Annotated in this window: 60 protein-coding genes and 2 tRNA genes (1 of these 62 cut by a window edge); 34 read left to right on the top strand and 28 right to left on the bottom strand. The window is 52.3% G+C overall.

The features are described 5' to 3' along the window. Positions 1–10: 10 nt before the first annotated feature. Positions 11–2047, bottom strand: a complete 2037-nt coding sequence (locus ACTNE6_RS04460) for a C4-dicarboxylate ABC transporter (RefSeq protein ID WP_442498744.1) — start codon at positions 2045–2047, stop codon at positions 11–13. A 31-nt stretch (positions 2048–2078) separates the two neighbouring features. Further along, positions 2079–2969: a cysteine synthase CysM gene (gene cysM, locus ACTNE6_RS04455; RefSeq protein WP_194969095.1), complete on the bottom strand. Its 891-nt coding sequence runs from the start codon at positions 2967–2969 to the stop codon at positions 2079–2081. 139 nt (positions 2970–3108) lie between these two features. On the opposite strand from cysM, the gene hemF reads away from it, so the two are divergent. After that, positions 3109–4026, top strand: a complete 918-nt coding sequence (hemF, locus tag ACTNE6_RS04450) for an oxygen-dependent coproporphyrinogen oxidase (RefSeq protein WP_442498743.1) — start codon at positions 3109–3111, stop codon at positions 4024–4026. Positions 4027–4109: 83 nt separating this feature from the next. Here hemF and ACTNE6_RS04445 read toward each other — a convergent pair whose 3' ends face one another. The 4 genes from ACTNE6_RS04445 to ACTNE6_RS04430 form a co-directional block, all read right to left on the bottom strand. Continuing rightward, positions 4110–4616 carry a cytochrome P460 family protein gene (locus tag ACTNE6_RS04445; protein WP_442498742.1) on the bottom strand — a complete coding sequence of 169 codons (507 nt, stop codon included), beginning with the start codon at positions 4614–4616 and terminating at the stop codon, positions 4110–4112. 411 nt (positions 4617–5027) lie between these two features. Beyond that, a complete protein-coding gene (locus tag ACTNE6_RS04440) occupies positions 5028–5468 on the bottom strand; it encodes an Hsp20/alpha crystallin family protein (RefSeq protein ID WP_442498741.1) in 441 nt (146 codons plus the stop codon). A 195-nt stretch (positions 5469–5663) separates the two neighbouring features. Further along, on the bottom strand, positions 5664–6635 hold the full coding sequence (locus tag ACTNE6_RS04435; RefSeq protein WP_442498740.1) for an integron integrase: 972 nt from the start codon (positions 6633–6635) through the stop codon (positions 5664–5666). Between the two features lie 118 nt (positions 6636–6753). Continuing rightward, positions 6754–6921 (bottom strand): hypothetical protein, encoded by a 168-nt coding sequence (locus ACTNE6_RS04430; protein WP_442498739.1) that lies wholly within the window; start codon positions 6919–6921, stop codon positions 6754–6756. A 101-nt stretch (positions 6922–7022) separates the two neighbouring features. Between ACTNE6_RS04430 and ACTNE6_RS04425 the strand changes: the two genes are divergently transcribed. Then, entirely contained in the window at positions 7023–7841 is an 819-nt protein-coding gene (locus tag ACTNE6_RS04425; RefSeq protein ID WP_442498738.1) for a hypothetical protein, read from the top strand. Positions 7842–7884: 43 nt separating this feature from the next. Here the strand turns inward: ACTNE6_RS04425 and ACTNE6_RS04420 are convergent, their stop codons facing one another. Next, positions 7885–8121, bottom strand: a complete 237-nt coding sequence (locus ACTNE6_RS04420; RefSeq protein ID WP_442498737.1) for a hypothetical protein — start codon at positions 8119–8121, stop codon at positions 7885–7887. Between the two features lie 92 nt (positions 8122–8213). Here ACTNE6_RS04420 and ACTNE6_RS04415 point away from each other — a divergent pair, with 92 nt between their 5' ends. The 5 genes from ACTNE6_RS04415 to ACTNE6_RS04395 all read left to right on the top strand — a co-directional run bounded on the left by ACTNE6_RS04415 (position 8214) and on the right by ACTNE6_RS04395 (position 11215). After that, on the top strand, positions 8214–8552 hold the full coding sequence (locus tag ACTNE6_RS04415; RefSeq protein ID WP_442498736.1) for a hypothetical protein: 339 nt from the start codon (positions 8214–8216) through the stop codon (positions 8550–8552). 95 nt (positions 8553–8647) lie between these two features. Continuing rightward, on the top strand, positions 8648–9070 hold the full coding sequence (locus ACTNE6_RS04410; protein ID WP_442498735.1) for a zinc-ribbon domain containing protein: 423 nt from the start codon (positions 8648–8650) through the stop codon (positions 9068–9070). A gap of 102 nt (positions 9071–9172) precedes the next feature. Further along, positions 9173–10057 (top strand): toll/interleukin-1 receptor domain-containing protein, encoded by an 885-nt coding sequence (locus ACTNE6_RS04405; RefSeq protein ID WP_442498734.1) that lies wholly within the window; start codon positions 9173–9175, stop codon positions 10055–10057. A gap of 129 nt (positions 10058–10186) precedes the next feature. Beyond that, on the top strand, positions 10187–10615 hold the full coding sequence (locus ACTNE6_RS04400; RefSeq protein ID WP_442498733.1) for a hypothetical protein: 429 nt from the start codon (positions 10187–10189) through the stop codon (positions 10613–10615). Positions 10616–10807: 192 nt separating this feature from the next. After that, entirely contained in the window at positions 10808–11215 is a 408-nt protein-coding gene (locus tag ACTNE6_RS04395; RefSeq protein WP_442498732.1) for a GFA family protein, read from the top strand. 84 nt (positions 11216–11299) lie between these two features. Here the strand turns inward: ACTNE6_RS04395 and ltrA are convergent, their stop codons facing one another. Then, positions 11300–12622: a group II intron reverse transcriptase/maturase gene (gene ltrA / locus ACTNE6_RS04390; RefSeq protein ID WP_442498731.1), complete on the bottom strand. Its 1323-nt coding sequence runs from the start codon at positions 12620–12622 to the stop codon at positions 11300–11302. Between the two features lie 651 nt (positions 12623–13273). Here ltrA and ACTNE6_RS04385 point away from each other — a divergent pair. The 4 genes from ACTNE6_RS04385 (at position 13274) to ACTNE6_RS04370 (ending at position 16104) form a co-directional block, all read left to right on the top strand. Next, a complete protein-coding gene (locus ACTNE6_RS04385; RefSeq protein WP_442498730.1) occupies positions 13274–14038 on the top strand; it encodes a hypothetical protein in 765 nt (254 codons plus the stop codon). A gap of 428 nt (positions 14039–14466) precedes the next feature. Continuing rightward, entirely contained in the window at positions 14467–15129 is a 663-nt protein-coding gene (locus ACTNE6_RS04380; RefSeq protein WP_442498729.1) for a DJ-1/PfpI family protein, read from the top strand. A 33-nt stretch (positions 15130–15162) separates the two neighbouring features. Next, entirely contained in the window at positions 15163–15642 is a 480-nt protein-coding gene (locus tag ACTNE6_RS04375; protein WP_331816063.1) for a YiiD C-terminal domain-containing protein, read from the top strand. 90 nt (positions 15643–15732) lie between these two features. After that, the gene (locus ACTNE6_RS04370) at positions 15733–16104 is read left to right on the top strand and encodes a calcium-binding protein (protein ID WP_442498728.1); all 372 of its coding nucleotides are present in this window, start codon (positions 15733–15735) and stop codon (positions 16102–16104) included. Positions 16105–16219: 115 nt separating this feature from the next. Here the strand turns inward: ACTNE6_RS04370 and purL are convergent, their stop codons facing one another. The 4 genes from purL to ACTNE6_RS04350 all read right to left on the bottom strand — a co-directional run bounded on the left by purL (position 16220) and on the right by ACTNE6_RS04350 (position 22320). After that, positions 16220–20104 carry a phosphoribosylformylglycinamidine synthase gene (purL, locus tag ACTNE6_RS04365; RefSeq protein WP_442498727.1) on the bottom strand — a complete coding sequence of 1295 codons (3885 nt, stop codon included), beginning with the start codon at positions 20102–20104 and terminating at the stop codon, positions 16220–16222. A 134-nt stretch (positions 20105–20238) separates the two neighbouring features. Beyond that, positions 20239–20898, bottom strand: a complete 660-nt coding sequence (gene bamC, locus ACTNE6_RS04360) for an outer membrane protein assembly factor BamC (protein ID WP_442498726.1) — start codon at positions 20896–20898, stop codon at positions 20239–20241. Positions 20899–20902: 4 nt separating this feature from the next. After that, complete coding sequence (gene dapA / locus ACTNE6_RS04355; protein ID WP_442498725.1) at positions 20903–21778, bottom strand: 4-hydroxy-tetrahydrodipicolinate synthase; 876 nt, start codon at positions 21776–21778, stop codon at positions 20903–20905. Between the two features lie 98 nt (positions 21779–21876). After that, positions 21877–22320 (bottom strand): YaiI/YqxD family protein, encoded by a 444-nt coding sequence (locus ACTNE6_RS04350; protein WP_442498724.1) that lies wholly within the window; start codon positions 22318–22320, stop codon positions 21877–21879. Between the two features lie 117 nt (positions 22321–22437). On the opposite strand from ACTNE6_RS04350, the gene ACTNE6_RS04345 reads away from it, so the two are divergent. Then, a complete protein-coding gene (locus tag ACTNE6_RS04345; protein WP_442498723.1) occupies positions 22438–24207 on the top strand; it encodes a DEAD/DEAH box helicase in 1770 nt (589 codons plus the stop codon). A 49-nt stretch (positions 24208–24256) separates the two neighbouring features. Here the strand turns inward: ACTNE6_RS04345 and dnaQ are convergent, their stop codons facing one another. From dnaQ to ACTNE6_RS04330, 3 genes are read right to left on the bottom strand one after another with little or no spacing between them, the layout of a single operon-like run. After that, the gene (gene dnaQ / locus ACTNE6_RS04340) at positions 24257–24979 is read right to left on the bottom strand and encodes a DNA polymerase III subunit epsilon (protein WP_442498722.1); all 723 of its coding nucleotides are present in this window, start codon (positions 24977–24979) and stop codon (positions 24257–24259) included. A gap of 16 nt (positions 24980–24995) precedes the next feature. Beyond that, positions 24996–25457 carry a universal stress protein gene (locus ACTNE6_RS04335; protein WP_442498721.1) on the bottom strand — a complete coding sequence of 154 codons (462 nt, stop codon included), beginning with the start codon at positions 25455–25457 and terminating at the stop codon, positions 24996–24998. Between the two features lie 55 nt (positions 25458–25512). Further along, the gene (locus tag ACTNE6_RS04330; RefSeq protein WP_442498720.1) at positions 25513–27159 is read right to left on the bottom strand and encodes a multicopper oxidase family protein; all 1647 of its coding nucleotides are present in this window, start codon (positions 27157–27159) and stop codon (positions 25513–25515) included. Between the two features lie 363 nt (positions 27160–27522). Between ACTNE6_RS04330 and ACTNE6_RS04325 the strand changes: the two genes are divergently transcribed. Next, positions 27523–27666 (top strand): hypothetical protein, encoded by a 144-nt coding sequence (locus ACTNE6_RS04325; protein WP_194970300.1) that lies wholly within the window; start codon positions 27523–27525, stop codon positions 27664–27666. Positions 27667–27798: 132 nt separating this feature from the next. On the opposite strand, the gene ACTNE6_RS04320 is transcribed toward ACTNE6_RS04325, so the two are convergent. From ACTNE6_RS04320 to ACTNE6_RS04305, 4 genes are all read right to left on the bottom strand, one after another. Continuing rightward, a complete protein-coding gene (locus tag ACTNE6_RS04320) occupies positions 27799–28182 on the bottom strand; it encodes a hypothetical protein (protein ID WP_194970299.1) in 384 nt (127 codons plus the stop codon). A gap of 256 nt (positions 28183–28438) precedes the next feature. Beyond that, positions 28439–28514 (bottom strand) — tRNA-Phe (locus ACTNE6_RS04315). A gap of 41 nt (positions 28515–28555) precedes the next feature. Then, positions 28556–28631, bottom strand: a tRNA-Phe gene (locus ACTNE6_RS04310). A gap of 62 nt (positions 28632–28693) precedes the next feature. Next, positions 28694–29332, bottom strand: a complete 639-nt coding sequence (locus ACTNE6_RS04305; protein ID WP_194970298.1) for a DUF4126 domain-containing protein — start codon at positions 29330–29332, stop codon at positions 28694–28696. 274 nt (positions 29333–29606) lie between these two features. Between ACTNE6_RS04305 and hslV the strand changes: the two genes are divergently transcribed. The 12 genes from hslV (at position 29607) to ACTNE6_RS04245 (ending at position 42081) form a co-directional block, all read left to right on the top strand. Continuing rightward, entirely contained in the window at positions 29607–30155 is a 549-nt protein-coding gene (gene hslV, locus ACTNE6_RS04300) for an ATP-dependent protease subunit HslV (protein WP_194970297.1), read from the top strand. A 4-nt stretch (positions 30156–30159) separates the two neighbouring features. Further along, the gene (hslU, locus tag ACTNE6_RS04295) at positions 30160–31485 is read left to right on the top strand and encodes an ATP-dependent protease ATPase subunit HslU (RefSeq protein ID WP_442498719.1); all 1326 of its coding nucleotides are present in this window, start codon (positions 30160–30162) and stop codon (positions 31483–31485) included. Positions 31486–31488: 3 nt separating this feature from the next. Continuing rightward, positions 31489–31878: a gamma-butyrobetaine hydroxylase-like domain-containing protein gene (locus ACTNE6_RS04290; RefSeq protein ID WP_442498718.1), complete on the top strand. Its 390-nt coding sequence runs from the start codon at positions 31489–31491 to the stop codon at positions 31876–31878. 18 nt (positions 31879–31896) lie between these two features. Continuing rightward, positions 31897–32646: a bifunctional demethylmenaquinone methyltransferase/2-methoxy-6-polyprenyl-1,4-benzoquinol methylase UbiE gene (gene ubiE / locus ACTNE6_RS04285; protein WP_442499669.1), complete on the top strand. Its 750-nt coding sequence runs from the start codon at positions 31897–31899 to the stop codon at positions 32644–32646. Between the two features lies 1 nt (position 32647). Further along, positions 32648–33274 carry a ubiquinone biosynthesis accessory factor UbiJ gene (locus tag ACTNE6_RS04280; RefSeq protein WP_442498717.1) on the top strand — a complete coding sequence of 209 codons (627 nt, stop codon included), beginning with the start codon at positions 32648–32650 and terminating at the stop codon, positions 33272–33274. Positions 33275–33350: 76 nt separating this feature from the next. Further along, positions 33351–34901 carry a ubiquinone biosynthesis regulatory protein kinase UbiB gene (ubiB, locus tag ACTNE6_RS04275; protein WP_442498716.1) on the top strand — a complete coding sequence of 517 codons (1551 nt, stop codon included), beginning with the start codon at positions 33351–33353 and terminating at the stop codon, positions 34899–34901. An 88-nt stretch (positions 34902–34989) separates the two neighbouring features. Further along, entirely contained in the window at positions 34990–36162 is a 1173-nt protein-coding gene (locus ACTNE6_RS04270) for a phosphoglycerate kinase (protein ID WP_194970292.1), read from the top strand. A 130-nt stretch (positions 36163–36292) separates the two neighbouring features. Continuing rightward, complete coding sequence (rpoZ, locus tag ACTNE6_RS04265; RefSeq protein ID WP_442498715.1) at positions 36293–36535, top strand: DNA-directed RNA polymerase subunit omega; 243 nt, start codon at positions 36293–36295, stop codon at positions 36533–36535. A gap of 11 nt (positions 36536–36546) precedes the next feature. Next, on the top strand, positions 36547–38718 hold the full coding sequence (locus ACTNE6_RS04260) for a RelA/SpoT family protein (RefSeq protein ID WP_442498714.1): 2172 nt from the start codon (positions 36547–36549) through the stop codon (positions 38716–38718). A gap of 278 nt (positions 38719–38996) precedes the next feature. Next, a complete protein-coding gene (locus tag ACTNE6_RS04255; protein ID WP_194970289.1) occupies positions 38997–39383 on the top strand; it encodes a RidA family protein in 387 nt (128 codons plus the stop codon). A 38-nt stretch (positions 39384–39421) separates the two neighbouring features. Further along, positions 39422–41512, top strand: coding sequence for an ATP-dependent DNA helicase RecG (gene recG / locus ACTNE6_RS04250; RefSeq protein ID WP_442498713.1), 2091 nt, complete (start codon positions 39422–39424; stop codon positions 41510–41512). A 5-nt stretch (positions 41513–41517) separates the two neighbouring features. Further along, positions 41518–42081, top strand: a complete 564-nt coding sequence (locus ACTNE6_RS04245; protein WP_194970287.1) for a chorismate--pyruvate lyase family protein — start codon at positions 41518–41520, stop codon at positions 42079–42081. Here the strand turns inward: ACTNE6_RS04245 and ACTNE6_RS04240 are convergent. Further along, entirely contained in the window at positions 42067–42891 is an 825-nt protein-coding gene (locus ACTNE6_RS04240; protein ID WP_442498712.1) for a thermonuclease family protein, read from the bottom strand. The two genes, ACTNE6_RS04245 and ACTNE6_RS04240, sit on opposite strands and share 15 nt — an antisense overlap. A gap of 68 nt (positions 42892–42959) precedes the next feature. Between ACTNE6_RS04240 and dtd the strand changes: the two genes are divergently transcribed. Then, complete coding sequence (dtd, locus tag ACTNE6_RS04235; RefSeq protein ID WP_442498711.1) at positions 42960–43412, top strand: D-aminoacyl-tRNA deacylase; 453 nt, start codon at positions 42960–42962, stop codon at positions 43410–43412. Between the two features lie 178 nt (positions 43413–43590). Here dtd and ACTNE6_RS04230 read toward each other — a convergent pair whose 3' ends face one another. Beyond that, positions 43591–43731 (bottom strand): hypothetical protein, encoded by a 141-nt coding sequence (locus ACTNE6_RS04230; RefSeq protein ID WP_434483702.1) that lies wholly within the window; start codon positions 43729–43731, stop codon positions 43591–43593. A 162-nt stretch (positions 43732–43893) separates the two neighbouring features. Here ACTNE6_RS04230 and trhP point away from each other — a divergent pair, with 162 nt between their 5' ends. The 5 genes from trhP (at position 43894) to ACTNE6_RS04205 (ending at position 47668) form a co-directional block, all read left to right on the top strand. Beyond that, the gene (gene trhP / locus ACTNE6_RS04225) at positions 43894–45237 is read left to right on the top strand and encodes a prephenate-dependent tRNA uridine(34) hydroxylase TrhP (RefSeq protein ID WP_194970283.1); all 1344 of its coding nucleotides are present in this window, start codon (positions 43894–43896) and stop codon (positions 45235–45237) included. A gap of 57 nt (positions 45238–45294) precedes the next feature. Continuing rightward, positions 45295–45780: a ribonuclease E activity regulator RraA gene (rraA, locus tag ACTNE6_RS04220; protein WP_442498710.1), complete on the top strand. Its 486-nt coding sequence runs from the start codon at positions 45295–45297 to the stop codon at positions 45778–45780. Positions 45781–45815: 35 nt separating this feature from the next. Beyond that, the gene (gene ispH, locus ACTNE6_RS04215; protein WP_194970281.1) at positions 45816–46763 is read left to right on the top strand and encodes a 4-hydroxy-3-methylbut-2-enyl diphosphate reductase; all 948 of its coding nucleotides are present in this window, start codon (positions 45816–45818) and stop codon (positions 46761–46763) included. A 153-nt stretch (positions 46764–46916) separates the two neighbouring features. Next, entirely contained in the window at positions 46917–47279 is a 363-nt protein-coding gene (locus ACTNE6_RS04210) for a rhodanese-like domain-containing protein (RefSeq protein ID WP_442498709.1), read from the top strand. Beyond that, the gene (locus ACTNE6_RS04205) at positions 47276–47668 is read left to right on the top strand and encodes an RNA-binding S4 domain-containing protein (RefSeq protein WP_194970279.1); all 393 of its coding nucleotides are present in this window, start codon (positions 47276–47278) and stop codon (positions 47666–47668) included. The genes ACTNE6_RS04210 and ACTNE6_RS04205 overlap by 4 nt, the downstream gene beginning before the upstream one ends. Here ACTNE6_RS04205 and ACTNE6_RS04200 read toward each other — a convergent pair whose 3' ends face one another. From ACTNE6_RS04200 to ACTNE6_RS04190, 3 genes are read right to left on the bottom strand one after another with little or no spacing between them, the layout of a single operon-like run. Beyond that, positions 47669–48001, bottom strand: coding sequence for a TusE/DsrC/DsvC family sulfur relay protein (locus tag ACTNE6_RS04200; RefSeq protein ID WP_194970278.1), 333 nt, complete (start codon positions 47999–48001; stop codon positions 47669–47671). Then, the gene (tusB, locus tag ACTNE6_RS04195; RefSeq protein WP_194970277.1) at positions 47992–48282 is read right to left on the bottom strand and encodes a sulfurtransferase complex subunit TusB; all 291 of its coding nucleotides are present in this window, start codon (positions 48280–48282) and stop codon (positions 47992–47994) included. The genes ACTNE6_RS04200 and tusB overlap by 10 nt, the downstream gene beginning before the upstream one ends. Position 48283: 1 nt before the next feature. Next, positions 48284–48604 carry a DMT family transporter gene (locus ACTNE6_RS04190; RefSeq protein ID WP_194970276.1) on the bottom strand — a complete coding sequence of 107 codons (321 nt, stop codon included), beginning with the start codon at positions 48602–48604 and terminating at the stop codon, positions 48284–48286. A gap of 160 nt (positions 48605–48764) precedes the next feature. Between ACTNE6_RS04190 and xseA the strand changes: the two genes are divergently transcribed. The 3 genes from xseA (at position 48765) to ACTNE6_RS04175 (ending at position 53224) form a co-directional block, all read left to right on the top strand. Next, positions 48765–50138, top strand: a complete 1374-nt coding sequence (gene xseA / locus ACTNE6_RS04185; protein ID WP_442498708.1) for an exodeoxyribonuclease VII large subunit — start codon at positions 48765–48767, stop codon at positions 50136–50138. A gap of 122 nt (positions 50139–50260) precedes the next feature. Then, positions 50261–51628, top strand: a complete 1368-nt coding sequence (gene trkA / locus ACTNE6_RS04180) for a Trk system potassium transporter TrkA (RefSeq protein ID WP_194970274.1) — start codon at positions 50261–50263, stop codon at positions 51626–51628. 138 nt (positions 51629–51766) lie between these two features. After that, positions 51767–53224, top strand: a complete 1458-nt coding sequence (locus tag ACTNE6_RS04175; RefSeq protein ID WP_442498707.1) for a TrkH family potassium uptake protein — start codon at positions 51767–51769, stop codon at positions 53222–53224. 14 nt (positions 53225–53238) lie between these two features. On the opposite strand, the gene thpR is transcribed toward ACTNE6_RS04175, so the two are convergent. From thpR to ACTNE6_RS04155, 4 genes are all read right to left on the bottom strand, one after another. Then, positions 53239–53763: an RNA 2',3'-cyclic phosphodiesterase gene (thpR, locus tag ACTNE6_RS04170; RefSeq protein ID WP_442498706.1), complete on the bottom strand. Its 525-nt coding sequence runs from the start codon at positions 53761–53763 to the stop codon at positions 53239–53241. A gap of 154 nt (positions 53764–53917) precedes the next feature. Next, entirely contained in the window at positions 53918–54805 is an 888-nt protein-coding gene (sucD, locus tag ACTNE6_RS04165; protein ID WP_442498705.1) for a succinate--CoA ligase subunit alpha, read from the bottom strand. Between the two features lie 13 nt (positions 54806–54818). After that, on the bottom strand, positions 54819–56000 hold the full coding sequence (locus ACTNE6_RS04160; RefSeq protein ID WP_194970270.1) for a malate--CoA ligase subunit beta: 1182 nt from the start codon (positions 55998–56000) through the stop codon (positions 54819–54821). A 75-nt stretch (positions 56001–56075) separates the two neighbouring features. After that, positions 56076–56425, bottom strand: partial view of an HpcH/HpaI aldolase/citrate lyase family protein gene (locus tag ACTNE6_RS04155; RefSeq protein WP_194970269.1) — the 3' end only. Its footprint extends 610 nt past the window's final position; 350 of the gene's 960 nt are visible here — the last part of the coding sequence; its start codon lies beyond the right edge, outside the window; the stop codon is at positions 56076–56078.

Here is a 56425-nt window from a genome sequence, read left to right as displayed (position 1 = left end):
TTGCTCCAAATTATTCGATACGTACTTCATCGGTAGTTGAAATACGCGCCAACCGATCCATCAATACGTTCCAGTTAACCCGCGGATTATAGCCGATTACGTCGATTCGCGGCAGACCGCCGCCTTTAATAAGGTAATAACCCTGCTGCGCCGCCTCCACGCCCATCATCTGGCAGACGCCTTCGTGCAGGTAACAGCCCACGCCGATCTTGTCGTACATAAAGGTTTCAAAAAAACGCAGGAAGCTTCTGGACAGTATATCGGCCGCGCCTCCGCCGCCGATGCTGGCGATATTCCTGACCGCTTTCTGGCTGATCCGGTGCTTGGAATCATCGTCATCGGGCGTCCCTAGCCAAGCGTAAAAACTGACCGGCTTCCAGTTTTCCATGTACAACTGCTGAACATAGCCCGATAATCGCCCGGTAATGCCGCCGAACTCAAACCGCCGCGTCAATTGATCCAGATCCAGGTTATTGATTTCCAGTTCGGCATGAAACCTTGGAAAATCGGTAAACAATCCCGACGATGCCAGATTCGTGACCTTGATTTCCCCGTCAAAAGCCTTGATGTTCAGCTCGCCTCCGAGGCTCAGCGTTTTGTCGCGGTAATCGACGCCCGGAATATGACCGCTGATCGTTCCGGACAACGGCGTCCAGTCCAGCGCGTTTGATAATTGCTCCAGCGACACCTTATCGACATTGCCTTCGAAGTAAACTTCCGGCTCCTCCTGCGGTCTGGCCTGCCATTTGAACGCATTGACGGCGATAATGCCGTCCAAAAAAGGCAAGTTAGTCTTCTCGAGCAGTTCAATAGTTCCCGCCTTGGCCAGAAATGAAAGCCGGGCTGGACCGACAGGCAAAGCCCGTATCTGCAATCGTTGCCAGACCCATTCGGATTTTTTGTGAAAGGCTTCGTCGCTGGACCAGTTGAAGATGCCATCGCCGCCCTGCATCGCCAGGCGTCCCGATTCGTCATCCACATCCAGATCGCTGAAACCAGCCGCCAAACGGGTCAACGCATTCTGTGCGACGGAAAAGTCGGCCTTCATCCGTCCTGCCAGCGATACGCCTTCCAATGCCGTCCCTTCAAACAGGGACTTTAGATAGGCTGCCGACAGTCCCGCCAGATCCTCGCTGGCCAGTGTCATATCGGCTTTTTCGATTCTTACTTTATCGTCATGCCGAACAACCGCGCTCCCCTTTAATGCCGCCGCGCCCGGATGATGATAACTGACCGATTTGATCTCAGCTTGCTGGGTTTTATTGTTCCAGTCGCCCTGCGCATCCAGTGTAATTATTTGCGCCCCTATCGTCAGATAGAGCGGTTCGGCATAAAGGGCACCGCCGCTAGCTTCAGCATGCTGTTGCCATTGCCATCCGTTATCGTCGCGAAACGCCTCCAGTCTGGCCGTCAGATTCAGTTTTTCGGCGGCGAAGCGTGCATCCGCACTCTGCCCCGAAAAATCTTTCAGATTGACCGCCGCATCAATAGTATGGACGACGTCATGCGAACCTGACGCGTCAATTGAAAAACTGATGCGGCCGTCTTTGAATTCAGCCGACGGCAGTTTGATCAATGCCTGCATCAGTTCGGCATCGACCCTGCGGGCGCGGATTTTCAGCCGCCATTGATGGCCTATCTCTTCGCCTTCCACAGCAAATCGCCCTCCGGCCCAGTACAGATTGGCGAGCGAAAAGGCGCTGCGATTTTCCGCAACCCGAAAGGAAAAATCGGCTGCCGGCGACTGCCAGCGTTGCGAGCGGATTTCGGCCTGCCCCTTAGTGCAGACCATGGCCTTGTTGCCCCAGGTAAAAGCGGCGCAGTGGATATTGGCCAGATTCAAATCGTTAAAAGGCTCGGGCAGGACCAGCCTGTCGATGGTCAAGACTAATCGCTGCGGACTTTTAGCCAGTTCCGTCAAGGCGATATGCACCCCCTGCAACTGCCAGCCATTCGCTTCAATGGTTTTGATATTGGCCGAGGCGGCATCTAAAGCATTGGCTGGCGATGCGATTAAAACACAGGCAATCGCCAGAAAGAGCCTCATCTTTAGCAAAGCAAAAAAGGGCGCTCCTCAATCAGCCCGGGAAAACGCCGGTCGACAAGTAGCGATCGCCCCGATCGCAGATAATGACCACAATCACGGCATTTTCGACTTCGGCCGATAACCGCAATGCCGCCGAGACGGCGCCGCCCGATGAAATGCCGGCAAAAATGCCCTCCTCGGCCGCCAGCGCGCGCGTGGTATTTTCAGCCGAAGTCTGATCGACATCGATAATGCGGTCAACGCGCTCAGCCTGGTAAATTTTTGGCAGGTATTCCTTGGGCCAGCGCCGGATGCCGGGAATTTTGGACTCGCCTTCCGGCTGCACGCCGATAATCTGGATAGCTGGATTCTGCTCTTTCAGGTACTTGGCCGTGCCCATGATCGTACCGGTCGTGCCCATGGAACTGACGAAATGCGTGATTTTGCCCTGCGTGTCGCGCCAGATTTCAGGGCCGGTGCCTTCATAATGCGCGCGCGGATTGTCGGGATTGGAAAACTGGTCGAGAATCTTGCCCTTGCCGGCCGCCTCCATTTCCCGCGCCAGATCGATCGCGGCCTCCATGCTGCCGGCCGCCGGCGTCAGAATGATCTCGGCGCCATAGGCTTTCATCGATGCCCGGCGTTCCTCGCTCATATTGTCGGGCATGATCAAGGTCATTTTGTAGCCCTTGATGGCGGCGGCCATAGCCAGGGCGATGCCGGTGTTGCCGCTGGTCGCCTCGATCAACCGGTCGCCGGGCTTGATTTCGCCCCTGGCTTCGGCATGCTTGATCATGCTGAGCGCCGGCCGGTCTTTCACTGATCCGGCAGGATTGTTGCCTTCCAGCTTGACTAGAATGGTATTGCCGGTGGCGCCGGGCAATCGCTGGAGTCTGACTAACGGCGTATTGCCGACAAAGGATTCAATGGTTGGAAAAGTCATGGTTGATATTGTTGGGGTAACAAAGGATGAGCCAATTATCCCATAAAAAAGGGCGACACAGATTCCGTTTTTATTTGCCGATCCCCTACAAAAACTGATAGATTTCCCGCCTGTTTCAACCATTCATCACTTAAAACCTATGAATACCGATGATATCGCCCGCGTAAAATCCTACCTGCTTGGCTTGCAGGACCATATCTGCACGGCCCTGGAAGGCCAGGAGCCCGAAGCCCGGTTTATTGAAGACAATTGGGAACGGCCGGAGGGAGGCGGCGGCAGAACACGCGTGCTCGCGGACGGGCAGGTATTCGAACAGGGCGGCGTCAACTTTTCTCATGTATCGGGCATCAACCTGCCGCCGTCGGCCACGGCAAAGCGCCCTGAATTGGCCGACCGCGAGTTTCAGGCCATGGGCGTGTCGCTGGTCATCCACCCCAAAAATCCGTATGTACCCACCTCGCATGCCAATGTGCGCTTCTTTATTGCCGAAAAACCGGGTGAGCCGACGATCTGGTGGTTCGGCGGCGGCTTTGACTTGACGCCGTTTTATCCGTTCCACGAAGATGTCATGCACTGGCATCAGACGGCACGCGCCGCCTGCCAGCCTTTCGGCGACCAGGTCTATCCTGCTTACAAAAAATGGTGCGACGAGTATTTTTTCCTCAAGCACCGCAACGAAACGCGCGGCGTCGGCGGCCTGTTTTTCGACGACTTGAACGAGTGGGGTTTTGAACGCTGCTTTGCTTTCATGCAAAGCGTCGGCAACCATTATACCGAGGCCTATCTGCCCATCGTGCAGAAACGCAAGGATACGCCTTTCGGCGAGCGGGAACGCGATTTCCAGCTTTACCGCCGGGGTCGCTATGTCGAATTCAACCTGGTCTATGACAGGGGCACACTGTTCGGCCTGCAATCGGGCGGACGGACTGAATCGATTCTGATGTCCATGCCGCCTGTCGCCCACTGGCGCTACAACTGGCAGCCGGAACCCGGCAGTGACGAGGCGCGGCTTTATGAGCAGTACCTGAAGCCGCAGGATTGGCTGGCCGGCAACTGAACTTAAAGAATTGAACGCGGGAAGAACAGAGCCTTCCCGCGCGCTGATCAGCAGGTTTTCAAAACCTGCTTTTCTCGCTGAGCTTATTGCAGCGCGGAAAATGTATAAGTGTAATCATTGTCCTTCATGGGCATGTGGCAGGCAAAGCACTCCTTGGCCTTAGCTTCCTCATGCATGACCAGCTTGTTGCCGTCCCAGTGCGCAAATCCCCAACCGCCGGTAGCAGCATATTTCTTGCTGTCCTTGATCATGGCTTCGGCTGCGGCAAATTCGCCGGGCACGATGGCTTGCGGCCAGTTAGGATGCGTGCGTTCTTTCCATACTACTTTGGCTAAAACCGTACCGTCAGGCCAAGGTTTGGTCTGCCCTTTGCCCGCGGCTTCTATCGCTTTATCATTGCCTAAAATAGCGCGCAGGGTTTGTTTATCGGTCCGATGGGAAACCGACAGCAAGCGCCAGTCTTTATATTCGCCGTGTGCTGGCTTGGTGGCCGCCGGCGCTGTTTTGGTTTCCGCCGTTGTGGTCGCCGATAGCGCCAACAGCACCACAGCAAGAGAGAATCTCAATTTAAGATTCTGCATTTTTTTCATATCAACTCTCCATTTCGGGATTTTTTACAAATTGCGGCTTTGCTGTTGCTCTTCTTGAATTCGGATCAAAAGGACGTCTCCAGCATAAACTCAACCGCAAATTTATATCAGAAAACTCCCGGCTTACCTACCGTTTCATCAACTGCTTTTAAAATAGCCAGACATTCATAGCGCCAATTTTATCGATAGGTATCAGATGAACTGGGACGGGTTTAAAAATACCGCCAGCATGACGGTTATTTGAATTCAGCTGTAGGGGCAAACTCATTCGACCCGGGACAAATGCCCATGCAGTGCGAATGAATTCGCACCTGCGTGCATAACTGTTCAGGCGACAAGCAGGATAAAAACAGTCCTTGCTAAACATCAGTCAATAACATAAAAAACGGAGCCCGAAGGCTCCGTTTTTTACTAATCTTCCGCTGCGACGGTAATTTTTTTCGGCTGGATCGCTTCACGCTTTGGAATTACGATTTCAAGCACCCCATGCCTTGATCTGGCGCTAATGCCTTCGGCGTTAGCCGTATCAGGCAAACTGAACCGTCGATAAAAAGAGCCATAGGTCCGTTCCACTCGCTTATAATTTTCACGTTGGGCCTTGGCTTCGGTTTTCTTCTCGCCTTTAATGGTCAATACGCCCTCTTCCATGCTCAGATCGATATCTTCCGGTTTTACGCCAGGCAGGTCGGCCAGCAGCACATATCTATCGCTTTCCTCTTTGATATCGACCGCAGGCGCCCACTCAGCCGTGGCGATTGAACCCTCGCCGCCGGCAGTTCCTTCATACGCCCGTTCCAGCTCTTTTTGCAATTGATTCAGTAAACTCCAAGGTTCATAACGAGTAATAGCCATAATCATCTCCAAATAGATTCAAATTACCAATAACACGTCGAAAAACCGTTTCAATTCGGCATTCGCTGATAATATGAGGCGGCTTGGCAATTTTTCAAGCCGTATGGACGCTGAATTTTTTAGGCCTGCTACAATACCGCAAAACAACGCGCAAGACTCCTGATAAGCATTAGTCCACGAACTTTGGATGCTCCGTTACATATCCAACGGACTTCTTACTCCACGCCCGCCCTTGTTCAGGACATGGGTATAAATCATCGTCGTCTGCACATCCTTATGCCCAAGCAGTTCTTGCACCGTGCGAATGTCATAGCCGGAATCGAGCAAATGCGTCGCGAACGAGTGACGTAGCGTATGCGGTGTGGCCAGCTTTGCTATTCCACTGGCCTGCACCGCCTTTTTCATCGCCCGCTGCAGCAATTTTTCATCAATATGATGCCGACGCTCGACGCCGCTACGCGGATCAAGAGAGAAACTGCCAGAAGGAAAAACATACTGCCAGGCCCACTCATTCGACGCATTGGGGTATTTGCGTTCCAGTGCATCCGGCAAATAAACCGATGCCCTGCCCAGCCGGGTATCGTCATCGAACAAGGCGCGACGCTGTTGTAAATGCGCTTGCAGAAAAGCCTTCAGCGACTCCGGCAACATCGTTACCCGATCCTTGGCGCCCTTGCCGTCGCGGATCAATATCTCGCCGCGTTCAAAATCCACATCCTTCACCCGGAGACGCACGCATTCCATCAAGCGCATGCCCGTACCGTACAGAAGATTTGCCATCAAACCATGGATTCCGCGCATCCGCACCAATGCGGCTCTCACCTCGGTACGCGTCAATACATTCGGCAAACGTTGCGGCTGCTTGGCGCGCACGACGTTATTCAGCCACGGCAAATCGATTAACAACACTTCTTTATACAAAAATAGTAAAGCGGATAACGCCTGATTTTGCGTTGAAGCCGATACTTTTCCTTCTACCGCCAAATGCGTTAAAAAAGCTTCCACCTCCGCCACGCCCATCTCTTGTGGATGACGCTTCCCGTGAAACAGAATAAAACGCTTAATCCACTGCACATATTGCTTTTCGGTACGAATGCTATAGTGCTTGACACGGATACGCTCGCGGACTTGATCAAGGAGTTTTGGCGGTGCTTTTTCAGTTTGCATAAAAAGGTTGATATCAATATAGTGATGACTATAAAATCATGCCTAACGGATTGCAAGAGTGGCATTATACACCTGTGATTTCAATTTTATATACACCTGAGAAGGTGTCTACTTATAGTTAGGCACTACGCAGCGCGTTGATCGTTTCGCGCGTGTCGTTGTCGTACAGCAGCACATGGGCCCCCTCGTCAGGGTCCATCAAAGTGCAGTTGTACTCACGCAGGATTGCTTGTATTTCTTCGCGGCATTTCTCAATGTCACGTTTTTCGTTTTCCGGTTTTTTCATTTCGTTCTCCTATTAAGTGCCGTGCCTAACCCGTCATTCCAGCCGACGCCTACCGGCGCGGCTGAATTCATGCGTTATGCATCTTGAGGGAAATACTTTAAATGTCCGCAGAAAAACCAAAGAGCGCAAAATTTCCTGATCTTCCTTCAACAAAGGACTTTTGCCTTAGCGTGCCGCTTTACGAGCAGTTTGAATACGAAAACGAAAGGGATAATCCTTTTTTTGCGCTAGAGCAGTTTGAAGGAACTTTGGATTTCCATTGTCCTGAGTGCGGCCAACACAGCGTTTTTACAGTGCGAAAAAACAACTACTCCACAAACTCGCACTACACCAATTACATCTTCACTCTGGCGTTTAACTGCTCACGAAAAAAATCGCATCAAGCTCTTTTTGTATTTAGGGCACATGAAGGCATTCTTCAGAAAATTGGACAGATGCCATCCCTTGCCGAACTCGCCTTACCCGATCTTCGCAAGTATCGCCAAGTGCTTGGACAAGAAAGGTTCAAAGAGTTGACTCGTGCAATCGGCTTAACCACGCATGGAGTTGGTGTCGGTGCTTTTGTCTACCTTCGCCGCATCTTCGAATCGCTTATTGAAGGCGCTCACGTAGCAGCGTCGAAGGACGCAGGCTGGGACGATGACACTTATAGCCGGGCACGTATGGACGAAAAGATTAGCCTCCTCAAATATCACTTGCCAGAATTTCTAGTTCAAAACCGGAGCCTCTATAGCATTCTAAGTGTTGGCGTTCATACTCTTTCAGAGGCAGATTGTCTGGCTGCGTTCCCTGCAGTACGCCTCGCAATTGAGCTGATTCTCGACGATCTTCTTGAGCAGCAAGAAAGACAGGATAAGCTCAAGTCGGCAGCCAAATCACTAGAGGCTCTTAAAGCGTCAGGAGGGAGGGCAGATGCATAACATGGCGCTCAACCGGAGCGCGGTTACAATGCGGTTTTATTTTTCAGCTTTCCGTGCCGCGCCCGGTTAGCTTTACGTTGATCAACATACCCGACAGATTGGTTGCATTTCTGGATTTTTGACTCAGCGCTGAAAAAATGCTATTAAAACCGCCTTGCTGTTGTCGCATAACAACGTTAATGACGAACAACAGCAAGGCGGTTTTAGCCAGATAAAAGATTTCACCGCTGAGTTCAACGCCAATGCACCACTTGAAAATGCCGTCATGTATGTCGTTCAACGCTTCATTCAAAGGTACAAGTCAGGGGAAAACTCATCTCATGATTCAACATCATTTGGCCTGACTTGACCTTTAATTCAAACGTTAGGTACATGGAAACTATCACTTACGCCATAAGGTGCGATGAGGGGCAGCCCCTTTCGAGTCTTTTTTCAACTGACGAAAAAGGTCATCTGGCCTTTGGAATTGCAGGTTGGAGCAAAGAACCTGCTGCAGGACATCAGTTGCTGATCGAAGAGGTTGAGTTTAGGGGATACATCATGGAAGGCTTCATTAGGTTCTTTGTTTCGGCCGAAGAAACTCCTGGTGGCCTGCGGTTGGTAATTCGAAAAAACGGCAGTAATCGAGATGCTCACCTTGATTGGTTTGTCGAAAGAAGCTTGGATGCGCTGGGCTGCACGTACGAAAAGAAGTGCCTAACAACGCCATGAACGCGGGCAGCCAAAAGTGCCGCTCCTTCGTCGCGTCACTTTTGGCTGCCGGTTATGACGAGCGTTAGGTACAAAATGAACTTGGATGAAATGTCATGTCGGTAAGGATTGATAAGAGTAAATGGTCAAATTCAAGCAGAATATCATCTGAGTACACTGGTCAGTTCAAGAATGACGACTTCTATGCTGAATCCATTGGGTACCGGTGCCACAAATGCTTTCAGGCGTTTAGTTTTACCCCTGAAGAACAAAAATATGCTTATGAAGTAGACAAAAAGATAATTCATTATGTCCCGTCTCTTTGCCCGAAGTGTAAAGCGACATATGAGGCATTAAGCCACCAAATTAATAATTACCAGGACACATGGAATATGAACCGCGACCAGATGAGGTCGGACAGGAGCTTCCTAGAGGAATGGCTTCGCGCCGTTAGAGAAAAGAATTCATATGGAAAGCGAATAGATAAAGATAGGGAAAGAATGCTATCTAAACTCCTTCGTGAGCTACCGTATGATTAGTTCAACACCTAACCCGGCGCTCCACCCGACCAAAAACCTCTATGCGGTTTTCGTCGGGTGAGCTGGGCGTTATGTAGCAAAACCACTGGAGACTCTCTGACGATGTACAACCTTTTCGTCTCAGGACGCGATGAAGCATGGGAAGGCGAACCATATTTGCTTGAAATTGATCGGTGTGTCCGGGAATACACCGATAATGAACTCACAGTTCGTTTCGGCAATTTGGATGCCGTAAACGTTAACGAACTTCGCCGTCTACCCTGCATCTTCGCCTATGAATCTGGCTGCAGAAAAGATCCGAAGTTTGGCGTCCTTCGTAATGTCGCGATTCGCCAACAGGTGGCGAAAATCGAATACGATATAATTGTTTTGGACCAGTTCTTAACTGAAGCCGACCTGCGCGAAGATGGCCTTGCTTTCGATCTCGACATTTCTAAATGGGAAATGAATCGAACACATTGGGCCGTTAAAGATGTCAATCTTGCAAAAGAACTGCATGTTAGGGGAATCGTTCTTCCACATTGGGCTCGCAGCGCAACTAAGGCTGTTGACATTACAAAACATACATTTGATGTCGCTTTGTCTTTTCCCGGAGAAACCCGCGACTACGTTGAACCTGTTGCAGCGGAATTAGAACGAATAATTGGACCAAACTCATACTTCTACGACAATAATTACGTTTCACAACTTGCTCGACCATCTCTCGATAGCCTTCTCCAAGATATCTATCGCAACCGTTCTAAGTTGGTTGTCGTTTTTTTGTGTAGCGACTACCAAGAAAAGGAATGGTGCGGGATCGAATTCCGTGCGATCAAAGAAATCATGATGGAACGTGAACATGGAAAGGTCATGTTCGTAAAAATGGATGACGGTCAAGTTGACGGTGTGTTCAAGACAGATGGCTACATTGATGGTCGAAAATTCAGTCCCGCTGACGTCGCCCGGTTTATTCAAGAACGGGTTGATTTACTTCAAAACGAAACGTAATTGGTAAAAGATGCAACATAACAACCGCATTAACTCCGACCTTCGCCGCGATGCGGCTCAGTCGGGTTATGCGGAGCGTTATGTGGTTCCTGCGACTCAGTGTAGATAAATTTCTTTGGAGAATTATTAATGTTTGATTTTGTTTTTGGTGGAAAACGTAAAATGGAACTAATTCGCGAACTTCTTGAGCAAAGGATGAAAGAGGAGGGTTTCGACGACATGGATTCAAGGCTGCGAGTCAAAGAGCTAGGGAAGTTCCAGCTACTAGGCACACCAGAAGGCGGAATAGTCACTATTGTTGAAACCGTGATAAAGAGCCAAAAACAAGGAGCCTTGCTGGCTTCAATACTTTCATCGATAGAAAATCATCGAAAAGCTTTAGGCCACGACCCACATGAATTTGCCGAGATCATAAATATGGCAAGCGGCCCCCAAGCCGGCGCTTCAGTTGGAGCGTACTGTTTTTACCGACTCAATATCGAGCATCCGGGAAGAGTATCCGTCGAACAATGTATGAGAGCACTGGATCAATCCGCTCAGGAAATCGCGACCTGGTAGCCGGTTCGCGATGTGCGCAATGTGTTCTCACAAAGCAATCTTAACTTCGCGCGGACGGTCACATAACATGGCGCTCAACCGGAGCGCGGTTACAATGCGGTTTTATTTTTCAGCTTTCCGGGCCGCGCCCGGTTAGCTTTACGTTATGCGTCAAAAGATTCATAGAGAGTTTGATAAGGCAGAGGATAGAAAATGGAAAGAAAAGCGCAGTGCTCATGTGGCAATTTACAAATAAATTTGAGTGGTAATCCTAAAATGGTTGTCGCTTGTAATTGTTTAAATTGTCAAAAGAGAACGGGGTCTGTCTTTGGAGTTAGCGCATATTTTGGTAATGATCAAATAATATCTACCAGTGGTGACAAAAATATTTTTACTGAAACTAACGATGAAGGTAGGAAAATAATAAGAGTGTTTTGTCCTAATTGCGGTACTACTGTTCATTGGGAGGCCGAGTTTATGCCAAGCGCAGTTGGTGTTGCAGTGGGCTGCTTTGAAGATCCAAAATTTCCTGAGCCTGTGGCAGCTGCATGGAATAGGTCAAAACATGAATGGGTAAGCTTTCCAGAACATTGGCGTAAATCGGATACACAAAAATTTTAGTAAAAGCGCATAATCGGGTAACCGGAGGTAACTAGCCCCCAGTCCCCACACCACCCTGCATGCGGCTCCGCACAGGGCGGTTCATCAACCGTAATGAAATGCAATCCAGCCCTCCCGTAGCGAGAACAGGCCTTGTTGTTTCAGATATTTCAATCCCAAACCCATATTGATTCCCGGAGATTTTGAGCTACGCCAATAGCTTTTACTGGATAAGCCACAACTAATGGCTGCCCGCTTCGGTACGCCCAAGTTGATCAGATTGCGTATTTTGGTACGCGGCTTTCGCCATTGCTTCCAGTAGCACATTCTGATCCTACGCCGTATCCAGTTATCAAGATCAACACATTGCTGGTATTGGTCACCAATGCCGTAATAGTTAATCCATCCACGCAGATACACACTCAATCTCTGTATTTTCGCTGTCATGGAAACACCCCAGGTCCGGTTGGTCAGTTCGCGCACACGGTGCTTGAATTTCTCAACGCTCTTGGGATGCCAGCGAATATACTTGCCTCGGAAGCTAAATCCCAGGAATTTACATTGGGCACTTTTCACCACCTGACTTTTCTCAGTATTGACCTTTAATTTCAAGTCAGTTTCGATAAAGTGGGTGAGGCTCTTCAATACCCGCTCACCCGCACGCTGACTTTTCACCATGATGATGAGGTCATCGGCATAGCGGGCAAAACAGTGGCCGCGCTTTTCAAGCTCCTTATCCAGTGGATCAAGCATCACATTGGACAGGAGCGGCGAAAGTGGACCACCTTGCGGCACACCTTCATGACAGGGTAGTAGGTTGCTGCCATCCATAATGCCGGCTCGAAGATAGCGGCCAACCAATTGCAGCAAGCCTTTATCCCGGACTCGCCGCCCCAATAGCGTCATCAGCAAATCGTGATTGACCCGGTCGAAGAATTTAGACAGATCAATATCGACAGCAATCCGGCGCTTTTGTTGACAGTATTCCTGCACCTGCCTGACCGCATCATGCGCTGAGCGGTTTGGCCTGAAGCCATGACTGTGCTCAGAAAACGTGGCATCAAACTGAGGCGACAAGACTTGCACAATGGCTTGCTGAATCACGCGATCCAGCACGGTCGGGATGCCCAACAAGCGATCTGTGCCGTCATCCTTTGGAATACGCACCCGCTTGACGGGCTGGGGATAATAGTCACCCTTGATCAGTTGCTCCCGGAGGGTTCGCCATTGCGGGCGAATCCAGTCGCTAAACTGTTCGATGCTGATGCCATCAATCCCCGCAGCACCTTTATTCTGACGGACTTGTTGCCAGGCCAACCGGATATTGGGGATTGAAAGTACCTGATGCAACAGGTTTGTATTCAAGGCTGGGTTTTCGTCGGGACGCTGGTCTGCATCTTCCCGTGTCGGGGAATGAGATGGTTCCAAGTTGACGTACCTCCTCCTTATTGGTTGATGTTCAGGCCTTCACCCTATCCCAGCCATTACGCTGGGCATTAGGCTACTATGCCGTCGGCTGACTTCTGCTTACTTACCGGCTGAATTACTTCATCCGGCGCTATCGTTTGCCATCGAGTTCGCTCACTTGGGTCGATGGCAGACCAAAGTGCCAAGGCACTTGTATACCCGAGCCTTACGGGTTTCTCACGATCGCTGGTAAGCAGATCTCCCCAGATAAGAACATGAACTGTCACTGCACCACTGCATCATTTACGGTGTCCGTTAAATCACGCGGCTTCGTTGTCTTGTGCCAACTCGCCTCCAGACTACGCCTTATATGATGTTTTTGTTCATCAGTCCGCAGCTTTGCGTCCGGCTTCCTTCCCACAAAACCTCGCGGCGTTGCAGTTGCCATTCGCTAGTTGTTAACGTCATACTACCAACACGGGATTCTGACGGTGATTTTCCAACAGAGGACTTTCACCTCATAAGTTCATGCCCATGCTGGGCGTACACAAATAGCTCCAGCTGACCATTTGCCGCGGGGCTTTTTTGGGGCCGCTTCGCTATTATCCCCCAAAAAATCCCCGCGGCAAATGGCAGCTGAGCATGGCGTTATACGCTCGGAGCCTAGTGGTCATGACGAAACAGGTTGCGCTGATCGCGCGTTGGCACGTAAAGGCAGTCGATGCTGGCACTAGATTGCTTGCTCTCTCCTGCTTTGACAGAAATCGATTCGTGGCCGGGCGGAATGCCATCGAAGATGATCTGTTCTCTTTTCAGTCGCTCGATCTCGAGTTCACGGTTGAGGTAATCGATGGATTGCACGAGTATTGCTTTATCCTTCGTAAACTCATTGAGCGGGCGGATAAGGTCGCGCTGGCGAAGAAGCTATTCCCGCATAGTGATCGTCCAGTTGCTCTGATCGGGCGAGGGGGAATTGAAGAACGGGAAATCCAGCTGTGCCCGGAAAATCTGTGGTGGATCCTCGGGCGCGTAATCCATTCGAAATCAGTGATGGTGCTCGGAGGAGATTACTGTCATTTGAGGGTATACGAAGATGGCAAGACTAGGGAATTCGAGGACGGTCGGGTTTACGTCGAGGTGGCTTCCGATTTCGATGAAAAGGAAGGATTGAAACACATCCTGCACGTTCCTTCGCTGGTCCGGGCCTATGCATTTTCGCAGTTGAGTCACGAGATAGGACAGAATAGTTTTCCGTCCCCACTGAGAAACATCGGTAACGCTGTCATTGATTGGCTAGGTGTGCAATCCGCTGAGGGTTCAGCAGATGTCGAGTTAGTCTATGTTTTACTTCTGGCGTTTCTTGTAGTGAGCGGCATATTTTGTGGTTGCCTAGCTTGCTGGAAGCGTTTTTATAGCGGCCACAGTAGGCTCGAGTGAGTTACGAATGACAAATTCCATCTCCGTCCAACTCAATACAAAAAGCACGGGGGCAAGTCTTGGAATCACTTATCCAACCTGACATTGCTCTCAACCGAAGCGCGGCTATAAGGGGGGATGTTTTTTCAGCTTGCCGTGCCGCGCCCGGTTAGCTTTACGTTAGAAAGAATAAGGGCAAAGACTCAGCGTTATGAAAGTAATTGGTCTCGACCACGTGCAACTGGCAATGCCTGCAGGAGCAGAAGCAGAGGATATATCGATTCCTGAAGTCACTCGGTGCTTCAGGCCCGGTCCGCTTGGTAATCGAATTGAACTCATTTCAACCGATGCAGCCCTCTAGCTTTTTATTCAATGCGGACGCGTAAAAAGCACACACCGGTTAATTCAAACATTAATTGTCATAACTCATTCACAAGGACTATCAACCAATGCACATTGCCATTCTGACATTTCAAGGCTTCAATGAACTCGACTCTCTGATTGCTCTCGGTATCCTGAATCGCATCAAGAAACCAGACTGGCGGGTGACGATCTGTTGTCCAGAGCCGGAAGTTACATCTATGAACGGTGTCACCGTACATGCGCAGTCAATGCTTGAGGATGCCACCTCGGCTGATATCGTTATTGTTGGGAGCGGGGCTCAGACGCGACAGATTATCAGCAATCCCGAGTTGATGGGCCGGCTCTCCCTTCATCCCGAACGCCAACTTATTGCCGCGCAATGCTCAGGTGCGCTAATTTTGGCCAAGCTTGGGTTGCTAGGCGCTGTTCCTGCATGTACGGATCTGACGACAAAACCGTGGGTACAAGAAGCGGGTGTTGCGGTTCTGGGCCAGCCATTCTTTGCTCATGGCAATATCGCGACCGCAGGCGGATGCCTTGCTTCATCTTACTTGGCCGGCTGGCTCATTGCGAGGACCGAGGGACTGGAAGCCGCTTCTGCCGCGCTCCATTACGTCGCTCCGGTTGGGGAGAAAGAAGCTTTCGTCGCCAATGCACTCAAGAACATTGAGCCTTATTTACCTACTGCGACGACACCGGACAAGTTGTTCCAGCCTACCGCTTTCTGCTACGCTCCAAGCGTCGACTAAATTCAACGTTGAACACCTTAAGGAAACTAATGCATGTCTCCGAGTGAGTTAGAGAAATATCTTCACGACCACATCCCCCTTTCAAAGGCGATGGAAATCGGCGTAATCCAGGTACAACCTGAAACCGTCATCCTGAGCGCGCCTCTTGTGCCGAACATCAATCACCGTGATACCGTCTTTGGCGGAAGCGCGTCCGCCGTGGCAATTTTGGCAGCGTGGTCTCTGCTGCACACCCGTTTGTCCGGCGAAGGCATAGCAAGCCGCCTGGTCATCCAACGGAACACGATGTCTTATGAGTTGCCAATAGACGGAACATTCACCGCTGAGGCTGCCATCGAAAGCGCTGAAGCGTGGGGGCAGTTTCTTCGCATGCTCAAACGCCGGGGTAAGGCCCGGATCACAGTCACCTCTGTATTGAATTTCGATGGCAAAGTAGCGGGGCGATTCGAAGGCGAGTTCGTGGCGCTCGGTGCAACAGGTGCCCAACCCATCATTTCACCGGGTGTTGCGTAATAAAGCCGTGCAGCGCCGGTGAATTCAGACATTATAAGGTTCGGAGCGCTCCACTCATATAACTCACGATTCAAATCGAGGTATCGTTCAATGGAAAAGCAGAAGAAAGACGAAGAACGCGAGCATCGCATCAAGATGGAGGCCATCGTTGACACTTACTGTCCGGAAGAGCAAGCGATGGGCTGGTACTACTATCTCCAGGACAGAATCGCCTTCCCTTTCAAGGCCCGCTGCATACGAGAGCGTTCAATTTCACCGCTTCGCAAAGGTGAGGAGGTCGCAGCTGAGAGTATGGCGCCTGAGGATGATTGTATGCATGAGATGTTCGTTATGGTGAAGTGGAAAGGGCGCTCGATGGGTCTTCCATTGGTGCAACTTGAACCGATTAGTGCGGATGAGGACACAATAGAAGCTGTCGGTGATTGGCACTACTGGGCAGATCGAGGATACGAGTTTGGTTGAGCTTGGCGGATGCGGTGTGATACGAACCGCATCCTGCCAAGCCAGGCAAATTCTCAAGCCGCACAGACTTCGAGATTTCCAGTCTGCACGACTCTTATCCTGGCTGGTCGATTATCTAACCAACCCAAACCCTGGCATTTCTGAACATGCGCATCCACGCGCCGTATTCCTGCCAATCATCCGGATGCCATGAATTCTGCAGCGTTCTGAAACAACGCTCGGGGTGCGGCATCATGATGGTGAACCGGCCGTCGGTCGTGGTCAGGCCGGTGATGCCGAACGGCGAACCGTTGGGGTTGGCCGGGAACTGGGTCGTCACTTCACCATAATTATCGACATAGCATAAGGCAACCGCTCCGGTATCCAGGGCCACGGCAGGGTCCGCGGCGAACTCAGCGCGTCCTTCGCCATGCGAAATCACTACAGGCATTCTTGAGCCTTCCATGCCGGCAAACAGAATAGACGGCGATTTTTTAACTTCGACCAAAGCCACGCGCGCCTCGAATTGCTCGGAGGTATTGCGCATGAAGCGCGGCCAGTGATCGGCGCCGGGGATAATGTCTTTCAATCCCGACATCATCTGGCAACCGTTGCAGACACCCAGGCCGAACGTATCCTGGCGCTGGAAAAACGCCGCAAACTCATCACGCGCACGCGGGTTGAACAGGATCGATTTGGCCCAGCCGCCGCCCGCGCCCAATACGTCGCCGTAGGAGAAACCGCCGCAGGCCACAAGGCCTCTGAATTCAGCCAGGCTGACGCGGCCTTCGATGATATCGCTCATATGCACGTCGATACTGGTGAAGCCGGCGCGGTCGAACGCCGCCGCCATTTCGACATGGCCGTTGACGCCCTGCTCGCGCAAAATCGCGACCTTGGGCCGTGCAGCAGCCACAAAAGGCGCGCTGACATCGTCGTTGACATCGAAAGTCAACCAGACATTCAGGCCCGGATCATGGTCGTCGGCGATGCGCTCGAACTGTTGCTTCGCGCAGTCCGGATTGTCGCGCAAGGCCTGCATGCGATAGCTCAGCTCAGACCAGACAGCCTGCATTTCGGCGCGGCCGGCCGAATAAACCAGTTTACCGGCATGGCTGATCGACATTTGCGGTTCTTCAATGACATTACCAATAACGTAAGTGCAGTCTATCAAACCGGCATCGCGCAGCAGGTCGATGACTTCTTCGCAATCGCTCTGGCGAACCTGTATTACGGCGCCCAGTTCCTCATTGAACAACGCCGCCAGGACATCATCGCCCAGATGGTCCAGCGTCATCGATACGCCCAGACGTCCGGCGAACATCATTTCGGCGACCGTAGCCAGCAAACCGCCGTCGGAGCGGTCGTGATAGGCCAGCAGCTTATCCTGGCTGTTCAGCTCCTGAATCGCATCGAAGAAAGCCTTGAATAAAGCCGGATCGTCCAGATCGGGGCACTCGTTGCCGATCTGTTTGTAAACCTGCGCCAGCACCGAGCCACCCAGGCGGTTTCTACCCGCGCCCAGATCGATCAGGATCAGCACGCTGTGCTCGCCCGGCGTAGTTCTCAACTGCGGCGTCAAGGTCTTGCCGATGTCGGACACCGGCGCGAACGCGGTGATGATCAGCGACAAGGGCGAGGTCATGGTTCTCTCGCCGGCTTGGTCTTTCCAGACCGTCTTCATGGACAGCGAGTCCTTGCCTACCGGTATGGCGATGCCCAATTGCGGGCACAAGTCCATGCCGACCGCCTTGACGGTATCGAACAAGGCCGCGTCTTCCCCAGGGAAACCTGCCGCCGCCATCCAGTTGGCGGACAGCTTGATTTTCTGCAGCGAATCAATATTGGCTGCGGCCAGATTGGTCAAGGCCTCGCCTATCGCCATACGGCCCGATGCCGGCGCATCAATCACGGCAATCGGCGTACGCTCGCCCATGGCCATGGCTTCGCCGGTCAAGGCATGAAAGCCCGAGGCAGTCACGGCCACATCGGCGACCGGCACCTGCCAGGGGCCAACCATCTGGTCGCGTGCCACCAAACCGGTTACGGAACGGTCGCCGATATGGATCAGGAAACTTTTGTCGGCGACGGCCGGAAACGACAGCACACGTCTGACGGCTTCGTTCAGCTCGATGCCGCTCGTATCGAGCGCGCTCAATTGCGGCTGCACACGCTCCGCCTGACGGTGCATTTTCGGCGGCTTGCCGAACAGTACCGACATAGGCAGGTCGACCGGCTTATCGCCGAACCAGGCATCGTTCAGCACTAAATGCTCTTCATCCGTCGCTTCGCCGATAACCGCGTACAGGCAATGCTCGCGTTCGCAAAAGGACTTGAACAGTTCCAGGGATTCAGGCTTGATGGCGACGACATAGCGCTCCTGCGCTTCGTTGCACCAGATCTGCATCGGCGACATGCCTTTGTCGGCATTATGCACGTTGCGCAATTCGAAGCGCCCGCCGCGCTCGCAGTCGTGGATGATTTCCGGCACGGCATTGGACAAACCGCCCGCGCCGATATCGTGGATGGAAACAATCGGCGTCTCGCCACCCAGGGAATTGCAATGGTTGATGACTTCCTGGCAGCGGCGCTCCATTTCTGGGTTCTCGCGCTGCACGGAGGCGAAATCGAGCGTTTCTGAACTCTCGCCGGAAGCCTGCGACGAGGCCGCGCCGCCGCCCAGACCAATCAGCATGGCCGGACCGCCCAGAATGATGATCAGCGAACCGGCCGGAATCGGCTGTTTCTTGACCAGCATCGGGCGAATGTTGCCCACCCCGCCCGCGATCATGATCGGTTTGTGGTAGCCCCTGAATTCATTACCGTTACTGCCCGGCGCAGGTTGCTCGAAACTTCGGAAATAGCCGGCCAGGTTGGGCCGGCCGAATTCGTTATTGAAGGCCGCGCCGCCGATCGGGCCCTCGAGCATGATGTCCAGCGCCGATGCGATGCGGTCAGGCTTGCCGTTATCTTCTTCCCAGGGCTGGATATACTCGGGCACCTTCAGATGCGATACGGAGAATCCGGTCAGGCCGGCTTTCGGCGTGGAGCCTCGCCCGGTCGCGCCCTCGTCCCGGATTTCGCCGCCGGAACCGGTCGCCGCCCCAGGATGCGGTGAAATGGCCGTAGGGTGGTTATGCGTTTCCACCTTCATCAGCACATGCGCCTCTTCTTCGACATAGGCATATTCATGCGTTTGGGCATCGCGAATGAAAACCTGGGCGGAATGGCCTTCGATCACCGACGCGTTATCGCTGTAGGCCGACAGGATGCCTGCCGGGCTTTTTTCGGCCGTGTTGCGTATCATGCGGAACAGCGACTGCGCCTGCGTCACGCCGTCTATGGTCCAGTCGGCATTGAAGATTTTGTGGCGGCAATGCTCCGAGTTGGCCTGGGCGAACATCATCAATTCGACATCGGTCGGGTTTCTGCCGAGCGCCTTGAAGCTGTCGGTCAGGTAATCGATTTCATCGTCCGATAACGCCAAACCCAATTCAACATTGGCTTTGACCAGCGCTTCACGGCCCTGCTCGATGATCGCCACGCTCAGTAAGGGTTGAGGTTCGTGATAGGCAAACAGATCCGGCTCGGCTTCGCCGTATACCACAGTCTGCGTCATGCGGTCATGCAGCAAGGCCGCCAGGCGTCCCTTGACAGCAGCAGAAAGAGGCACCTGGGTATCAAGCCCATATTCAATGCCCCGCTCGATACGGTTGACGGCGGACAAGCCGCAACGCTGAGCGATCTCGGTCGCCTTGCTGGACCAGGGCGAAATCGTGCCTGACCGCGGAATAACCAGCAAACGCTCAGTTCCACCAATCTCAGCCGGTAGAGAAGAACCATAGGACAGCAGCTGATCCAATACTGCTTTCTGGCTGTCATTCAGATCATTTTCCAGGTCGACGAAGTGCACAAACCTCGCCGAGACTGTCTTGACCGTTGATTCGATTGCCTGCAGTTCAGCCAGCAGTTTTTGAACGCGAAAGTCAGAAAGAGCAGAAGTTCCGGGGATTTTTAACATAGGAAATAAGAGTGAAGAATTAAAAAAATAATCTTTGGGGCGGCTCCAGCTGCCCGGCTTTGCAAGTGCGCTTGGGAGCTTTTGTATAGACAAATTTTTTGCGCATATGCACTCGGCGCAATGCCAATCGAGGCTTATTCAGACTGATCGGCTGTCAGAGTTTCCTGCAACAGGGTCAACAATTTCAAACCCGGGCCTTCGGTTATCGGTTGCCGGTCTTTATCCAGAACAGCCACTTCGGAATGCCGGTTGTTGGCTACCAGTTTGAGAATATATTCCTGCTCATTAGCCTGAACGCCTTTGAACATAAAAACGACCTCATCCCATAGCGATCCGTCTTCTACAGGCTGTTCATCCGGATCATACTGGACACGATACAGCGCATCTTCCTGATTGCGCTCAATGACTTCCACCGACTTCCGGCTTAGCGCCTTGCCGACCATGCGCCAGGCTCTTGAGACCGGTGCACCGATGCGTAAGCGGGTCGCTCCGCTTTCGAATTTAACCAGTTCAACCGGAATGACGCGCGGTGTCTCGGCCTCTTCTTCCGCCGGAGGCTCAACGGATGTTGTCTGAGTCTGTTCAGGCGCTGACGCTTCAACCGAATCCGCAGCAGGAACGCTTAATGCTGCGTTCTTGTCCAGATCGGGCGGCAGTTTCAGAGGCGGAATTTCCGTGGTAAACTGATAATCTTTTTCCTTGTCCGGAAAATAACTTTGAATAGTGGAGCAAGCCGTCACACCGCCCAACACAGCCGCAACAACAACGAGCGAGCCTAATCTGGATTTCATCATGGGCTTATATAACTTCCGCCTGACGCATCGCCTCGCGTACGGCGGCAAAACAGTCTTCGGTCAGCCAGGTCAGCGGCAGGCGTATGCCTTTGCCCATCAAGCCCATTTCGGCAACGGCCCATTTGACCGGAATCGGATTGGATTGAATGAACAGGTCTTTATGCAAGCCCGCCAGCTTGGCGTCAATTGCCGAAGCCGTTTCACTATCGCCCTTAATCGCCGCCATAATCATCTCGTGGACCAGCTTGGGAGCCACGTTGCCCGTCACAGTGATTGTACCGTTGCCGCCCAGCAGGCAGAATTCACGACTGGTCGCGTCGTCGCCGCTGTAGAGGGCGAAATCATCTCCCGTTAAATTGCGGATTTGTTTAACCCGGGACAGATCGCCGGTCGCTTCCTTAACGCCGACAATGTTTCCGATATGGGACAGACGACCCACCGTTTCAGGCAGCATATCGCAGGCTGTGCGGCCCGGCACGTTGTATAAAATCTGGGGAATATCGACGGCTTCGGCGATGGCTTTGTGGTGCAGATATAAACCTTCCTGAGTCGGTTTATTGTAATAAGGCGTCACGAGCAGACAGGCATCGGCGCCGGCTTCCTGGGCCCGGCGTGTCAGGGTAATAGCTTCAGTGGTCGCGTTCGCACCGGTTCCGGCGATAACGGGGATTCGTCCGCCGGCATAATCGACAACCAGCTTGATGACTTCACAATGCTCATCTTCGTCCAGCGTCGCCGACTCGCCTGTCGTACCTACTGCAACGATCGCATCCGTCCCTTGCTCAATATGATATTCCACCAGTTTTTTCAGACTGTCCCTGTCTACCGCACCGCTTTCATCCATCGGCGTTACTAAAGCTACGATACTACCTTGAATCATGAATTCTCTCGATCAGAATTAAACTGTTACAAAATTGCCGCCATTATACCAAGCTAATAAGCAAAACTCAGCCCGTAAGCACAAATTACATTGCAACTTCAATATTTAGCCAGAAATCTGTCCAGGGCATTGGCAAAATCCTGCTTGTCCCGCTGCCCGAACGGCGCCGGTCCTCCCGATACTTGGCCGGCACTGCGCAACTCATCCATGAGATCGCGCATGGCTAGCCGATCTTTGATGTTGTTCTTGGTATAAAGCTCGCCGCGCGGATTAAGGGCATGGGCATTTTTCGCTATGACATCGGCAGCCAGCGGGATATCGGCAGTAATCACCAGATCGCTTTCCTGTAAGTGCTGGACTATATAACGATCAGCCGCATCAAAGCCGCCCGGCACCTGCACCGAGCGAATCACTCGTGACGGTGGCACAGCCAGAAAGTGATTGGCGACAAGAATAAGCGCAAGCTGTCTGCGTTCGGCCACGCGAAACAGGATATCCTTGATCACATTAGGACATGCGTCCGCATCCACCCAAATTCTCATATCCGTCCTTTAAGCTCCGATCAATTTATGCAAATACCACTATAATGCGGTATAATGTTCAGTTAAACAAACATTTCTCAGCGCGCACGCGCCTTCTTTGCTCCTACAGGTAAATCCATGTCCAACGATGTTTCAACATTACCCTCTTTCCGTGACTTAGCGCTGAGCGAACCGGTGCTACGCGCACTGGATGATGTCGGTTATGAAACACCTTCGCCGATTCAGGCACAAACTATCCCGCATTTGCTGGCAGGCAGAGACGTACTGGGCCAGGCGCAAACAGGCACCGGCAAAACCGCAGCCTTCGCGCTGCCTATCCTGTCACGCCTGGATCTCAAGCAAAAAGACCCGCAAGTCCTGGTGCTGGCGCCGACACGCGAACTGGCCATCCAGGTGGCGGAAGCATTTCAGCGTTATGCCGCACATTTGAAAGGCTTCCATGTATTGCCCATTTACGGCGGGCAGGATTACAGCTCTCAGCTTCGCCAACTCAAACGCGGCGCCCATATCGTAGTCGGCACGCCGGGCCGAGTCATGGACCACATGCGCAAAGGTACGCTGAAACTGGACGGCTTAAGTTATCTGGTGCTTGACGAGGCCGACGAAATGCTGCGCATGGGCTTTATCGATGACGTGGAATGGATACTTGGGGAGATCCCTGAAGAGCGGCAGATTGCCTTGTTCTCGGCGACCATGCCGCCGGCCATTCGCAAGATCGCGCAGGAATATCTGGTTGACCCGGTCCAAGTCACCATCAAAGTCACGACCACCTCGGCTGAGAACATACGGCAACGCTACTGGATGGTCAGCGGCGTGCACAAACTGGACGCGTTGACGCGCATCCTGGAAGTCGAAACCTTCGACGGCATGATTATCTTCGTCAGAACCAAAACCGCAACCGTTGAATTGGCCGAGAAACTGGAGGCGCGCGGCTTTTCCGCCGCCGCCATCAACGGCGACATGTCGCAGGCCCTGCGCGAACGTACAATTGCCAACCTGAAAAACGGCAAACTGGACATTTTAATTGCTACAGACGTGGCGGCTCGCGGCCTGGACGTAGATCGCATCACGCACGTCGTCAACTATGACATCCCGTACGATACCGAATCCTATGTTCACCGCATCGGCAGAACCGGCCGCGCGGGACGCACCGGCGATGCCATTCTGTTTATCGCGCCGCGGGAAAAAAAGCTGCTCGCCAACATAGAAAAAGCGACCAAGCAAAAAGTTGAAGAGATGGGCCTGCCTTCGACCGAAATCATCAACAACAAACGCATCGCCCGCTTCAAACAGAATATTACCGATACGCTGGCGGCGGAAGAGCTCAGCTTTTTCAGCCAATTGCTGGAGCAATACCAGCAGGAACATAACGTCTCGGCGCTCGAAATAGCCGCCGCTCTGGCTAAAATGGTGCAAGGCGATACGCCACTGTTGATGCAGCCGCCTAAAAAGACCAAAGAAAGCAGAGAAGAAAAGCCGTCCAGATCGGAACGATCATCCAAGGAAGAACGGGCGCCAAGAGAGCGCAAATCAAGACGCGGCAGCGCAGACATCGAAATGGAATTGTTCCGCATCGAAGTCGGCCACAAACACGGTGTAAAACCCGGCAATATTGTCGGCGCCATAGCCAACGAAACTGGCCTTGACGGCGAGCATATCGCACGCATTAAAATTGAAGACGATTACAGCATGGTGGAACTGCCCACAGGCATGCCCAAGGCATTGTTTCAGGAACTGAAGAAAGTTCGGGTGGTAGGCCAACCGCTGAATATATCAAGAGTTGGGCCGGGGTCCGAAAAAACGGACGATGACGCTAAAAAAGCGGCAAAAAGCAAAAAACGGATGAGTTCCACATCCAAGCGCGCCAAGTCAAAAGCCACTGATTGATAAAAAACACTAAGGGCGACTAACCGGTCGCCCTTCGACCCGCATAATCTTACTGATTCCAGATACAGGCGCCGCCGCTGGCTTTATCGATAGCTTCCAGGCGCTGCTGATGCGCCTGCAGCTCTTCTTCATCACAGCGAATAATTTTCAGTGCGGGGCGGTCAACGGACAAAGCACTGACCACCTTGCTCATGCCAACTTCTTCCTGTTCCGCCAGATCTTCATCAAGCAAGGAAAACTGACCGCCGGTCATGACCAGGAATACATCAGCCAGAATCTCGGCATCTAACAACGCGCCGTGCAGATCGCGGTGGCTGTTATCGATACCATAGCGTTTACAAAGCGCATCCAGGCTGTTTCTCTGCCCTGGGTGCTTCTTGCGGGCATAGGTCAGGGTATCGAACACCTCGCTGTAGTCGGCGACGCTGCCGGTTCCGTTATTGAGCAGCGAAAATTCATGATTGATAAACCCGACATCGAACGGCGCATTATGAATGATCAGCTCGGCGCCGCGGATAAACGCGATAAAATCTTCAAAAATATCCTCAAAACGCGGCTTATCCTCTAAAAATTCATTGGTAATGCCATGCACCTCGATGGCGCCCTGATCAATGATGCGGTCGGGATTGATATAAACATGAAACCGGTTCTGCGTTAACCGGCGATTGACCAGCTCCACGCAACCGATTTCAATGATTCTGTGCCCTTCCTGAGGATTAAGACCCGTGGTTTCGGTATCGAGGACTACTTGCCTGATTTTCGGCCTTGTCATTTCTACTCTTCAAAATTTAAATAAAACGTTTGGACTCACTATCCTGCAGACGCACCGCCATGACATCGCAATTGGCTTCATGCAGAACACTATTGGCCGTTGAACCCAACAACAACGCCAGGCCATGCCGGCCGTGCGACCCCAGCACAATAAGATCGGCTTTCTCGCGCTCGGCAGCCGCTACGATCTCCTGATGAGGCACGCCCCAGACCAGCCATCGGTTAGCCTGCTCAACGCCTGCCTCATCCGCTATTTGAATCAGGCGGGATTTCTCCGCCTCCAGCAAATCATAGCCAGAATCCTGATCCAGCAGGATCACGGTGCCATAAGGCATATCAGGCATGGGAATATTATCCAACACATGAATAATGCTCAACCGGGCCCGGTATTTTCTTGCCAATGCCCTGGCTTTTCGAGCTACCGTCCCGTCATGCCCGGAATAATCCACGGCCAATAAAATATGCTGGTAATCACCCATGACTGCCTCTGATTCTTTAAAATTCAGTCCAAAAAGCCCAATATCGCCGATCAGCCTATTTAACGAGGAAATCCCGCATCATGCCCATATCCTCATGCTCAAGATTATGGCAATGATACATGAACACACCCTTATAATCGTTGAACGGCTTCAGAACCGTAACCTTCTCCCCCGGCATGACCAGTATGGTATCTTTCCAGCCGCTGTCAACAAAGCCCGCCTCGACAGTCTCATATCCCGCTCTAAAGCGCGGATCAATTTCACGCTTCAGCACCTGAAATTGCTCGCCATGCATATGCATGGGATGGGGCATTGACATCATCATGCCGCCCATACCCATGCTACCACTAAACCCATTATCGAATGCGATAGCCTGCAGGGTATTAACCGGAATAATCTCATCGTCCCGAATATCATCCATTGCGTAAGAGCGGCCATTCAGCAAAGCGGACATATGTCTCATGGACAACAGGATATTTCTAGGGCTGTCGGCATTGGCCGCATCCTGCAAGCGCAATGGTTTTATAGCGGACAAGCGCTCAGGCAGTTTGTCCTGCGCCTGTACCTGTTTGGAAACCCTGACCTTCAATACGGCATAATCACCGCCTAAAGGCAAGTCGCCGCCGGACATCATGCCGCCATGCATGCCTCCCATCATCCTGCCACGCATTCTTCCCATCATGCCCATGCCCATACCGCCATGCATGCCTCCCATCATGCCGCCGGACATAGAGCCATCAAACGAAAGACTGCGCAAAGTCAATTCGGTCCCTACCGCTTTACCGCTAAAATCCATCCAAATCTCGCGCCGCTCGCCTGGGGCCAGCATGATATAGGCGCGACGTTCCGGGTGCTCCAGCAGACCGCCATCGACACCAATGACGGTTATAGGCGTACCGTCATCCCAGGCCAGCTTATAAATACGCGAGTTGGAACCGTTCAACAATCTCAGACGATAAGCCCGACTGGCAACCGGCAAGACATAATCGGGCTGACCATTGACCACGATCTGATTACCCAGAAATCCTTGCATGCGCTGCATCATGTGATTGTTATAATACAACTGGTTTTGGTCATCGAAAGTGCGGTCCTGAATAGCCAGGGCCACATCGTATTCGCCCTTAGGCAGATCCAAAGCCTGTTCTTCCTCATCACTGACGATAAAGAGCCCTGCCAGGCCCGAATAGACCTGCTTGGCAGTGACGCCGTGCGTATGAGCGTGGTACCAATAAAATCCGGCACGATTCAGGACTTTGAACTCATAAACGAATGTCTGACCCTGATTAATGGCATACATGGGATTGCCGTCCATTTTGGAAGGAACATGTAAACCATGCCAGTGCAAAATGGATTGTGCCGGCAAATTGTTCTTCAGGATAATCCTGACTTTCTGCCCTTTTTGCAACTGTATGGTCGGCGCGATATAGCTCTCGGCATGATTAACTATAGCGGTTTCAGGGCCTCTCAGGACTTTGCCGAAAACTTTCCAGACCCGCGTTTCAGACCCTCTGAAAATTGGGATATCGACAACTTCCTGCTTTAATTCAATCTCCACATCCGGATCAAAATCGCTTGATGCCTGATTGCCCATCCCTATCATGCCTTCCGCATATGATAAAAACGGGTAAGCTGCGGCCATTGCAGCCGTCAGTCCAGTAAATTTCAACAATCTGCGGCGTTGAATATTAATCATGCTTGGCATTTGCATACTCCCCACTATTGAGCAAAATAAGTTTATGAGAATCTTTTAATACACAAACTCCTGCATGTAAAGCAGATTCTCAGCTTCTGCTTTTGCCATCGTTTGATTTAAATGTGGAAAACCTGGAGAAGCCTAAGGCGATGCGACTGTCGCTATCTTAGCAAAGCTAGTCCTTGCCGTACTTCAGGTAATGATTGCCTGACAATTACGACGCCACTTGAATGACAAGCTCTTGATTAACAAGCGACTATTTCAATTAAAGAAACAAGTTATCTAATTTTTCAGGCATTGTTAATACAGGAAATATCCGTATAGTTTTAATTGCAATTCAAACGACAGATTTAAAACCATGAGGATATTGATATGAATAATTTTCAAAAAGATATTCTGATCGGCCTGATCTTCATCAGCGGTATTCTTGGCTTTATTTCAGGCGAATTTATTATTTCGACCGTACTATTTGCATCCGCAGCTATTGCCAGCAACGTCATGCATTATGAACAGTAATGCTGCAGCTGCACAGCTGGCTAAGTTTTATTTCGATGCGAAACAGCAAAACAATGACTTTATCCCGTCATTTTGTTTGAAGAAGCTCCCGGTGTAAGCACCGGGAGCCTTTTTTATCACGATCTCGTCAAATTAATGCCGATTGCCGATGTAAGAGCCAGCGGCTGCGCCTAAACCGGCTGCAACCGGATCGCCTTGGCCGATCTCATAGCCCAAAGCGCTGCCTAAGACGCCGCCGACCAGCCCTGCCCCGGTACGCTGATCATAGGCAGGATAAGGTGCCGGATAGTAATTAACCGGCGGTTGAGGATAGTAATGATGAACCTCAGGCTGCGCATAGTAATGATGAACAATTTCGCGCTGGGGGTAATAATGATAAACCTCTGCATGCGGATGATAATCCCAGCCATGATGGTGATGCCCATGGTGATGATGGTGATGACCATCAGCAGATGCGAAAGAAGAATATCCAGCCATTACCAAAGTCAATTGCGTCAGGATGAATAATTTTTTCATTGTATCCCTCTTTATTGTGATTCAGTAAAACCTAGTCGGAAGATACCGTTAAGCTTTTTTAATTATTTTAGTGCAATTCTAGAATTTGTTTCTTAACACTAGCTGAACACATTTTCATTGTAGAAACACATTGAAAATGTGGGTTGGTTTTATCGGGACTTTTTTAATGCGGGCTGCGAGTTTGTTATGGAGGAGTCCTGCTGACGAGCAGGCCAAAACAAAAAAGGCCCCGATAAATCGGAGCCTTTGGAATTCATGGTGCCCAGGGGCGGAATCGAACCGTCGACACGAGGATTTTCAGTCCTCTGCTCTACCGACTGAGCTACCTGGGCTTTCTTGAGGTGATGCTGTTTTTCTTGTTGATTTTTTGTAATGGTGCCCAGGGGCGGAATCGAACCGTCGACACGAGGATTTTCAGTCCTCTGCTCTACCGACTGAGCTACCTGGGCGGCACTACAAAAAGAGCGCTATTAAACCCGATTATCTTAGACCCGTCAATAAAAAAATGATTTCATTCCGACGAATTTGCGTTCAGCGGGCTTTCTTCCTTTCGGAACAATTTGATAATAAAGCGAAATACTTTTTTTATGCCCGCCCATATCCGCGGCAACAGCCAGATCATCAGCAGGACAAACAATACCAATGCTATCAAAAACAGCACCGGATGATTGACAGAGGCCCAAACCCCGCCAATAACGGCAATATCTTCGCCAACGGATGCGAGCCAGTTGCTGAAGGGCTCCGGCGAAGTATTGATCAGTACACGCGTGCCGGCCTTGGTTGCATGCGTGCCGGCGGCCAGACCGCCGCCCATTATTGCCGCCGCCAATTCAACCGCAGGATTCAGATCGCCGACAGCGCCGGCCGCCAGCATTGCGCCGGCAGGAATGCGGATAAACGTATGCAGCGTATCCCAGCCTGTATCCACACCAGGTATTTTATCGGCGAAAAACTCAATGCAATACATGACCCCGGCCGCCCCCATCACCATCGGGTTTGCGACCACTTGTAAATCCGGCGGCAAATTCAGATTGCCGGTGTTGGCAAGATACCCCAGCATGAACAGCGTCGCGTAAAGGTTAATGCCGCTGGCCCAGGCCAGTCCCATTGTTAATGCCAGCGTCGTTGAAATTTGATCCAGCGCTTCCATAAAGTGCCCTTTTTGTTAAAAAATGCATTCAGCATAGCCTATTTTGCTGAACTTCCAATTAACGCAGAAATCTTAAGAATTGATGTTCCGCACGAATCGATCGCTGTTCTGTTCTACTGCGATGCCGTGTAGGTGCGAATGAATTCGACCCTACAACGGCGTAACATCAGTTATAAAGCTGTCGTTCGATAGTTAATTGTTTTATTTTCTACCACATTTAAATCCAGACCATGTAGAATTGGCGTAATCATATTCGTAACTTTGGGATTTTAAAGTGAGTTTTAGAGGTACAACCATTCTTTCTGTTCGCCGCGACGGCAAAGTGGTGATTGGCGGCGATGGCCAAGTCACTTTGGGCAATACGGTCATGAAGGGCAACGCCCGCAAAGTGCGCCGCCTATACCATGACAAGGTTATTGCCGGTTTTGCCGGCGCTACGGCCGATGCCTTCACCTTGTTCGAACATTTCGAAGGCAAGCTGGAAAAACACCGCGGCAACCTGACGCGCGCCGCCGTAGAAATGGCCAAAGACTGGCGAACAGACCGCGCCCTGCGCAAGCTGGAGGCCCTGCTGACGATTGCCGACGCCAAAACCTCCCTGATTCTTTCCGGTACCGGCGATGTCATTGAGCCTGAACATGACTTGATGGCCATTGGTTCCGGCGGCGCTTTTGCGCAGGCGGCCGCACGCGCCTTGTTGGAAAATACCGATTTAAGCGCCCGCGAAATCGTCGAAAAATCATTAAAAATAGCCGGCGATATCTGTATCTATACCAATCACAATTTGACCATAGAAGAACTGGACGCAGATCCTAACGAGTAAACGAATGACTCAGATGACCCCTAAAGAAATTGTAAGCGAGCTGGACAAGCACATTATCGGCCAGGCCAGCGCCAAACGCTCCGTCGCTATTGCGTTGCGCAATCGCTGGCGCCGCCAGCAGGTCGATGCCGCCTTACGCGAAGAAATTACCCCGAAAAACATCCTGATGATCGGCCCTACCGGTGTCGGCAAAACCGAAATCGCCCGTCGCCTTGCACGTCTGGCTAATGCGCCTTTCATCAAGATAGAAGCCACTAAATTTACTGAAGTCGGCTACGTCGGCCGCGATGTCGAATCGATTATCCGCGATCTGGCCGATACGGCCGTCAAAATGACGCGCATGGCGGAAATGGAAAAGGTCCAGAACCGCGCTTACGACGCTGCCGAGGAAAAAATTCTGGATATCCTGTTGCCACGGGCCGGCAGCGGCATGCTGTCCGACACCGAGGAATCGACCCGCCAGAAAATGCGCAAGAAGCTGCGTGAAGGCGATCTGGACGACAAGGAAATAGAAATCGACGTACATGTCGCCCCTTTAGGCGTCGAGATCATGGCGCCTCCCGGCATGGAAGAAATGACCAACCAGCTGCAAGGCATGTTTCAAAATCTGAGCACGGGCAAAAAAAAATCGCGCAAGATGAAAATCAGCAAAGCCTTGAAAGTGCTTCAGGAAGAAGAGGCAGCCAAGCTGATCAATGAAGAAGACATTAAAGCACGCGCCGTGGAAGCGGTGGAACAAAACGGCATCGTCTTTCTCGATGAAATCGACAAGATCTGCAAGCGCTCCGAACTCGGCGGCAGCGGCGGCGAAGTCTCCCGCGAAGGCGTGCAGCGCGATCTGTTGCCGCTGGTTGAAGGCAGCACTGTCAGCACCAAATACGGCACCATCAAAACCGATCATGTGCTGTTTATTGCGTCTGGCGCTTTCCATTTGACCAAACCTTCGGACCTGATTCCCGAACTGCAGGGCCGTTTTCCTATTCGCGTTGAACTCGATGCGCTGACGGCCGATGATTTCGTACGCATTCTGACCGAACCGAATGCTTCATTGACCGAACAATATCAAGCCTTGCTGGCAACAGAAGGCGTCTCGGTAGCATTCGCCCCTAATGGTATCCAGCGGATTGCCGAACTGGGCTTCCAGGTCAATGAAAAAACGGAAAATATCGGCGCCAGACGTCTGCACACGATACTGGAACGATTGCTGGAAGATATTTCCTATAGCGCGCCTGACCTGATCGATAAAAACATCATTATTGATGCCGCTTATGTTGATGGGCATCTGTCCGAATTCGTGCAAGATGAAGATCTGAGCCGTTATATTTTGTAAATCATGCGCCTGACTGTACAACCCTGTCATACCCTACCCATTGAAATCAAGCTGCATCAGGTGTCCCGCCTGCTTGAGATCAGTTTTGACGACGGCAGCGTTTTCAAGCTGCCGTATGAATACCTGCGCGTCTATACGCAATCGGCTGAAGCGGTCGGTCATGCGCCCGGACAGGAAGTGCTACAGGTCGGCAAGGAAGACGTCACGATTGAAGAGATCAAACCAGTGGGCAACTATGGCATCGCCCCGAAATTCAGCGACGGCCATAGCAGCGGCATTTACACGTGGGATTTACTGTACACATTAGGCGCCGAATATCCGATCTTATGGGCCGATTATCTCCATCGACTGGAAACGGCGGGCTATCAACGCAAAGCATCGACAGAACATTAAAAAATACCAAGCATGACAATGACAAACGACAACACCACCCATTTCGGTTTTAAACAGGTAGCCAAAGAGGATAAAGTCAAACTGGTCCGCGGCGTGTTTGATTCCGTGGCGGGACAATACGATATCATGAACGATCTGATGTCGATGGGCATTCACCGCATCTGGAAGCGCATTGCCGTGCAACTGAGCAATGTGCGCAAAGGCGAGCGCGTGCTCGATCTGGCCGGAGGCACCGGCGATTTGACCATATTGTTCGAAAAACGCGTCGGCAAGGACGGCCAGATAGTGCTGGCCGACATCAACTCCGAAATGCTGCGCACGGGCCGCAACCGCCTTATCGACAAAGGGCTGGTCGGCAATATCCGCTATGCGCAGGTCAATGCCGAATGCCTGCCTTTTGAAGACAATACCTTCGACTGCGTCTGCATAGGCTTCGGCCTGCGCAACGTGACCGACAAGGATGCCGCCTTGCGCTCCATGTACAGAGTGCTGAAACCCGGCGGCCGCGTCATCGTGCTGGAATTCTCGCACCCGACCGACAAGGTGACTGAGAAAGTCTACGATTTTTATTCATTCAATCTGCTGCCCAAAATCGGCAAAGTCGTAGCCAAGGATGAAGACAGTTACCGCTACCTGGCCGAATCCATCCGCATGCATCCGAGACAGGATGAACTGAAAAAAATGATGGAAAATGCCGGCTTTGAGCGTTGCGAATATTTCAACATGACGCAAGGCATCGTAGCCATACACAGAGGTTATAAAATCTAGCATGGCGATCAAACCGTTGCTAGCCGGCGTACTGGAAACCGCGCTCAACCAGTACCTCTCACTGGATCCGGATAGCCACTTTTTTTTAGAGCCGTTGGCCGGCAAGGTCATCGCCGTTACGATCCTGCCGTTCAATGAATCCGTTTACCTGTGCCCGACGACGGAATCCATCCAGTGCCTGGATCACTTCATCGGCGAACCCGACACCCGCCTCACCGGCTCGATCTGGACGCTGGGCCTGATGGGGCTCAGCTCAAAACCGATGCGCTCCATTTTCTCCGGTGAAGTGAAAATTGAAGGCGACATGCATACCGGCCGCAAATTTCAGGAACTGTTCGATAAGCTGGACATCGATCTGGAAGAAAAACTGTCGCACTACACCGGCGACATTATCGCGCATCAGATCGGCCGGCTTTTCCGCACCGGTCAGCGCTGGGGAAAAGATTCCATTGAAACTTTCCGGCTAAATGCGGCGGAATTTCTGCAGGAAGAAACGCGCGATCTGCCGGCCGCCCCGGAAATGGATATTTTTTATCGCCGGGTTGATGAACTGCGCGACGATTTTGATCGCCTGTCAAGCCGAGTTGAACGTCTGGGCCATGCGTTAGAGAATTTAAGGCAGAAATAAGTCCGGTCTTGCGCTACTGATACCCTCTCCGGTGGGCACGAAAAGCCGTGCCCACTCTACAACCAAAGGTAAATACGTGATCCGCCCTAAAATATTATTGCGCCTGATCCATATTAACTGGGTCCTGGTCTTTCACGGCCTGGACGAGATCGTTTTAAAAACCCATTTATTCCGCCCCGTTCGTTTCCTGGCCGTTTTCTCGCCCAACTACTGGCTCAAGAGACAAACCGCTCCGCGAGGCGTGCGCATTCGCCGCGCCTTGGAAGATCTGGGGCCTATTTACGTCAAATTCGGCCAGGCGCTATCAACCCGGAAAGACCTGCTCCCCGACGACATTGCCGATGAACTGGTCAAGTTGCAGGATAGAGTTCCGCCGTTTCCGAGCGAAGTCGCTCGCGGCATTATTGAACAGGAACTCGGCATGTCCGTCTCCGATGCCTTTGCCGAGTTCAATCCGGAACCTCTGGCTTCAGCCTCGGTCGCGCAGGTTCATACGGCCGTGTTACACGGCGGTGAACAGGTCGTCGTTAAGGTGTTGCGCCCTGATATTGAAGCACGCATCCACTCAGACGTAGGCTTGCTTTATGAGTTGGCCCGCTTCGCCGAAAGATTCTGGCCTGACGCAAGGCGGTTACGCGCGCTGGAAGTCGTTGCCGAGTTTGAAAAAACAACGCTGGACGAACTTGACCTGATCCGTGAAGCCGCCAACGCCACTAAATTGCGCCGCAATTTCGAGGGTTCGGACATTATATACATCCCGGAGGTCCACTGGCCGCTGACGCGCCAGAAAGTCATGGTCATGGAGCGCATTCAGGGCATTCCGGTCGGCGAAATCGCGGCGCTGCGGGAAGGCGGCGCCGATTTCAAATTGTTGGCCGAACGCGGCGTGGAAATCTTTTTCACCCAGGTGTTCCGCGACAACTTTTTTCATGCCGATATGCATCCCGGCAATATCTTCGTCGACCTGCCAGCCAAATACATCGCTGTCGACTTCGGCATCGTCGGTTCATTATCCTTGTCCGACCAGCGCTATTTGGCCGAGAACTTCCTGGCCTTCTTCAATCGCGATTACCGCCGGGTCGCGCAAATGCATGTCGAATCCGGCTGGGTGCCCGGCTCGACGCGCATAGAAGAATTCGAATCGGCTATACGCAGTGTGTGCGAGCCGATCTTCGAAAAGCCGCTTAAGGACATTTCCTTCGGGCAATTGCTGCTGCGTCTGTTCCAGACCGCGCGGCGCTTTGACATGCACGTGCAGCCGCAACTGGTCTTGCTGCAGAAAACCCTGCTCAATATCGAAGGACTCGGGCGCCAGCTTTATCCCGATCTGGACTTGTGGCAAACGGCCAAGCCGTTCCTGGAAAAATGGTTTCATGAACGCATGAGCCCTAAAGCCAAAATCGACAGGATCATCAAACAGTTCCCGGAACTGGCCGAGCAGTTTCCGGAAGTCCCTTCGCTGATTTATAAAGCCCTGGACAATGCCGCGCATGCAAGGCCCAATGCCGAAGCGCATAATCGCGAACTCGCCCTGCTGCGCCAGCAAATGGAAAGCAATCACCGCCGGACGGTATGGGCCATCCTGGCCAGCGCCGTCATGATCAGCGTGGCGGTTTTATTTCAATAAATCAGCGCAAGGCCAGATCATAATCGGATTTTGTCTGAAATAATTGTCAAAAAAATACCAATAAATAACATAAACAGGAGAGTCTACTATGTCGATTAAAAGAATGGTCGATCTGGATTTGTCGGGCAAACGCGTACTGATCCGCGAGGATCTGAACGTGCCTGTGAAAAACGGCAAAGTCACCAGCGATATCCGCATTCGAGCCAGCCTGCCAACCATTCAAAAAGCCCTGGAAGGCGGCGCCGCCGTCATATTGTTATCGCATCTGGGCCGGCCGGTTGAAGGCCAGTATTCGGAAGAGGCGTCATTAAAGCCGGTAGCCGAACACTTGTCGGAACTGCTCGACCAACCCGTCAGGCTGGAGAAAGACTGGCTGGGCGGCATTGACATCAAGCCAGGCGAAGTCGTGCTGTGCGAGAACGTGCGCTTCAATGCCGGCGAAGGCAAAGACAGTGACGAGTTAGGCAAGAAAATGGCCGCGCTCTGCGATATCTTTGTCATGGATGCCTTCGGCACCGCGCACAGGGCCCAGGCTTCGACGCACAGCGTCGCCAAATACGCGCCTGTCGCCTGCGCCGGCCCATTATTGGCCAGCGAATTGGATGCACTGGGCAAAGCGCTGGAAACGCCGGTCAAACCCCTGGTCGCGATTGTCGGCGGCTCTAAAGTTTCCACCAAGCTGACAGTGCTGAAATCATTGTCTGAAAAAGTCGACCAACTGATCGTCGGCGGCGGCATTGCCAATACCTTTATTGCGGCGGCAGGCTTCCCCGTCGGCAAATCGCTGTACGAAGAAGACCTGATTGATGAAGCCAAGCAACTGATCGAGATGGCCAAGCGCAGCGGCTCTGATATTCCGGTACCGACCGATGTCGTGTGTGCGAAGGAGTTCTCCGAAACCGCCGTCGCTTCGGTCAAGAAAGTCGAGGACGTTGAAGCCGATGACATGATCATGGATATCGGTCCCGAAACGGCAAAACACTATGCGCAACTGCTGAAATCGGCCGGCACTATTGTCTGGAACGGCCCGGTCGGCGTGTTCGAGTTTGATCAGTTCGGCAACGGCACGAAATCCCTGGCCACGGCCATCGCCGAAAGCAGCGCCTTCTCGATTGCCGGCGGCGGCGACACGCTGGCGGCGATCGATAAATACGGCATCAACGATCAGGTCTCCTACACCTCTACCGGCGGCGGCGCGTTTCTGGAATTTCTCGAAGGCAAAGAACTTCCGGCCGTTTCCATTTTAAAATCACGCGCCTAGAGGTTTAAGTCGGGCGGTGTTTTTTATATAATGCATCGCCCTTTTATTTCATTTAGCTCAACGGCTGAATGAAACGGATCCCTGTCAGTCCTGTCGAATGGACTGATCTTTTAATTTATTAGGTTTAAAAATGGCCAGAGTCACAGTTGAAGATTGTTTAGATCACGTAGAAAACCGTTTCAAACTGGTTTTATTAGCCAGTACCAGAGCCCGTCAACTCAGCAAGGGTGCTGATGAATTTGTCGCTCGCAATAAAGACAAGGATACGGTTGTCGCTTTACGCGAAATTGCGGCAGGTCATGTCACGACTGAAAATGTCAACAAGCTGCACCGTACTGTCGATACTCACGAAAGTACCAGCACCATGTTTTAATCGCTGAATCCATGTTAAATATAGTCGCCGACACTATCGAACTGGAACGCCCTCAGGACAAACTGATCCGGCGTCTGTGCGAGACCTTGAGCGACTATCTGGATCAGGCTCAGATCGACGAAATTGTCCGCGCCTATGAGTTCGGCGCCACCGCTCATGCCGGCCAATTTCGCAAAACCGGCGAGGCTTATATTTGCCACCCTATTTCCGTTGCCATCAGCCTTGCTGAAATGCGCATGGATGCGCATGGCATCATGGCGGCCATCCTGCACGACGTCATTGAAGACACGCCGGTCAGCAAGAAAGAATTAGCCAAACAGTTCGGCCAGGAAGTGGCGGAACTGGTCGACGGCGTCACCAAACTCACCAAAATCGACAGCAAATCGCATGCCGAAGCGCAGGCCGAAAATGTCCGCAAGATGTTCATGGCCATGGCCAAGGATTTGCGCGTGATCATGGTCAAACTGGCGGACCGGCTGCACAACATGCAGACGCTCGGCGCCATGAAGCCCGCAAAAAAGCGCCGCATCGCCCGCGAAACGCTCGATATCTATGCCCCTATCGCCAATCGGCTGGGTATGAACAATATCCGGCACAAGCTCGAATCGCTGGGCTTTGAGGCCATGTACCCGGTGCGCCATGCCATTCTGAAAAATGCGGTCAAGAAAGCCCGCGGCAATCGTCGCAAGATCGTTGACACCATTGAAAGCGCGATAAAAAACCGCTTGGAACAGGCCGGCCTGCACTGCGAGGTCGCCGGACGCGAAAAGAATCTCTACAGCATCTACCAGAAAATGCTGAACAAAAAGATTTCCTTTTCGGATGTTTTCGATGTCTATGCCTTCAGGATCTATTGCGATGACGTTGATAATTGCTACCGCGTCCTGGGCATCGTGCACAATCTGTACAAACCCATTCCGGGCCGCTTCAAGGACTACATCGCACTGCCCAAGGCCAACGGCTATCAGTCCCTGCACACGATACTGATCGGCCCTTACGGCGTACCGATCGAAATCCAGATCAGAACGCACGAAATGCACCGCATGTCGGAGTCGGGCATCGCGGCGCACTGGCTGTACAAATCCGACGATGACAAATCCGAGAAATTCCAGGCCGGCGCCAACGAATGGCTGCGTGAACTGCTGGAAATCCAAAAGTCGGCCGGCGACTCGCTGGAATTCATCGATAATCTGAAAGTCGACCTGTTCCCGCAGGAAGTATTCGTCTTTACGCCTCAGGGCGGCATCATCAAATTGCCGCGCGGCGCAACCATCATCGATTTTGCCTATGCCGTCCATACTGATATCGGCAACGCCTGCGTTTCCGCCCGCATCGACAAGCAATTGGTGCCGCTGCAATCGACGCTCGAAAACGGCGTTACGGTGGAAGTCATTACGGCCTCATGGGCCCGGCCCAACCCGCTTTGGCTCAACTACGTCATCACCGCCAAGGCCCGCTCCAGCATACGCACGTACCTGAAGCATTTTAAACAGCAGGAAGCCATCAATCTCGGCCGCCGACTGCTGGAAAAAGAACTGCAAGCCATGCATCTGCATCTGGAAAACATCGATCAGGTCCGTATCATGGCACTGCTTGAAGCGATGTCCATGCACAATCTGGAAGAATTGCTTGAAGACATCGGCCTGGGCAACAAAATGCCGTTCCTGATCGCCAAGCGCCTCACGCAGGATGATGTGCATGCGGCTGTCAAACTCGACACCAGCGAGAGCGGCGTAAGGAATCCTCTGATCATCAAAGGCACGGAAGGCATGGTCATTACGCTGGCGAAATGCTGCCGGCCTATTCCGGGCGATTCGATCATCGGCTTTTTCAATCCCGGCCGCGGTATTGTTGTGCACCACCACGAATGCCGTAACCGCATCGAAGCCAGAAAAAAACAGGCCAGCTGGCTGGATGTCGAATGGAGCCCGGACGCCGTCGGCGAGTTTCCTGCGGAAATTCGCATAGAAATACTGAATCAACGCGGCTCGCTCGCTACCATTGCCTCGACGATCTCGGAACTGAACTCCAACATCGAGAATGTCTCCGTGGTCGATCAGGACGACCGCGTTTCGGTTGACCTGATCACGCTGACGGTCAAGGACCGCGTGCATCTGGCCCAGATCATGCGCAGGCTGAAGGAATTATCGATTGTGCTGAAAATCAATCGCGTAAAGGCTTAGGACCAGGGCTGAAACCAGGCGCTGTATCAAGTGCCGAAACTTCCGACGGTTCAGCATCCAATCCAGAATTCATCCTCACCTTTCCTCTATCCCCCTGCTTGTGGGGCCGTATTCACTTGCCTTTTGATAACGGGCACACAGTATTTTTAAGCAAACCCGACAGCCTGGCCGCACAGGACCCGAGAAAATTTCCGCCAGATTCCTTATAATATGTACAGGTACACGCGATTTTCATCCAGCTATTTAACCATTTTGCTAACTGATACACAGGAATAACAATGACAAAAGAAATCATCCAGACCGATAAAGCACCTCAGGCCATCGGCACCTACTCGCAAGCGGTTAAAGTCGGCAGTACCGTTTATCTTTCAGGACAGATCCCATTGGTTCCGGCCACGATGACCATCATCGACGGCGATATCTCGGCGCAGATCACGCAGGTATTCGAAAACCTGAAAGCGGTTACCGAAGCGGCCGGCGGCGATCTGTCCAATATCGTCAAACTGAACGTATTTTTAACCGATCTGTCGCACTTCCCTATCGTCAACGAGATCATGGGCCGCTATTTTCAGGCACCTTATCCGGCGCGCGCTGCGATTGGCGTGGCCGCGCTGCCTAAAGATGCCGGCGTGGAAATGGACGCGATCATGCAACTGGACGCGTAGCTCATCCAGGCGAAGCTTATCCCTTATAAAATCCGCCAATGAAAACCCCGTATTATTTGAATCAACCGGTTGCTTCATTGGCGGGCATAGGCGGCCAAACCGCCCTGCGTCTGGAGAAACTCGGCATCCGCACGATTCAGGATCTAATTTTCCACCTGCCGCACCGCTATGAAGACCGCACGCGCGTCTATCCTATCGGCTCACTGATGCCGGGTATGACCGTGCTGATCTGCGGCCGCGTCGAATTTACGGATATTCTGCCCCGGGGCCGCAAAAGCCTGATTTGCCGCATCAGCGACGGCACAGGGTCCATCAGCCTGAAGTTTTTTCATTTCAGCGCCAGCCAGCATAATGCGCTGCAGCCGGGCACGCTGATCAGCTGCTTTGCCGAGGTGCGCCACGGCTTTGCCGGGTTCGAAATGGTTCACCCCGAATATAAAGTCATTTCAAGCGCGGACAGCTGCGTTACCGAGACTTGCCTGACGCCCGTTTACCCGCTGACCGAAGGACTCAGGCAGGCGACATTAAGAAAAGCCATCAAGCAGGCCCTAACCATTTGCACCTCTGAAAATCAGTTGTTGCCGGAATGGATCCCCGAACCGGTATTAAAACGCTACCATTACCCTTCCCTGTTGAAGGCCATACAAACCCTGCATGCGCCGGATGAATCGATCTCGATGGCGGCCCTGCAAAACGGCAGCGTGCCGGCATTGAAACGGCTGGCCTTCGAAGAACTGCTGGCGCACCACTTGAGCCTGAGGCAATCGAGGAACAAAACCAGAGTCTGGCAGGCGCCCCGCTTCTCTGTCAATCCGGTCATCAACGAGCATTTCATCCGCGCCCTGCCCTTCAGCCTGACCTGTGCGCAACAGCGCGTCATGGCCGAAATCGAGACCGATTGCAGCCGGAATCATCCAATGATGCGGCTGGTTCAGGGCGATGTCGGCTCCGGCAAGACTGTCGTGGCCGCTTATGCGGCCCTGCTGGCGCTATCGGCCGGCTTTCAGGTTGCGGTCATGGCGCCGACCGAATTGCTGGCCGAGCAGCATTTCCGCAACTTCAGCAACTGGTTTGAAAACTTCAAGACGCAAGTGGTCTTTCTGACCGGCCAACTGAAGGGCAACCCGAGAAAAAACGCCCTGCAAACCCTGGCCAACGGCAGCGCCGGCATCATTATCGGCACGCACGCCCTGTTTCAGGACAGCGTCAACTTCCACCGGCTGGGCTTGGTTATCATCGACGAACAACACCGCTTCGGCGTGCACCAGCGGCTGGCGCTCAGGGAGAAAGGCCAGCAGACCGGGCTACGGCCGCATCAACTGGTCATGACCGCGACCCCGATTCCGCGCACGCTGGCCATGCTGCAATATTCGGATCTCGATATCTCGATCATCGACGAACTGCCGCCGGGCAGAAAGCCGGTCATCACGAGCGTCATTCCTGCCGAGCGTCGTGACGACGTCATCGCGCGCATCGGCAACTGGGTCGCCCAGGGCAGACAGGCTTACTGGGTCTGCACGCTGATTGAAGAATCGGAAGCGTTGCAGTGCGAAGCAGCCGAAAAAACCGCCGAACGACTGACCCAGGCTTTGCCGGATGTGCGCGTCGGCCTGGTCCACGGACGCATGAAAGCGGCCGAGAAAGAGGCCGTCATGCAGGCTTTCAAGCAGCATCGGCTCGATCTGCTGGTTGCGACGACCGTCATCGAGGTCGGCGTCGATGTGCCCAATGCCGGCCTGATGATCATCGAAAACCCCGAAAGGCTGGGCCTGTCTCAGCTGCATCAGCTGCGCGGCCGGGTCGGCCGCGGCGAAGGCGACAGTTACTGTCTGCTCATGTACCAATCGCCCTTGTCCGATACGGCGCGCCAGCGACTGGGCATTTTAAGGGACAGCAGCGACGGCTTCGTGATTGCCGAGAAAGACCTGCAACTGCGCGGTCCGGGCGAAGTCATGGGGACCCGGCAAACCGGCGCCGCACATTTTAAAATCGCCGATTTATCCCGCGATTCCGATTTACTGGATAATATCCAGCAGATAGCGGACATTTTCTTCAATGACTCGCCCGAAGCCGTACAGCCGTTGATCGATCGCTGGCTGGGCGATGCCACAGACTATGCAGAGGTTTAGACCCGTTGGCTACCAAAAGCTTTTTATTCACGCAGGAACCCGGCTGGTTTGAGAATCGCCAGGGCACGCGCCATTGTCTTCCCAAAGATGTTCAGTCCTGGACTTATGAAACAGGCTCATTGACGCAGCGTCTGCGCGATTATTACGGCAGTGCCGTCGCCGTTAAAGTGCTGCAGCAGCAATGGAGCACGCCTTTTCTAAGCGAGCGCAGGCTGCTGAAACTGCCTGAAAGCCGCTACAGTTTAATCCGTGAAGTGTTGCTGCATGCCGACGGCAAGCCGCTGATTCTGGCCCGAACCATCATCCCGACCCGAACCCTTAAAGCCGCCAAGCGCAGCTTATCGCATCTTGGCAACCGTCCGCTGGGCGAAGTGATTTTTTCCTATCCCAAGCTTAACCGTCTGGAAATGGACGTGGCCCTGACCAGCCCGGCCGTCTGGACACAGGCAGCGATTGCCGAAGCCGGCATTAAAGGGCCGGTATGGGGCAGAAGAACCGTTTACGCCATTCGGCGTCGGCAGATGCTGGTCAGTGAATTCTTTTTGCCGGGTGCATTAGCGGTCTGGTAGGCGCCGCAGCTTGATTGCGCTGGGATGGCGAATCAGCATCGAAAAGCCGTTCTTGTTTTTATTGAGCCAGCCGCGCACCTCGATCTCTTTCCCCAGATAGCCATTCATGTCCGGAAATAACGGCAGCCACTTGCGTTCAATGCGCGCTTCAAACCGGCTGGAGAACTCCAGATAACTGTATTTCCGGCTGTTGCGGATATTGACGACCTTGCCCGCCAATCGTACCCATCCCGCGCGCTCACGATCGGCAAGGCTGCTGACCGGTATGGCCGCATACTCGACGCGCTGCCAGATGCCCGACCTGGCCTGCTCGGCCTGATCCTGGACTTTAATCAACTCCTCGGCATGCAACAGATTGGGCGGATAAATACTGACGGCTGCCAGCCCTGCCGCGACCAGTTGCAGATTGAGATGCTCATCGTTCTCGGTGAACAGATGCGCCAGGGTTCTTTCGTATTTATCGGTCTTCTCGACATCGGTTTCCAGGCGGACTTTGCTGTTTTGCAACTTATTGATCAACCACTGCTTCGCCTCATCGCCGCCGGCCTGGGCGTCTTCATTTTTGTGCCGGACTTCCGGCGTATTGATGCCCAACAGGCGAATCTTACGGCCATCCTCCAGCAATACCGTATCGCCGTCGAAAACCTTTTTGACCCGACAAAAGGAATAGCCCGGCTTGATATCGACGATTTTTGCCTCGGGGGATGACCGATCCGAGAAATGCCGATTGCCAAGGTCATCCTTCCATTGGAAGATTTCAGCGCCGGCCCAGGACGGCCATGCCAGCAATAAAATCAGTAAAAACTTCATGAACCTGCCTGTATTATAATGATTAAAGATCATCTGCTTTTCCAACCTGACTACTTGTACCGCTTCTCATGCTCACGATCATTCAACGCGTCACCACTGCTAAAGTCACCGTCAACAATGAAATCATAGGCCAAATCGACAAAGGCATCATGGCACTGGTCGCCGTTGAGAGAGAGGACAGCGAAAAAGACGCACAGCGCCTGCTGGAACGCATACTCAACTACCGCATTTTTGCCGACGACAATGATCGCATGAATTTGAGTCTGCGCGATATCAACGGCGGCCTGTTGCTGGTCCCGCAATTCACCTTGGCAGCCGATACCAATAGCGGCAATCGCCCCAGCTTCACCCCGGCTGCATCGCCGGAAAAAGGACAGCAGCTGTTCAGTTATCTGCAGCAACTGGCAAAAGCCGCTTATCCGCCTGTCGAATTCGGCCAATTCGGCGCTGATATGCAGGTTTCGCTGGTCAATGACGGGCCGGTTACGTTTACCTTGAGAACGACGAGCCAGTCGCGCTAACTGAATTTAGCTACTAGCCCGAGCATCGCTTTAACGCCTGCTTGTCCGTCTGCCTCACCCGCAGGAACCGCAAGTGGGCATGCTCGCGTTCTGATGCGCAAACATTGAATCCTTTCTCGAAATGAAGCTCGAGTGCGAACAAAAACCCGACCTTACCCAATCGACACCCAAGCTCCTGTTACCAATTATCTTCCTTGTCTTCCTCATAAGGCTGAGATTTAACATTTTTGGGAATTTTCGGCATTTTTGCCGTTCTGAGTAAGATTAAAGCGCCGCCCAAGACAAAAAGCAGAGCTATGATGAATAATATCACCCACATGATACGCTCCTAAATGGCTAAGTAATCCTGTCCAATAGCGGGAACCGTTCAAACGTCTGCCCGCGCTATAACTTTAGCCGACAGCCGGACGTTAAGCTATATCCCTTAACCATCAAAAATTACGATAGAATATAGTCAATCAAGACCATTTATATAGATTACATGAAACAAGTTGAACTGCTTTCCCCCGCCGGAACCCTAAAAAACATGCGCTATGCCTTTGCCTTCGGCGCCGATGCCGTCTATGCCGGGCAGCCTCGTTACAGCCTCAGAGTGCGCAATAATGATTTTCTTGAAGACAATCTGGCCAAAGGCATCAATGAGGCGCATGCGCTGGGCAAAAAATTTTTCCTGGCCACCAATGTGATTCCTCACAATGCCAAAATCAAAACCTTTCTGGCCGATATAGAACCGATTATCGCCATGAAACCGGATGCCTTGATCATGGCCGATCCGGGCCTGATCATGATGGTGCGCGAAACCTGGCCCGACATGCCTGTCCATCTGTCCGTGCAGGCCAACACCGTCAATTACGCCACGGTAAAATTCTGGCAAAGGATGGGCGTCGAGCGCGTGATCCTGTCGCGCGAGCTGTCGCTGGATGAAATCGAAGAGATCCGCCAGCGCTGTCCCGACATGGAACTGGAAGTGTTTGTACACGGCGCGCTGTGCATCGCCTATTCCGGCCGCTGCCTGCTGTCAGGCTATTTCAACCACCGCGACCCTAACCAGGGCACCTGCACGAACTCCTGCCGCTGGAAATACGATACGCTGCCTGCGCATGAAAACGCCGAAGGCGATTACGTGCTGGCCGGCGGCTCCCTGTCTATGTCCGACATCAGCACAGCCAGTTGCGGCGGTGCGGACCGGCATCCGTTGGCAGACAAGGTTTACTTCCTTGAAGAGGAAGGCCGCAAAGGTGAGCTGCTGCCGGTCATGGAGGATGAAAACGGCACTTACATCATGAATTCCAAAGACCTGCGCGCCATCGAACACGTACAGCGTCTGGTCGAGATCGGCGTGGACAGCCTTAAAATCGAAGGCCGCACCAAATCGCATTATTATGTCGCCCGCACGGCGCAGACCTACCGTCAGGCCATTGACGATGCACAGGCCGGGCGACCTTTCCGGCCCGAACTGCTCGGCGTACTGGAAAACCTGGCCAACCGCGGCTATACGGACGGCTTTTATCAGCGTCACCATACCCATGAATACCAGAACTATATCACCGGCTATTCAAAAAGCCATCAGCAGCAGTTCTGCGGCGAAATCAGGAGTTATGACAAGGAAAGCGGCCTGGCTGTGATCGATGTCAAAAACAAGTTTGCAGTCGGCGATAAAATCGAATTGATTTTGCCGGAAGGCAATCAGGACATTACCGTTGAACGCATGCTGGACATGTACGGCCGCGATATGCTGGAGGCTCCGGGCGGCGGTTATGAAGTCAGGATACCGATGCCTGAAACCACCGGCAACCACGGACTGATCGCGCGTTATTTCGCCTGATCCATTAATAATCATGGGCGATCTCCATCCGGTCGCCCTATACCTTGGGTTTAGACTATGAGTTTCACGACTGCAGACCTTTGCGATGCGCATTCCGAAGAAGAACATTTCCAGATTGCCGAGCCCTTGTTCAAATCCTATGGCGCCAATCCGGCTTTTTGCGGCCAGATCACCACAGTGAAAGTCTACGAAGATAATGTGCTGGTCAGGCAGGCGCTGGAAGAGAAAGTCGAAAACCGTGTACTGGTTATCGACGGCGGCGGCTCGCACCGTTGCGCCCTGCTGGGCAGCAACCTGGCCAGGCTGGCCATTGACAACGGCTGGCAAGGCATCATTATCTATGGCTGTCTGCGCGATTCCGCCCTCATCGATCAGTTGCCTATCGGCATACGCGCGCTGCATACGCATCCGTTGAAAAGTCACAAACGAGGCCATGGCGAGCGCGATATGCCTGTCTATTTTGCCAGCGTCGCTTTCAAGAAAGATCATTTTTTATATGCCGATACCGATGGAATTATCGTGTCGGACACAATGTTGAGTTAGAATAAGCCAAATTAACCAAGTAAAGAAGTCAAGATATGCAAATTGTACTCGCTAACCCTCGAGGATTCTGTGCCGGTGTAGACCGGGCTATCGAAATTGTTGATCAGGCCCTGGAAACGTTCGGAGCGCCGATTTACGTTCGCCATGAAGTGGTCCATAACCGTACAGTGGTTGAAGGCCTTAAAGAAAAAGGCGCTGTTTTCATTGAAGACTTAACCGATGTACCGGTCGGCTCCTACCTGATTTTCAGTGCCCATGGCGTCTCAAAACAAGTCCAAAAAGAAGCTGAAGAACGCAATTTGACTGTTTTCGATGCTACTTGCCCTCTGGTTACCAAAGTGCACCTGCAAGTCGCCAAACATGCCAAATCCGACCGGGAAGTGATCCTGATCGGTCATGCGGGCCACCCGGAAGTGGAAGGCACAATGGGGCAATACGAGAAGTGCACCGAAAACGGCGGCATTTATTTGGTCGAAACGCCGGAAGACGTTGAAAAATTACAAGTCAACAATCCGGAGAATCTGGCTTACGTCACGCAGACAACCTTGTCGATGACCGACACCAAGATCATGGTTGATGCATTGAGGGCGCGTTTCTCCGGCATTCAGGAGCAAAAAAAAGACGACATCTGCTATGCGACCCAGAATCGCCAGGATGCAGTTTATGAATTGTCTAAAACGTCCGACCTCATCCTCGTCGTCGGCTCGCCCAACAGTTCCAACTCCAACCGCCTGCGTGAGATCGCCGAACAGCTTGGCAAACAGGCCTATCTGATCGACACAGCGAAAGACATGAAGCAGGAATGGTTTAATAACGTTAACGTAGTCGGCGTCACAGCAGGCGCTTCGGCGCCGGAAGTCCTGGTCCAGGAAGTCATCAATCAGCTCAAGCAATGGGGTGGCGAAACCATTACCGAAATTCAAGGCATAGAAGAAAAAGTCGTGTTCTCACTGCCGAAAGAATTAAAAAAGCACATGAGCTAACCTTGTCTTCCGGGTGACCATTCAGTGGTCACCCAAGCCCCTGATTGCCTCAAGTCATTGTTTTCGCAGGCGCCCTGTCTAATCTGTAAAAAAGACTGGCAGCGCAATATTATTTATTGCTAATATGTTTTTTTATTTTTTCAGGAGACGACCATGACTTTAACTCCAATGGATCTTGTTGCCCAAGCCAAGCAACACATCACTGAAATCAACATTGATGATGCCAAAAACGAACTCGGGAAGAGTCTGATTCTGGACGTCAGGGAGCCGGCCGAATACGAGGCTGGGCACTTGCCCGGAGCCGTCAATATTCCACGCGGAGTATTGGAATTCAAAATAGGCGCGCATCCCGATTTTCAGGAGAAGCAGGGCGACAGAATCATCGTCTACTGCCAGACCGGCGGCCGCTCGGCATTGGCGGCGGAAGCGCTGAACAAGATCGGATACAGAAAAGCCGTCAGCATGGCCGGCGGATTTAAAGCCTGGTCAGACAACGGCAATGAAGTAAAAGCGTGACAGAACTCGAATCTGTACGTCTGGATAAGTGGCTATGGGCTGCGCGTTTTTTTAAAACGCGCAAGCTTGCTTCTGACGCCATAGCCGGCGGCAAAGTCCACCTGAACGATCAACGCACGAAGCCCAGCAAGGAAATCAGGCCCGGCGCAAAACTCTCCATCAGCAAGGACAACTACACCTGGGACATTACCGTCATTGCGCTCAGCGAGCAGCGACGTCCGGCGAAAGAGGCGGCACTGCTCTATGAGGAAAGCGCCGAAAGCCAGGAAAAACGTCAGCAGCAGATAATCCAACAGCGTGAACAGCGAGAGCTATTCGGCTTTAACCACAGAGATCACAAACCAAACAAAAAAGAACGGCGCCTGATTCACCGCTTTAAACAAGGGTGATTACAAACAGGTCGGCGGCTTGGGCAATCCAGCCAGTTTGCAGGCATATTTCAAAGGCCCTTCTGGAAAAAGTTTATGTAAATACCGGCTGTTGCCTTTCTCCTCGCCCAATGCCTTCGCAACAGCCTTGGTAAAAACCCGCGCATTCGGCAAGTGCCTGAACTGCTGATAATAGCCGCGGATGAACAGGATGATTTCCCAGTGGCGTTCATCCAGCTGAATATTATCCGATTCAGCCAGCCACTTTGCGACCTCTTCATCCCAGTCACCGGCATTAACCAGAAAGCCCTGATCGGTTACTTCCAGAGTCCGGCCGTGAACCATCAAGCCCATGACTGAATCACATGATTGTCAACGGTTAACTCGACCAGCCCGGCATAATCGATGATGTCGATGCCTTCGACCAGCTCATCGGCGGCAATGCCGCGCACGGCCACATCCTCCGATAAAACGCACAAGCGGTTCGTACTGAGCAGTTGCGTTAATTTCTCACTTAACAAACCATTCTTTAACAATCGTAATACGGCGTTTTCAAGAAATACCACGGCATCTCCAGGCTCAATACGTTGCAGAACGGCTACTTCTATCGGTGACTGAAAAATGAGATGCAACACGTTACTGACTATCCGTTAATTTAAGTCCAACAATGCCTGCTATAATGAAAGCAATGGACAGTAATCGTAATAGCTCCGTCGATTCCTTAAATAGAAAAATTCCGATTATCGCCACACCTACAGCGCCCATGCCTGTCCAGACCGCATAAGCGGTTCCCAGTGGCAGAGTTTTAATGGCCAGCGTCAGCAGATAAAAACTGCAACCGCCCGAGATCATGGTAATGATACTGGGCCACAGTTTGGTAAAACCCTCGTTATATTTAAGACTCAAAGCAAACACTATTTCTGCGAATCCCGCAGAAAACAACAGCAACCACGCCAACGCACACCTCTTACTTCATGCATAAAAAATACCGCTTATTTTACAATAGGCGGCTCAATAGCATGTGAAATTTTATCAGTCACCGGTAATTGACCAAGCCTTAGCTGTACAACTAGACACGAATGCAAACTGAAAGAGCAAGAAGTGATAAAATCATCTCATGACGATCACTCCCTCATCCACTCAGCGCAGAATATATACCGTCACACAGCTCAACCGGGAAACCAGCCAGCTACTCAGCGACTATTTCCTGACCGTTTTGGTCGAAGGCGAAATTTCCAACTTAAGCACGCCTTCTTCCGGACATCTTTATTTTTCGCTGAAAGATGCCAATGCCCAGATCCGTTGCGCCCTGTTTAAAAATCACCAGCGCAAATTCGGATTCAAACCCGAAAACGGCAAGCAGGTCATCGTCAAGGCGCAAGTCAGCCTTTATGAGCCCAGAGGCGATTATCAGCTCATCGTCGAACAAATTGAAGAAGCCGGCGATGGCGCTCTGCGGCGGGCTTTTGACGCCTTGAAGCTCAAACTGTTGACGGAGGGCCTGTTCGACAGTGCCCATAAACAAAGCCTGCCCGTTCTGCCCAGAACCATCGGCATCATCACTTCGCCGTCGGGAGCCGCCATCCGGGATGTTCTGACCATCCTGCGCCGGCGTTTCGCGGCGGTGCCGGTCATTATCTATCCGGTGGCCGTACAGGGAGACAATGCCAAACATGAAATTGCCAAAGCCATCGCCACGGCCAACCGGCAGGCTCTGTGCGATGTGATCATTCTTGGCCGGGGCGGCGGTTCGCTGGAAGACTTATGGGCTTTCAATGAGGAAATCGTGGCGCGCGCCATTTTTGCCAGCGATATCCCGATCATCACGGGCATCGGCCATGAAACCGACTTTACCATTGCCGACTTCATCGCCGACCTGCGCGCCCCGACGCCATCGGCCGCGGCCGAGCATGCCGTCCCTGATCAACAAGCTTGGCTGTCGCAATTCATTTATCTGGAATCGCGACTGTATCAGCTACTACAGCGCAAGCTGAACCAGACTCAGCAATCTCTGGACTGGCTCAGCAAACGACTGCAACAGCAACATCCGGACCAGAAACTGGCAAGGAACACGCAGCGCTTAGGCGAACTGGAATCAAGGCTTCACCAGGCCATGCATGTCGGACTGCGCCAGCATGCCAACCTGCTGGAAGCCAAGACAGCCAAATTGTGGCAACACAACCCCACCATTATGATAAACAGTCATAAACAGCGGCAGCAGTACTTAAGCAAGCGTTTAGCCAGCGCTATTCAATACCGGCTGGAACAATTGAACCACCAGTTCTTGAATGCCAGCCATACCTTGCATGCCGTTAGCCCGCTGGCGACGCTGAACCGAGGCTATGCCATGGCTATTTATTTGCCGTCCGGCCAGATTATCAGATCTACCGAACAGCTCAAGACCGGCGACATGATCCAGACTCGCCTCGCGCAGGGCCAATTCACCAGCCAAATCAAGGCCATTGACCAGGATTATCAGGAGATATCCTGACCATTCTGCTCCGAGTCATTTTATTTTTGTTGCGATAAACCGAAAACACCTATAAAGTTGCGCGATTTTATCGTGTGTCGGGTCCACAAGACCCAAAACCTCATTGGGTTGCTGATACTGTTATGAGAATACTGATTCTTGGCGCCGGCATGACCGGCGCTTCGGTCGCCGAGGCACTGGCGAGCGAAGAAAACGATATTGTTGTCATCGATTATAAAACCCATCTGCTGGATGCCTTGAAGGAACGCTTCGATATCGCCACGGTCGCCGGCAATGCCGCCCACCCCAGCGTTCTGGAACAAGCTGGCGTATATAATACCGATATGGTCATTGCCGTAACCGACCGCGATGAAACCAATATGCTGGCCTGCACGATCATCAACAAGCTCTACAGCCGCCCGAAAACGATCGCCCGCATCCGCGCCATCGATTATCTGCAAAACCCCAAACTGTTCGCTCCCGGCGGCATCCCTGTCGACATCGTGATCAGCCCGGAACAGATCGTCATGGAATCGATACGCAACCTGATTGAACTGCCGGGCGTCTTGCAGATTACCGATTTCGCCGACGGACTGGTGCGGCTGTTTTCATTGAAAGTGGGCCCGGACGGCTTTTTAACCGGCAAAAAAATCAAGGAACTGAAAGATCGCCTGTCAGGCGGCAAGATTCGCATAGCGGCTATTTTCAGGCAAGGACGACCTCTGGTCGCGAATGGCGAGGCCTTTATCGCCACCGGCGACGAGGTGTTCATCGTAGCCCCGCGCAAGGAAGTGCAGCGAGTATTGAAAGACCTGCGAAAACTGGAAGCGCCGTTAAAGCGTGTCATCATTGCCGGCGGCGGACATATCGGCAAGCGTCTGGCGCTGGCCCTGGAAAAAAACCATCAGGTCAAAATCATCGAGCGGAATCCGGAACGCGCCCAAAAAATCGCCAATGACCTTAATCATACCGTGGTACTGCAGGGCGATTGCACCGATGAATCCCTGCTGCTCGATGAGTCCATCGATAAAACCGATCTGTTCTGCGCGGTTACCGACCATGACGGCGAAAACATTATCTCGGCTTCGCTGGCGAAACAGTTGGGCGTTCGCAAGGCAATATGCCTGCTCAATAACCGATCTTACACAAAGTTACTGCCCGGCACCGGCATCGACGTGGCCGTCCAGCCCAACGTTGAAACGTTGGGCAGCATCCTGAAATACGTCAGACGCGGCGATGTGGCGCGCGTCAGTTCCTTATGCGGCGGCACCGCCGAAGCAATCGAGGCCGTCGCGCACAAAGGCAATGGCGAGAACTCGGTAGTAGGGCTGCAAGTAGACGCCATTCAGTGGCCGGAAGGCATCGTATTGGGTGCGTTGATTCGCGACCGGCAGGTTATTTCCATCCACCACGACACGGTCTTCGAGGAAGGCGACCATGTCGTCATGTTTGCACTGGATAAGAAACTGGTCACTTACATTGAGCAGAAATTTCAGCCTCTCAGTAAATAATCCTGTCGACGATGCCCTGTAAAGCCGTTTGGCCTAAGCCCGTGTTTCTTCGCTACATGACTAAATTGTCGTATTTCGAATATATACGTCATTTATCGCAGTTGTGCTTTTAAATCATTTCACAATTCAAGCATTTTCATGAATGTCATTTTTACTATCATCCATATTTTTGGCTTGGTCACGATAGGTTTTAGCGCCTTGATGGCTACCTGCCTGATGACATCTTTGATTAGCCATGACGGCGCCACAATCGCTTTTTTTGAAGGCACGGGGATTACGTTGCTGCTGGGCGCTTTAATGTTTTTTCCAACTTTGCGCACACCTAAAAAAGTATCGCGACAAACGAGTTTTCTTTTGGTGTCTATGACGTGGTCGCTGATTCCGGCGTTTTGCACTCTGCCGCTTATAATCTATATGCCGGAAATCAGCTTTCTCGATGCGTATTTCGAGACCGTATCCGGCGTGACGACCACAGGTGCAACCATACTCAGCGGTGTGGACCACTTACCGATGTCGATCAACCTCTGGCGACATGAATTAAACTGGATCGCCGGCATGGGCATCATTATTTTTGCGGTGGCCATTTTACCGATGCTGGGCATCGGCGGTATGCAATTGTTCAAAGCCGAAACGCCCGGAGCTGTTAAGGAATCCGATTTGCCGCCGCGCATAGCACAAACAGCCAAGGCCTTGTGGATGGTCTACGCAGGCTATACGTTGGCCTGCATTGTCGCCTTGAAGTTGGCAGGCATGAGCTGGTTTGATGCCGTTTGCCATGCCTTTGCCGCCATGAGCCTGGGGGGATTTTCTACACATGACAACAATGTCGGTTTTTTCAACTCACTGTCTATCGAAATGGTTCTGACCGTATTTCAATTACTGGCGGCCATTAATTTCGCGACGCATTTCATCGCCATTCGAAAACGCAGCCTGAAGCCTTATGCCGTGGACATGGAAGCGAGAGGCTTTTTACTCCTGGTACTGGGAAGTTGCGCTGCAACAGCTGCGGTCCTATGGCAGAAGGGCACGTATCCTGATTATTTTACAGCGTTACGCCATGCCACATTTAATCTGGTCACTATCGCCACCGATTGCGGCTTCGCCAGCCAGGACTTCAACCAGTGGCCTATTTTCGTACCGATGTGGATGCTGTTCCTGAGCTGCATTTCCGCCTCTTCCGGTTCCACTGGCGGCGGCATTCGTATGATTAGAACGATCATTCTATTAAAGCAATCCCGCCTGGAACTCTACAAGTTTATTCACCCTTCCTCCATAAAACCTCTCAAAATAGGCGACAATATCGTTAATACGCAGATTATCACCTCGGTAACAGGATTCATTTTTCTGTATTTCATCTGTATCGTTATCCTGGTGTTCTTGCTGCTATTGAGCGGTCTGGATTTTACCACTGCCTTCAGCGCAATTATCGCCTGTTTCAACAACGCCGGCCCCGGCCTTAATCAAGTCGGCCCTGCGACCAATTACGCCAGCTTAACCGATTTCCAGACCAGCGTTTGCATCATTGCCATGCTGCTGGGCCGCGTGCAGATCTTCTCGATGATTATCCTGTTCGTGCCTGAATTCTGGAAAAAATAAGAAGGCGGCTATCGCTATTGTTTTAGATTGCGTTCGGACAGAGGCCATTGCTGTAGCACTTTATAATAGACGCCGCCGGACTCGCTGCACGATTCCATCAGGCAGAATGATTCCGCGCGCCAGATGATGGGGGAAAAATCCTGTTCAATAGCTCGGGCTTGTCTGGCCAGGGTAATATGCGGCGTGTACGGCCTCGTGTCGGTTTGCACACCGTCATCGGCCGCCGCCTTATCCAGCGCTTCCGCTAATGCCACCACCTCCGGCCCGAATTGCCGGCAGGTCAGACATAAAATCCTGGGCCTGCGCCAGTAACTCAACTGGTCGAACGTCAACGTAAACGGATCGATGGAAATGCCTGCAACGCGCTGTTGGATTGCTGTTTGAGTGGTTTCATCGACATTGCCTAAAAATACCAACGTGGCATGCAGATTTTGCCCAGGAACCCACCTTACTCCTTTGGCATCAACGGCTTGCTGTAACTGCACGAGTTTTTGTCTGGTCTCATCGTCCGGCCATAATGCAAAAAATAGCTTTTTCATGAACACCCCTCTCGATGCTGAAAGATTCCTTGTATAAATATACAACGCATCAGTCAAGCAAAGTTCAAATTAATAAATTTCAGCTCTTAAAATGAAAAAAGCCGCAGCCTGCGTTAACAGGCTGCGGCTTTCTATTTTCTGTAAATGCCTAAGCTTACAGTTTAGCCAATACAGCCGCGACCGTTTCGCCCATCGAAGACGGAGTCGGACAAATCGTCACCCCCAGATCTTTCAGTATGGCGACTTTCTCGGCCGCGCTTTCGCCAGCCGATGAAATAATCGCGCCGGCATGCCCCATGCGACGACCTTCAGGCGCAGTCAAACCGGCGATGTAAGCCACAACCGGCTTGCTCATGTTTTCTTTGGCAAAGATGCCGGCTTCCACTTCTTGCGGGCCGCCGATCTCGCCGATCATGACCACAACTTTGGTTTCCGGATCTTCTTCGAATTTTTCCAGAATATCGCGGTGCGAGCTGCCGTTGATAGGATCGCCGCCGATACCGACCGAGGTGGAAACACCGATGCCCAAACGTTTCATTTGGTCGGCAGCTTCATAGCCCAAAGTGCCTGAACGTCCGACGATACCGACATTGCCCTTCATATAGATGTGCCCCGGCATAATGCCGAGCATGGCGCGTCCTGGGCTGATCGTGCCGGCGCAGTTAGGGCCGGTCAACACCATTCTTTCCTCTTCGGGGAAACGGCGCAGAAAATTTTTCACTTTCATCATATCCTGGGTAGGAATACCGTCGGTGATCGCTACGCAGTATTTGATGCCCGCGTCGGCCGCTTCCATGATCGAATCGGCCGCGTAAGCGGGAGGAACAAAAATGATGCTGGCTTCGGCGCCGGCTTTTCGCACGGCTTCTTTAACCGTATTGAAGACAGGCAGCCCTAGGTGCGTCTGTCCGCCTTTGCCCGGCGTAATGCCGCCGACGACATTGGAACCGTAGTTAATCATGTCCTGAGCATGAAAAGTGCCGATTTTACCGGTGAAGCCCTGAACAATGATGCGTGTGTTTTCGTTAATTAAAATAGCCATTTATAGTTTCCCCTTAGCCAGCTTTTGCGACAGCTTCATTACGTGCTTGAACGGCTTTTTCAGCAGCTTCTGCCAATGTTTCTGCCGTAATGATAGGCAAACCACTTTCAGCAATAATTCTACGCCCTTCTTCCACGTTCGTGCCGGACAAACGCACGATCAACGGAATTTTCATGTCAATTTTCTTGACCGCTTCGACCACGCCCTCGGCAATCCAGTCACAGCGGTTGATACCTGCGAAGATATTGACCAGCATCGCTTTGACGTTCTCATCGGCCAATACCAGACGGAAAGCTTTTTCAGTACGCTCAGCTGAAGCGCCGCCGCCCACGTCAAGGAAGTTGGCTGGTTCACCGCCGGCCAGTTTGATCATGTCCATCGTCGCCATGGCCAGACCGGCGCCGTTAATCATGCAGCCGATGTCGCCGTCCAGGCCGACATAGCTCAAACCACGGTCTGCCGCGGCCATCTCGCGCGCATCTTCCTGCGTTTTATCGCGCAGCTCGGCGACTTTGGGCTGACGGAAAAGCGCATTGTCGTCAAAGCCCATTTTCGCATCCAGAGCGACCAGCTCACCGCTGCCGGTAATGACCAGTGGATTGATTTCCACCATGTTGGCGTCAAGATCGCGCAGTGCACGGTAGCAGCCTTTAATCGTTTTGACGCCATGGCTCAGCATGGCTGCGTCCATGCCCAGGGCGAACGCCATTTCACGCGCCTGATAATCCTGCAGGCCTACCGCAGGCTCGATATAAATTTTGGTAATGGCTTCAGGATTGGTTTCGGCCAGCTCTTCAATTTCCATACCGCCCTGCGCCGAACCCACCATAACGATGCGCTCGGAGCTGCGGTCAACCAAGAAGCAGAAGTACAGCTCTTTCGCGATATCGGTTCCGGCTTCGATATACAGTCTTGAACAGACTTTTCCCGCAGGTCCTGTTTGATGCGTGACCAATTTTTTGCCCAGCAATTCCTCTGCGGCCGCCTCTACTTCTCTGTCTGTTTTACAGATTTTAATGCCGCCGGCTTTACCACGAGCTCCCGAATGAATCTGTGCCTTTACAGCCCAGACATTGCCGCCGATTTCCCTGGAGCGCTGTACTGCTTCTTCCGGACTGTAAGCCATCCCACCTTCAGCGATTTTAACCCCGTAACCGCTTAAAATTTCTTTCGCTTGATACTCATGAATATCCACAGCATCTCTCTCTAAATAATATTGAAAAATTATCAGCAATAGGCCGCCTGCCAAAGCGGCCTTATCTCTTTTTTGTTATTTATTAATCCCGGCTTTTGCAGCAATGGCTTCGGCGGCTCTTACCACATTATTCGCCATTCTTTCCGACGCCGCATCGATCAGGCGGCCGTCCAGCGCCGCTGCGCCTTTGCCCTGCGCCGCCGCTTCCTTTAAAGCGGCCAGTATGCGTTGTGCTTTTTCGACTTCTGCCGCAGGCGGCGTGAACACTTCATTGGCCAGTTCGATCTGAGACGGATGGATCGCCCATTTGCCCTCGCAGCCGAGAGCTGCCGCACGTCTCGCGGCCATTTTATAGCCTTCGGGATCTTTAATGTCGCCAAATGGACCGTCAATAGGACGCAAGCCGAATGCGCGGCATGCGACAG

This window comes from Methylobacter sp. sgz302048, assembly GCF_052162025.1.
In the GTDB taxonomy this organism is placed as follows: domain Bacteria; phylum Pseudomonadota; class Gammaproteobacteria; order Methylococcales; family Methylomonadaceae; genus Methylobacter.
Note: the sequence above shows the minus strand (reverse complement) of the source record. Positions and strands in the feature narration are given on the sequence as shown.

Coding starts and splice junctions, on each gene's coding strand:
- ACTNE6_RS04460 (WP_442498744.1), bottom strand. CDS start 2,047: ATGAGGCTCTTTCTGGCGATTGCCTGTGTTTTAATCGCATCGCCAGCC.
- cysM (WP_194969095.1), bottom strand. CDS start 2,969: ATGACTTTTCCAACCATTGAATCCTTTGTCGGCAATACGCCGTTAGTC.
- hemF (WP_442498743.1), top strand. CDS start 3,109: ATGAATACCGATGATATCGCCCGCGTAAAATCCTACCTGCTTGGCTTG.
- ACTNE6_RS04445 (WP_442498742.1), bottom strand. CDS start 4,616: ATGAAAAAAATGCAGAATCTTAAATTGAGATTCTCTCTTGCTGTGGTG.
- ACTNE6_RS04440 (WP_442498741.1), bottom strand. CDS start 5,468: ATGGCTATTACTCGTTATGAACCTTGGAGTTTACTGAATCAATTGCAA.
- ACTNE6_RS04435 (WP_442498740.1), bottom strand. CDS start 6,635: ATGCAAACTGAAAAAGCACCGCCAAAACTCCTTGATCAAGTCCGCGAG.
- ACTNE6_RS04430 (WP_442498739.1), bottom strand. CDS start 6,921: ATGAAAAAACCGGAAAACGAAAAACGTGACATTGAGAAATGCCGCGAA.
- ACTNE6_RS04425 (WP_442498738.1), top strand. CDS start 7,023: ATGTCCGCAGAAAAACCAAAGAGCGCAAAATTTCCTGATCTTCCTTCA.
- ACTNE6_RS04415 (WP_442498736.1), top strand. CDS start 8,214: ATGGAAACTATCACTTACGCCATAAGGTGCGATGAGGGGCAGCCCCTT.
- ACTNE6_RS04410 (WP_442498735.1), top strand. CDS start 8,648: ATGTCGGTAAGGATTGATAAGAGTAAATGGTCAAATTCAAGCAGAATA.
- ACTNE6_RS04405 (WP_442498734.1), top strand. CDS start 9,173: ATGTACAACCTTTTCGTCTCAGGACGCGATGAAGCATGGGAAGGCGAA.
- ACTNE6_RS04400 (WP_442498733.1), top strand. CDS start 10,187: ATGTTTGATTTTGTTTTTGGTGGAAAACGTAAAATGGAACTAATTCGC.
- ACTNE6_RS04395 (WP_442498732.1), top strand. CDS start 10,808: ATGGAAAGAAAAGCGCAGTGCTCATGTGGCAATTTACAAATAAATTTG.
- ACTNE6_RS04385 (WP_442498730.1), top strand. CDS start 13,274: ATGACGAAACAGGTTGCGCTGATCGCGCGTTGGCACGTAAAGGCAGTC.
- ACTNE6_RS04380 (WP_442498729.1), top strand. CDS start 14,467: ATGCACATTGCCATTCTGACATTTCAAGGCTTCAATGAACTCGACTCT.
- ACTNE6_RS04375 (WP_331816063.1), top strand. CDS start 15,163: ATGTCTCCGAGTGAGTTAGAGAAATATCTTCACGACCACATCCCCCTT.
- ACTNE6_RS04370 (WP_442498728.1), top strand. CDS start 15,733: ATGGAAAAGCAGAAGAAAGACGAAGAACGCGAGCATCGCATCAAGATG.
- purL (WP_442498727.1), bottom strand. CDS start 20,104: ATGTTAAAAATCCCCGGAACTTCTGCTCTTTCTGACTTTCGCGTTCAA.
- bamC (WP_442498726.1), bottom strand. CDS start 20,898: ATGATGAAATCCAGATTAGGCTCGCTCGTTGTTGTTGCGGCTGTGTTG.
- dapA (WP_442498725.1), bottom strand. CDS start 21,778: ATGATTCAAGGTAGTATCGTAGCTTTAGTAACGCCGATGGATGAAAGC.
- ACTNE6_RS04350 (WP_442498724.1), bottom strand. CDS start 22,320: ATGAGAATTTGGGTGGATGCGGACGCATGTCCTAATGTGATCAAGGAT.
- ACTNE6_RS04345 (WP_442498723.1), top strand. CDS start 22,438: ATGTCCAACGATGTTTCAACATTACCCTCTTTCCGTGACTTAGCGCTG.
- dnaQ (WP_442498722.1), bottom strand. CDS start 24,979: ATGACAAGGCCGAAAATCAGGCAAGTAGTCCTCGATACCGAAACCACG.
- ACTNE6_RS04335 (WP_442498721.1), bottom strand. CDS start 25,457: ATGGGTGATTACCAGCATATTTTATTGGCCGTGGATTATTCCGGGCAT.
- ACTNE6_RS04330 (WP_442498720.1), bottom strand. CDS start 27,159: ATGCCAAGCATGATTAATATTCAACGCCGCAGATTGTTGAAATTTACT.
- ACTNE6_RS04325 (WP_194970300.1), top strand. CDS start 27,523: ATGAATAATTTTCAAAAAGATATTCTGATCGGCCTGATCTTCATCAGC.
- ACTNE6_RS04320 (WP_194970299.1), bottom strand. CDS start 28,182: ATGAAAAAATTATTCATCCTGACGCAATTGACTTTGGTAATGGCTGGA.
- ACTNE6_RS04305 (WP_194970298.1), bottom strand. CDS start 29,332: ATGGAAGCGCTGGATCAAATTTCAACGACGCTGGCATTAACAATGGGA.
- hslU (WP_442498719.1), top strand. CDS start 30,160: ATGACTCAGATGACCCCTAAAGAAATTGTAAGCGAGCTGGACAAGCAC.
- ACTNE6_RS04290 (WP_442498718.1), top strand. CDS start 31,489: ATGCGCCTGACTGTACAACCCTGTCATACCCTACCCATTGAAATCAAG.
- ubiE (WP_442499669.1), top strand. CDS start 31,897: ATGACAAACGACAACACCACCCATTTCGGTTTTAAACAGGTAGCCAAA.
- ACTNE6_RS04280 (WP_442498717.1), top strand. CDS start 32,648: ATGGCGATCAAACCGTTGCTAGCCGGCGTACTGGAAACCGCGCTCAAC.
- ACTNE6_RS04270 (WP_194970292.1), top strand. CDS start 34,990: ATGTCGATTAAAAGAATGGTCGATCTGGATTTGTCGGGCAAACGCGTA.
- rpoZ (WP_442498715.1), top strand. CDS start 36,293: ATGGCCAGAGTCACAGTTGAAGATTGTTTAGATCACGTAGAAAACCGT.
- ACTNE6_RS04260 (WP_442498714.1), top strand. CDS start 36,547: ATGTTAAATATAGTCGCCGACACTATCGAACTGGAACGCCCTCAGGAC.
- ACTNE6_RS04255 (WP_194970289.1), top strand. CDS start 38,997: ATGACAAAAGAAATCATCCAGACCGATAAAGCACCTCAGGCCATCGGC.
- recG (WP_442498713.1), top strand. CDS start 39,422: ATGAAAACCCCGTATTATTTGAATCAACCGGTTGCTTCATTGGCGGGC.
- ACTNE6_RS04240 (WP_442498712.1), bottom strand. CDS start 42,891: ATGAAGTTTTTACTGATTTTATTGCTGGCATGGCCGTCCTGGGCCGGC.
- dtd (WP_442498711.1), top strand. CDS start 42,960: ATGCTCACGATCATTCAACGCGTCACCACTGCTAAAGTCACCGTCAAC.
- ACTNE6_RS04230 (WP_434483702.1), bottom strand. CDS start 43,731: ATGTGGGTGATATTATTCATCATAGCTCTGCTTTTTGTCTTGGGCGGC.
- trhP (WP_194970283.1), top strand. CDS start 43,894: ATGAAACAAGTTGAACTGCTTTCCCCCGCCGGAACCCTAAAAAACATG.
- rraA (WP_442498710.1), top strand. CDS start 45,295: ATGAGTTTCACGACTGCAGACCTTTGCGATGCGCATTCCGAAGAAGAA.
- ispH (WP_194970281.1), top strand. CDS start 45,816: ATGCAAATTGTACTCGCTAACCCTCGAGGATTCTGTGCCGGTGTAGAC.
- ACTNE6_RS04210 (WP_442498709.1), top strand. CDS start 46,917: ATGACTTTAACTCCAATGGATCTTGTTGCCCAAGCCAAGCAACACATC.
- ACTNE6_RS04200 (WP_194970278.1), bottom strand. CDS start 48,001: ATGGGCTTGATGGTTCACGGCCGGACTCTGGAAGTAACCGATCAGGGC.
- xseA (WP_442498708.1), top strand. CDS start 48,765: ATGACGATCACTCCCTCATCCACTCAGCGCAGAATATATACCGTCACA.
- trkA (WP_194970274.1), top strand. CDS start 50,261: ATGAGAATACTGATTCTTGGCGCCGGCATGACCGGCGCTTCGGTCGCC.
- ACTNE6_RS04175 (WP_442498707.1), top strand. CDS start 51,767: ATGAATGTCATTTTTACTATCATCCATATTTTTGGCTTGGTCACGATA.
- thpR (WP_442498706.1), bottom strand. CDS start 53,763: ATGAAAAAGCTATTTTTTGCATTATGGCCGGACGATGAGACCAGACAA.
- sucD (WP_442498705.1), bottom strand. CDS start 54,805: ATGGCTATTTTAATTAACGAAAACACACGCATCATTGTTCAGGGCTTC.